Genomic DNA, 55,809 nt, shown 5'->3' with positions numbered 1-55,809 from the left:
TCAAGGCACGTTGCGTCATCAATGTCGCTCCACCCAGTACAGCGCGGCGATCGCCAGCGCGAGGAATATCAGGCTCGGCATCACGGCCGTCACGAACGCGGGCAGCGTCGACAGCACGCCGATGTGCGAGAACAGCGTGTTCACGAGCAGGAAGCTCACGCCGATCATAATCCCGATGAAGATCTTCAGGCTCACGCCACCGGCGCGCACGTGCAGGTAACCGAACGGCAGCGCCAGCGCCATCAGCACGAAGATCGCCAGCGGGTCGATCAGCTTCTTCCAGAACGCGATCTTGAAGCGCTCCGTCTGCTGCCGGTTTTCCTGCAGGTGGCGGGTGTACACGGCCAGTTCGTTGGCCGACATCTGCTCGGGATCGGACGCGGCGACCGACAGGATTTTCGGCGTGATTTCCGACACCAGGTCCTTCGTCGCGTAGCGCTGCGTGGCGATCGCGCTGGTCTCCTGCGCGAAGTTGTTCTTCACCGTCGCCTCTTCCTTCAACAGGGCCGGATTGGTGAAGTGGTTTTCCGTCACGTCTTCCAGCCGCCACACGTTGTTGCCCTGGTAGCTGCCGGCCTTCGCCGCCGTCAGCGTGCGCAGGCGGAAGCTGTTGTCGAATTCGTAGAGCTTGACGCCGACCAGGCGGCCATCGGGCATCACTTCGCGCACGTTGAAGAAACGCGAGCCTTGCACGGTGCCCTTCAGGCCGTCGCTCTTGACGATGTCCTTCGTCCACAGGCCGGAGCGGAACTCGGACGACACGGTCGTGCCCCGCCCCGTCAGGTGCAGCCGTTCGGCCAGCGGCGCCGTGCGCGGCGCGATCAGTTCGCCGAAGATGAACGTGACGATCACGAGGCCGATGCCGATCTTGAACAGCATCCATGCGGCCATCCGCGTCGACATGCCGGACGCGCGCATGATCGTGAACTCGGACGACGACGCGAACTGCGCCATGATGTAGATCGTGCCGATCAGGGCGGCCACCGGCATCACCTCGTACACGTGCTGCGGCACCATCACCACCACGTACAGCAGTGCGTGCTGCATGGCGTAGCCGTTCTTGCCGACCAGCGGCAGCTCGCCCGTCAGGTCCATGAAGCCCAGGAGGCCCAGGAAGGCAAGCAGCACGACGGCGACCGCCTGTGCGATCGAAACGGCGAAATAACGCTGCAGGATCTTCATTGTGCGCGCCCCCGCTTGAGCGACGCCAGCAGCGCGCGCGGATGCCAGCGGTTGTTGACGTTCAGGCGCCAGGCGAACATCGCGATCACCGTCAGCGCGGCGGCCACGTGCAGCGGCCACCAGCCCATCCCGAAGCTGAAGTGGCCCTGCTTGACGCTGGCCTCGAACAATTTCACCGTGTTGTTATAGGCGAAGAAGATCAGGATCGCGATGATCAGGTTCGTCGAACTGCCTGCGCGGGGATTCACAAAGCCCATCGGGATCGCCAGCAGCATCAACAGCAGGCACGTGATCGGCAGCGAGATGCGCCACAGCAGTTCGGCGCGCGCCGCATTGGTCGGGATCTTCAGCAGCTCGGCCGTCGGAATCGCATTGGCTGACAAGGTCGGATCGAGGTCCTGCGCCCGCTGCGCGACGCGCATGCTGTAGCGCTCGAACTCCATCGTCTGGAAGTCCGCCTGGCCCGGATTGCCCTGGTAGCGGCGGCCGTTCTTCAGCACCAGGTAGCGCTGGCCGTTCTCGCCCGTCTCGATGACGCCTTCCTTGGCGACGATGACGGACGTGCCGCGCTGGTCCACCTGGTTGACGAACACGTTCTGCACCGATGCCGTCTCACCCGCATTGCCTTCGACGAAGAAGATGCGGTTCGACGACGACGATTCCTTGAACTGGCCCGGCGAGACCTTCTGCAGGTCCTCGCGCTTGGCGAAGCGCTCCACGTATTCCGCGCTTCTGGCCTTGGCCCACGGCGTCGCGTAGAACGCCAGCACACCGGTCAGCACGATGATCGGAAAGCCGAACGTCAGCACGGGCCGGATCCAGGCGGTCAGGCTCTGGCCGGAGGCGAACCACACCACCATCTCGGAATCGCGATAGGTCCTGGTGACCACCATCAGCACGGAAATAAAGCTGGTGAGGATCAGCACTGTTGGCAGATAATTCAGGGCTGCAAACGCGATGAGCGCGAGCACGTCCGACGAATCGACCTTGCCGCCTGCGGCCTTGCCCAGGATCGTGATCAGGGTCCACGTCAGGATGATGGTGAACAGCACCGTAAAGGTAGCCCCTGCGGAGCCGGCCAGCTCACGCCTAAGGGCGCGTTGAAAAATCATTCGAAGCTTATAATTCGACTAGTTAAGTTACTGCGTTTTTGTTTTGACGCACACCTACGGAGAACCAAATGGACTTTAGCATAAAAGCATTCGACACAAAAAACACGATGGCGTCGGCCAAGACCGGCTGTGTCGCAGTTGCTGTATTCGAAAACAAGAAACTCTCGCAGGCGGCCCAGGCGCTCGATGGCGCAGGTGACATCACCGCCGCACTGAAGTCCGGCGACATCTCCGGCAAGGCCGGTTCCACCCTGCTGCTGCGCGGCCTCGCCGGCGTTGCCGCCGAACGCGTGCTGCTGGTCGGCCTGGGCAACGGCGAGTCCATCGGCGAAAAGGCCTTCACGACCGGCGTCCAGGCGGCGATGAAGGCATTCTCCACGCTGGGCGCGGCGGACGCCATTATCGCACTGCCGCTGGCCGAAGTGAAAGAGCGCGACGTGAACTGGTCGATCCGCACCGTGGTGCTGGCGGGCCGCGACAGCATCTACCGCAGCGACGCGCAGAAGTCGAAGAAGGATCCGGCGCCCAACGGCGTGCGCAAGATCGCGCTGGCAGTCCCGAACAACGCCGGCACCAAGCTGGCACTGGCCCAGGCGATCGCCGTGGCCAACGGCGTGCAGCTGACGAAGGACCTGGGCAACCTGTCCGCCAACGTCTGCACCCCGACCTACCTCGCCGAGACGGCGAAGAAGCTGGGCAAGGACTACATGTTCAACGTCGAAGTCCTGGAGCGCAAGCAGCTCGAGGCGCTGAAGATGGGCAGCTTCCTGTCCGTCACGAACGGCAGCGAGCAGCCGCCGAAGTTCATCGTGTTGAAGCACATGGGCGGCAAGCCGAAGGACGCACCGGTGGTCCTGGTCGGCAAGGGCATCACGTTCGACACGGGCGGCATCTCGATCAAGCCGGGCGCCGGCATGGACGAGATGAAGTTCGACATGTGCGGCGCCGCCTCCGTGCTGGGCACGTTCCGCGCGATCGGCGAAATGGGCCTGAAGCTGAACGTGATCGGCATCGTGGCAGCGTGCGAGAACATGCCTTCCGGCCGCGCGACGAAGCCGGGCGACATCGTCACGTCGATGAACGGCCTGACGATCGAAGTGCTGAACACGGACGCCGAAGGCCGCCTGATCCTGTGCGACGCGCTGACCTATGCGGAGCGCTTCAACCCGGCCGCCGTCATCGACGTGGCGACCTTGACGGGCGCCTGCATCGTCGCGCTGGGCCACCACCACAGCGGCCTGTTCACCCGCAATGACGACGCGCACAACGCGCTGGCCGAGGAAATCTCCGCGGCCGGCCGCGCCACCGGCGACACGCTGTGGCGCCTGCCGATCGGCGAAGAGTACAACGAGCAGCTGAAGTCGAACTTCGCCGACCTGGCCAACATCGGCTCGCCGGGCGGCGCGTCGTGCACGGCCGCGGCGTTCCTGGAAAACTTCACGCGCAAGTACCCATGGGCGCACGTGGATATCGCCGGCACGGCATGGAAGTCGGGCGCGGCCAAGGGCGCCACGGGCCGTCCGGTGCCGATGCTGACGAACTTCCTGATCAACCGCACGTAAGTTCGGCGCTGCGAAACGGCGGCCCTGCGGGGCCGCTTTTTTTTGGTTCTACGCTGCTGCTGCGAAAAGCGCGGGGCCCTCAGGGATTCAATGCGCGATGGACGCACGCGTGCCTGCCATCCCGACGGGACGGCAGGCACACGCGGTCAGTAGATCGCCGATCCACCAGGCGGTGGCGGCGGTGTTTGTGCAGGAGGCTGCCCGGGCGCGGGCGCGCCAGGCTGGACGCCGGGCTGGACGCGCTTGAGCAGCACGGTCAGCGTAGCAGGGTAATCGAACCCCGCCCCCGTCTGCCGGTCGACGAGCTGGCCGGCGCCCGCCGTGAGCAGGATATTGCCCCAGCGCGAGCCGTTCTGTTTCGCGTCGATCTGGTCGACCGCCCACACGTCGTTCAGCCGGCAATCGACCGCGAGCGGCTTGGTGCTCTTGTGGATCTTGACGCGGCCGGGCGACGTGACGAACCAGCGCCCCACGTCGTTGGACAGGACGCAGCCGACGCCGCCCACCGGCTGGTGGTCAAGCACCGTCTGCACCATCACGTACTGTTCGCTGGTTTCCGTCAGCGTGGCACAACCGGCCAGCAGCACGGCGGCCACGACTGGAAGACCAGCGCCCAGGCCACCCGCGCACGCAACCGCGATCCGGACGGCAGCACTCTGCCCGGCCCGGTGCACAGGCACCGTGCCGGCCGGAGGCGTCCGCCGGGTTGGCATCAAGCGATCAGTCGCCGGCCTTGGCGGACTGCTGCTTCTGCTTCAACCCCTGGATGACATGCATGATGTCGTCCATGGCCGTGTTGTCCCTGCTCTTCAGTGCCGTGAACGCATCCAGCACTTCGTTGAGCACCTGGGTGCGCACTGCCGCCTCGTCCGCCGCGATGACGGCGGGACGCTGCGCGGTGCGGGCGCTCTTCTCACTGGCCTCTTTCACAACCGACTTGCGGCCGGTCGGCGATTTGCCGTGTTCCAGCGCCGCCTGCCAGATCAGCCAGCGGCGCTGCGTTTCGTAGACCAGATACTCTTCTGGTTTGTCTTCGCGGCGACGGACGATATGTCCGTCCTTCTGAGCCCATGCTTCGAATGCAGATCGCATTTTCTTCCTTTACAAATGCTTTGCACGTTAAACCGATATTTCTCAATAGTACCACTTATTGACGCAAGACAACATCACCGGTAAATCTTTTTTGCAATGTTGTTGCGCCGATGACGCCTGGTCGAACCAAGCTGGGCGGGAGCCGTCCGATGACGAACACGCTAAGTATATTGCCCTTTGACGCGAACGTTAATCGAATTCTGGTACTATTATGATAACAATGAGGCTAAAACGGCAATGGTTTTTAACGATGGTCGCACTTTGCAACAGAAATTGCGTCTGAGAGTAGTCTTGTTATATGCAATGCTGAAGAATTGCAATTGATTGTTCGTACATTGTATTCGGTTTTGGCAACTTGTGGTGCACTCGTTGCGGCTTTGTTGGGGTAATATTCGCCGCGTCATACCACAAGGACCACTATGAAGCTTGCCACTTGGAACGTCAATTCCCTGAATGTCCGCCTGCCCCACCTGTTGAAGTGGCTGGAGGAAAATCCCGTCGACGTAATATGCATTCAGGAAACGAAATTAACAGACGATAAATTCCCGAAGGCAGCGATCGAAGCGGCCGGCTACTATGTGGAGTTTTCCGGCCAAAAGACTTATAACGGCGTCGCCATCCTGTCGCGCCTGCCGATGACGGACGTCGTGCGTAACAATCCATTGTATCCCGACGACCAGCAGCGCATCCTGGCCGCGACGATCGACGGCATCCGCGTCGTCTGCGCCTACGTGCCGAACGGCCAGGCCGTCGACTCCGACAAGTACGTCTACAAGCTGGCCTGGATGCAGGCCTTCAAGGAATGGCTGGCGAGCGAACTCGCGGCCAATCCGAACCTCGCGGTGCTGGGCGACTACAACGTGGCACCGGAAGACCGCGACGTGCACGATCCCGCCGTGTGGGAAGGCGAGGTACACGTGTCGCCGCGCGAGCGGGCGGCCTTCCAGGCGCTGCTGGAGGTCGGCCTGACGGATTCATTCCGCCTGTTCGAGCAGCCCGAGAAGACGTACAGTTGGTGGGATTACCGGATGCTGCGGTTCCAGAAGAACCAGGGCCTGCGCATCGACCACATCCTGCTGGCGGCGCCGCTGGTGGCGCGTTGCACGGCCTGCGTGATCGACCGCGCACCGCGCAAGTGGCAGCAGCCGTCCGATCACACCCCCGTGATCGCGACGCTGGGCTGACCCCGCCGGATTGCCCGGTTATGGGTCGGAGCGCTCCAGCATGTTCTGGGCGTTCGCCCGCGGCACCGGCTGCGAGAACAGGTAGCCTTGCGCGAAGCGGCAGCCTTGCTGCTGCAGCAGTTCGTAGTGCCCTTCCGTCTCGACGCCCTCGGCCACGACGGACAGCTGCAGGCTGTCCGACAGCGCGATGATGGCCGCGACGATCGCCCTGTCCTCGGCGCTTTTCTCCAGGTCCTTGATGAACGCGCGGTCGATCTTGATCTTCTTGACGGGGAAGCGCTTCAGGTAGGCGAGGCTGGAATAGCCGGTGCCGAAATCGTCGATCGACAGGCGGATGCCCATCGCGTTGATCTGCCCGAGGATGTCGAGCGTCTGCTCGCCATGCTGCATCAGCGCCGTCTCCGTGATCTCGAACTCCAGCAGCGCCGGATCGATGCCCGTGTCGTCGAGGATGCGGCGGATCGCCGGCACCAGGCCGCGGTGCATGAACTGGCGCGGCGACAGGTTCACGGCCAGCGGCACCGGCTGCAGGCCCTGCCGCTTCCATTCCATGCTCTGCTCGCAGGCGCGGCGGATCACCCATTCGCCGATCGGCACGATCAGGCCGTTCTCTTCGATGATCGGGATGAACTTGTCCGGCCCGATCAGGCCGCAGTCCGGCTTGCGCCAGCGCAGCAGCACCTCCAGCGAATGCAGCTTGCGCGTGCTGGTGTCGATGATCGGCTGGTAGTGCAGCTCGAACTGGCTCTGCGCCAGCGCGCTGCGCAAGCCGCTTTCCAGCTCCAGGTACGAAGCCGCCGAATTCATCTTCTGCGTGAAGAACTGGTAGTTGTTGCGGCCGGCCGCCTTGGCGTGGTACATCGCCGCGTCGGCATGGCGCATCAGCGTGTCGACGTCCGCACCGTCGTCCGGGCAGACGCAGATGCCGATCGACGGCGTGATGTGCAGCGTGTGACCGTCCAGCGGGAACGGCAGCGCCAGCGCATCGATGATCTTCTGCGCCACGTGCGCCCCCTCGTCGTTGTCGTGGATGTGCGGCGCCAGCACGACGAACTCGTCGCCGCCCAGCCGCGCCACCGTATCGCTGGCGCGCACGGCGCGACACAGCCGACCCGCCACTTCCTTCAGCAGCGCGTCGCCCGTCATGTGACCCAGCGAGTCGTTGATCGTCTTGAAGCGGTCGAGGTCGAGGAACATCACGGCCAGGCGCCGCCCGGTGCGCTGGGCCGCCAGCACGGCGCGCTCCAGCCGGTCCGCCAGCAGTGCGCGGTTCGGCAAGCCTGTCAGGCTGTCGTGATAGGCCATGTGGTGCACCCGCGCCTCGGCCTGGCGCCGCTCGACGATCTCGCCCTGCAGCATCGCGTTCGCGCCGGCCAGCTCCGCGGTGCGCTCCAGCACGCGGACCTCGAGCTCGTCGCGGGCCCGGCGCACCGCTTCGGCGGCCTCGCGCCGCGCCGTCACGTCGTCGATCATCCATACGGTGCGTCCCTTCGGCTGGTTCCAGTCGAAGGGACGGCCGGACAGCCGCGCCCAGAATTTGCTGCCGTCCTTGCGCACCAGCTGGTGCTCGGCCGAACTGACGCGGCCCGCGCGGAAGTCCGCCGACGTCTCGCGCCGCGCCGCCTCCCACGCATCCCGGTCGGGATACAGCACGTGGATCGGAATGCCGCACAACTCGCCCGGCGCATAGCCGAACAACTCTTCCATCTTCGCGTTGCAGCGGCAATTCAGCCCCCGTTCGACGACGGAAATGCCCAGCACCGCGCTGTCCAGGATCGCCTGGTTTTCCAGCAGCGCGTTACGCAGCGATTCCTCGGCGGCCTTGTGCTCGGTGCGGTCCTCGACGATCCAGATCGTGCCCTGATCCGGCGCGTCCGGATTGACGACGTAGGCGATCAGCTGGCCCCAGAACGTCGTGTCGTCCTTGCGGCGCAGCTCGACCTCGGTGTGGAACGGCCTGGCGACGGACAGCAGCGGCGACGCCTGCGCGCCCAGCGCCTCGTAGGCCGCCAGCGACGGATACAGGGCCTGGCCCGGCATGCCCAGCGCCTCGTCGCCCGCGTAGCGGAACATCTCGGCGAAGCCGCGGTTGTAGCGGGTGATGACGCGGTTGCGCGTGAACAGGATACTGATCGACGCGTTGTTCATCAGCGCCTCGATCTCCATCTGGTTCTGGCGCGACAGCGTCACGTCTTCCAGGATCCAGATCGTGCCGCCGTCGTTGTGCTCCTGGTCGACGGCCTTGGCGCGCACCCGGCACCAGAACAGCGTGCCGTCCTTGCGCTGGAACTGGAACTCCTTTTTCTCGAACGGCTGGCCGCCCGCCAGCACCGGGCCCGCTTCGCGGCCGAACTCGCGGTACACGTCGGGCGTCGGGAACACGGCCCCCGCATGCATGCCGATCATCTCTTCCGGCGCATAACCGAACATGGTCCCGATGCGCGGGTTACAGGACAGCACGTACTGGTTTTTCGTGAACAGGATGCCGACCGACGCGTTGTCGAGGATCGCCTGCTGTTCCAGCAGCAGCTTGCGGGTCGCTTCGCTGGCGGCCCGCTGTTCGCTGGTGTCCTCGACGATCCACACCATGCCTTCCGCCTCGTCGGCCGGATCGACCGCGCGGCCGTGCGCGCGGCACCAGAACAGCGTGCCGTCGCCGCGCTTCATCGGCGTCTCGAGCGTCACCGAACGCCCCTGGCCCAAGACGGGCATCCATTGCGCACGCAGGTCGTCGAAGTGTTCGGCGTCCGGATACAGCATCACGCTGGGCCGGCCCTCCATCGCCGCGCGGTCGTAGCCGAACATCTCGGCCGCGCGCATATTGCATTCCTGGATGTGATCGTTCTTGCTGAAGATGATGCCGACCGCCGCGTTGTCGAGGATCGCCTGCTGCTCCAGCAGCGCCTTGCGCAGCGCGCGCTGGTCGCGCTCGACGGTGCTGATGTCGTGGAACAGCACGGTCGCGCCGCCCGCGCCATATGCCGGCGGCAGCGGCTTGACGGTGACCTGCACGGCCACGTAGCGTCCGCCCGCCGCGGCCACGCAGCTTTCCCACGCCGTTGCGGTGCCGCCTGCCGCCAGTGCGGCGGCCAGCGCCTGCGCACCTGCCGCGCGCAGGTGGCGCGCCAACAGCGCATGGAGCGCCATGCCGCGCGGGTCGCGCGCCAGCAGTGCCTCCAGTTCGGCATTGGCGGCGATGACGATGCCGTCGCCATCGCAGGCACAGCCGGGCATGCCGATCAGCGCCAGCGCTTCGGCGATCAGGTCGGTATTCGTGGAAGCTTGGTTCATGTCATTATTATCAGCAACGATAGCTGCTCTTTAGCAACTCTTGGCAGCCTCGGCCGATCATAAACCAGGCGCCTTGCAATAGCCACACGCAAAGCAAAGAAGCCCGGCAGGGCCGGGCTTCGATACAACAGTCGATCCGCGCGCGGACGCGGCGTCAGGTCAGAACGCGTCGCCCGGCACCCTGACCTGGCCTTCCATCAGCACGCGCGCGCTGCGGCTCATGATCGCCTTCGTGACGGTCCAGGTGCCGTCCACCTGGGCCGCTTCGGCACCGACGCGCAGCGTGCCGGACGGGTGGCCGAAACGCACCGCGGTGCGCACGCCGCCGCCGGCCGCCGCGTTGACGAGCGTGCCGGGAATCGCCGCCGCCGTGCCGATCGCCACGGCCGCCGTGCCCATCATCGCGTGGTGCAGCTTGCCCATCGACAGTGCGCGCACCAGCAGGTCGATATCTTCCTGTCGCACCACTTTGCCGCTGGACGCCGTGTAGCTGGCAGGCGGCGCGACGAACGCCACCTTCGGCGTGTGCTGCCGCCGGGCCGCCTCGTCGACGTGGCCGATCAGGCCCATGCGCACGGCGCCGTGCGCGCGGATCGCTTCGAACTTCGCCAGCGCCTGCGCATCGCCGTTGATCGCCTCCTGCAGCTCGGTGCCCGTGTAGCCGATGGCACTGGCTTCGACAAAGATCGTCGGGATGCCCGCGTTGATCATCGTCGCGCGCAACGTGCCCACGCCCGGCACGTCGAGTTCGTCGACCAGGCGCCCGGTCGGGAACATCGCCCCACCGCCGCCCTCACCCGGTTCCTCGGCGGCCGGGTCCATGAACTCCAGCTGCACCTCCGCGGCCGGGAACGTGACGCCATCGAGCTCGAAGTCGCCCGTCTCCTGCACCTCGCCGTTTGCCATCGGCACGTGCGCGATGATCGTCTTGCCGATATTGGCCTGCCAGATCCGCACCACCGCGAGGCCGTCGCGCGGCACGCGCTCCGGGTCCACTATGCCATTGGCGATCGCGAACGGGCCGACGGCGGCGGACAGGTTGCCGCAATTACCGCTCCAGTCGACGAACGGCTTGTCGATGCCGACCTGACCGAACAGGTAGTCGACATCGTGATGCGGCCGCGTGCTCGGTGCCACGATCACCGTCTTGCTGGTGCTCGACGTGGCGCCGCCCATGCCGTCGATCTGCTTGCCGTACGGGTCCGGGCTGCCGATCACGCGCAGCAGCAGCGCATCGCGCGCGGTGCCCGGCACGCGGGCCGCTTCCGGCAAATCCTGCAGCCGGAAGAACACGCCCTTGCTGGTGCCGCCGCGCATGTACGTGGCGGGGATCCTGATCTGCGGGGCCGTCATGCCGCCCTCGCGGTGGTGGCAGCGAGGAAGTCCTGCGCAAAGCGCTGCAGTACGCCACCCGCCTCGTAGATCGCCACTTCCTCGGCCGTGTCGAGCCGGCACAGTACCGGCACCGTCACGCTCGCGCCATTGGCGCGGTGGATCACCAGCGTCAGCATCGCGCGCGGCGTGCGCTCGCCGACCACGTCGTACGTCTCGGTGCCGTCAAGGCCCAAGGTCAGCCGGTTGATCCCGCCCGTGAATTCGAGCGGCAGCACGCCCATGCCGACGAGGTTGGTGCGGTGGATGCGCTCGAACCCTTCGGCCACGATCGCCTCCACGCCCGCCAGCCGCACGCCCTTCGCGGCCCAGTCGCGCGACGAGCCCTGGCCGTAATCGGCGCCGGCGATGACGAGCAGCGGCTGCTTGCGCTCCATGTACGTCTCGATCGCTTCCCACATGCGCGTGATCTTCCCATCGGGCTCGATGCGTGCCAGCGAACCTGCCTTCACCTTGCCGTCGACGACGACCATCTCGTTCTTCAGCGTGGGGTTGGCGAACGTGGCGCGTTGCGCCGTCAGGTGGTCGCCGCGGTGCGTCGCGTACGAGTTGAAATCCTCTTCCGGCAAGCCCATCTTCGCCAGGTATTCGCCGGCCGCGCTGTCGGGCAGGATCGCGTTCGACGGCGACAGGTGGTCCGTCGTGATGTTGTCGCCCAGGACAGCAAGTGGGCGCATGCCCGTCAGCGTCCGGGCGCCGGCCAGCGCGCCTTCCCAATACGGCGGGCGGCGGATGTACGTGCTTTGCGGGCGCCAGTCGTACAGCGGGCTGACGGTGCCGCCCGTGTCGGCCTCGCGCGCGAACATCGGGATGTACACCTTGCGGAAATGGTCCGGCTTCACGCTGGCGGCCACGATCGCGTCGATCTCCTCGTCGCTCGGCCACAGGTCCTGCAACGTGATCGGCTTGCCGTCCGGCGTGAACCCCAGCGCATCCTTTTCGATGTCGAAGCGGATCGTGCCCGCGATCGCATACGCGACGACGAGCGGCGGCGAGGCCAGGAACGCCTGCTGCGCATACGGGTGGATCCGCCCGTCGAAGTTGCGGTTGCCGGACAGGACGGCCGTCGCGTACAGGTCGCGTTCGACGATCTCCTGCTGGATCGCGGGGTCGAGCGCGCCGGACATGCCGTTGCAGGACGTGCACGCGTAGGCGACGACGCCAAAGCCCAGCCGCTCCAGTTCCGGCAGCAGCCCCGCTTCCTCCAGGTACAAGGTGACGGCTTTCGAGCCGGGTGCCAGCGAGCTTTTCACCCAAGGCTTACGCAGCAGCCCGTACCTGTTGGCGTTCCGCGCCAGCAGGCCCGCGGCGATCATGTTGCGCGGATTGTTCGTATTCGTGCAGCTCGTGATCGCCGCGATGATCACGGCCCCATCGGGCATCTTGCCCGGCTCGTTCTCGACGACGCCGGCGATGCCGCGCGCGGCCAGCTCCGAGGTCGGCACGCGCTTGTGCGGGTTGGACGGCCCGGCGATGTTGCGCACGACGGTGGACAGGTCGAAGCGCAGCACGCGCTCGTATTCCGCCTGCACGAGGCTGTCGGCCCACAGGCCGGCCTGTTTCGCATACAGCTCCACCAGCGCGACCTGCTCGTCCTCCCGGCCCGTCAGGCGCAGGTAGCGCAGCGTCTGCTCGTCGATGGAGAACATCGCCGCGGTGGCGCCGAATTCCGGTGCCATGTTCGAGATCGTCGCGCGGTCGCCCAGCGTCAGCGCGGCGGCGCCGCTGCCGTAAAACTCCAGCCACGCCGACACGACTTTTTCCTTGCGCAGGAATTCCGTCAGCGCCAGCACGATGTCGGTGGCCGTGATGCCGGGGCGCGGCTTGCCCGTCAGCTCAACGCCGACGATGTCGGGCAGCCGCATCCACGAGGCGCGGCCCAGCATCACCGTTTCCGCTTCCAGGCCGCCGACGCCGATCGCGATGACACCCAGCGCATCGACCATCGGCGTGTGCGAGTCGGTGCCGACCAGCGTGTCGGGGTACGCGACGCCGCCGTCGACCTGGATCACCGGCGACATCCGCTCCAGGTTAATCTGGTGCAGGATGCCGTTCCCCGGCGGGATCACGTCGACGTTGCGGAACGCCTTCTTCGTCCAGTCGATGAAGTGGAAGCGGTCTTCGTTGCGGCGCTCCTCGATGGCGCGGTTTTTCGCGAACGCATCGGGATCGAAGCCGCCGCATTCGACGGCCAGCGAGTGGTCGACGACCAGCTGCGTCGGCACCACGGGGTTGACCAGTGCCGGATCGCCGCCCTGCTCGGCGATCGCATCGCGCAGGCCCGCCAGGTCGACCAGCGCGGTCTGGCCGAGGATGTCGTGGCAGACGACGCGGGCGGGGAACCACGGGAAGTCCAGGTCACGCTTGCGCTGGATAAGCTGTTGCAGCGAGGCGGTCAGCTGAGTGCTGTCGCAGCGCCGGCACAGGTTCTCGGCCAGCACGCGCGACGTGTACGGCAGCCTGTCGTAGGTGCCCGGCTCGATCGCGTCGACGGCGGCCCGCGCATCGAAGTAATCGAGGCTCGTACCGGGCAGGTTCTTCCGGTACGCGGTGTTCATTGGTGTGGTCACGGTGTTTCCTTACTTCCGGTCCTGGATCGGTACGAATTGCAGGTCTTCCGGCCCGACGTAGTTGGCGCTGGGGCGGATGATCTTGTTGTCGATGCGCTGCTCGATGATGTGCGCGGCCCAGCCCGAGGTGCGCGAGATGACGAACAGCGGCGTGAACATCGCCGTCGGCACGCCCATCATGTGGTACGACACGGCGGAGAACCAGTCCAGGTTCGGGAACATCTTCTTCACTTCCCACATCACGGACTCGAGGCGCTCGGCGATGTCGAACATCTTCATCGAGCCGGCTTCCTGCGACAGCGTGCGCGCCACTTCCTTGATGACCTTGTTGCGCGGGTCGGAAACCGTGTAGACGGGATGGCCGAAGCCGATCACCACTTCCTTGTTGGCCACCCGCGCGCGGATGTCGCTTTCCGCCTCGTCGGCATTCTCGTAGCGCTTCTGGATGTCGAGCGCCACCTCGTTGGCGCCGCCGTGCTTCGGCCCGCGCAGCGCACCGATCGCGCCCGTGATGGCCGAGTAGATGTCCGAGCCGGTGCCGGCAATGACGCGCGACGTGAACGTGGATGCGTTGAACTCGTGTTCGGCATACAGGATCAGCGACGTATGCATCGCCTTCACCCACGACTCGGACGGCGGCGCGCCGTGCAGCAGGTGCAGGAAGTGGCCGCCGATTGAGTCGTCGTCCGTTTCCACGTCGATGCGGCGGCCCGCGTGGCTGTAGTGGTACCAATACAGCAGCATCGAGCCGAACGACGCCATCAGGCGGTCGGCGATGTCGCGCGCGCCGGCCAGGTTGTGGTCGTCCTTCTCCGGCAGCACGCACCCGAGCACGGAGGCGCCGGTGCGCATCACGTCCATCGGGTGGGCGCCGGCCGGGATGGCTTCCAGCGCCAGCTTGACGGCCTGCGGCAGCCCGCGCAGCGACTTCAGCTTGGCCTTGTAGCCTTTCAGTTCGCCGGCCGTCGGCAGCTTGCCGTGCACCAGCAGGTAGGCGATCTCCTCGAACTCGCAGGTATCGGCGATGTCCAGGATGTCGTAGCCGCGGTAGTGCAGGTCGTTGCCCGTCTTGCCGACGGAGCACAGCGCGGTGTTGCCGGCGGCGACACCGGACAGCGCGACGGATTTCTTGGGCTTGAACGTGGGTTCGGTCATTCTGGTCTCCTGTTATCGATTCTTCTGGGCGGCGAACAAGGCGTCGAGATGCTGTTCGAAGGCGTGGTAGCCGATCGACTGGTACAGCTCCTCGCGGGTCTGCATCGTGTCCAGCACGTTCTGCTGCGTGCCGTCGCGGCGGATCGCCGCGTACACGTTCTCGGCGGCGCGGTTCATCGCGCGGAACGCGGACAGCGGATACAGCACGATGTCGACGTCGACGCTTTTCAGTTCATCGACCGTGAACAGCGGCGTCGAGCCGTATTCGGTGATGTTGGCCAGCACGGGCACCTTGACGGCATCGACGAAGCGCTTGTACATCGGCAGTTCCGTCATCGCTTCGGCGAAGATCATGTCCGCGCCCGCCTCGACGCAGGCCACGGCCCGCTCCATCGCGGCGTCAAGCCCTTCGACGGCCAGCGCATCGGTGCGCGCCATGATGACGAAGTTCTCGTCGGTGCGGGCATCGACGGCAGCCTTCACGCGGTCCACCATCTCGGCCTTGCTGACGACTTCCTTGCCGGGGCGGTGGCCGCAGCGCTTGGCGCCGACCTGATCCTCGATGTGCACGGCCGCGGCGCCGAACTTGATCATCGACTTGACGGTGCGGGCGATGTTGAACGCGGAGGCGCCGAAGCCCGTATCGATGTCGACCAGCAGCGGCAGGTCGCACACGTCGGTGATGCGGCGCACGTCCGTAAGCACGTCGTCGAGCCCGGAGATGCCGAGGTCGGGCAAACCCAGCGAGCCGGCAGCGACGCCGCCGCCGGACAGGTAGATCGCGCGGAAGCCGGCCCGCTTGGCCAGCAGCGCGTGATTGGCATTGATCGCGCCGACGATCTGCAGCGGCGACTCTTCCTGGACGGCCTGGCGGAACGCGGCGCCGGCGGAATGTTGACTCATGGTGACCTTTCAGATGAACGGAAATATGCCCTCCCAAGTGCAAGGCGCGTGCCATGCCGTCCGCAACCCGGGTATGTGAGGGAAATCAATCACTTGCAACACAGCCGCCAGTCCGTATGACGTTTCATTAGAAACGATGAAACGCAAGTGAACTATAATTTGAAACATGGCCTACCCTACTTCTCCGCCGCCGGACGCCGACAAGCCGGTCATCTGGACCGTTTCCGTCTCCCGGCTGTCGGACCTGTTCCGCGACATCACGCCCGAATACGACGCGCTCGCGACGATCGAGCCGATCCAGCTCGGCTTCGACGACGCCGTGCGCCACATCCGCGAACGGCTGGCCACGGAGCGCTGCGACGCCGTCATCTCGGCCGGCTCGAACGCCGCCTACCTGAAAGGCCGGCTGCCCGTTCCCGTCATCGTCGCGAAAGCCAGCGGCACGGACATGATGCGCGCGCTGGCGCGGGCCCGGCGCGTGTCCGACCGGATCGCCGTCATCACCTACCAGCAGCCGATGCCGGAACTGGCCGACTTCGCGGCCACGTTCGGGATCGACGTCGAGGAGCGCACCTACGTGACGCGCGAGGATGCGCGGGCCCAGGTCACCGAGTTGAAGGCGGCCGGCATCCGCGCGATCGTCGGCGCGGGGCTGATCACGGACCTGGCCGAGGAGGCGGGATTGACGGGGGTGTTCGTCTATTCGTCCGCATCGATCCGCCAGGCGTTCGACGACGCGCTGGAGATCGCCCGCTTTGCCCAGCTGGAGGTGGGCCGGCGGCGCAGCCGCGGCGGCGGCGTGCAGGACACGCTGCGCGCCCGCCACGGCCTGGCCGACCTGCGCGGCGAATCGGCGGCGATGGAGCAGGTGCGCCAGGCTTGCGTGCTGTATGCGCGCTCGAATGCCACGGTACTGATCCAGGGCGAGACGGGCAGCGGCAAGGAGCTGGCCGCGCAGGCGATCCACCGCGCCGCGCCGCACGGTGCCAGCCGCCCATTCCTGGCCGTGAACTGCGGCGCGCTCGCTGAATCGCTGCTGGAGTCGGAACTGTTCGGCCACGAGGAAGGCGCGTTCACGGGGGCGCGCCGGGGCGGCCGGCCTGGCCTGTTCGAAGCGGCCAGCGGCGGCACGCTGTTCCTCGACGAGATCGGCGAAATGCCGCTGGCCCTGCAGACGCGCCTGTTGCGGGTGCTCGAGGAACGCGAGGTCGTGCGCGTCGGCGGCACGCGGCCGATTCCGGTGGACGTGCGCATCGTCAGCGCTACCCATTGCGACCTCGCCCAGCGCGTGCGCGACGGCCGTTTTCGCGCCGACCTGTTCTACCGCCTTGCCGTGCTGCGCCTTGCGCTGCCGCCGCTGCGCGAGCGTGCTGCGGATATCGTGCCGCTCGCCGAATGGCTGCTGCGCAATGCGCTCGCGGCGCTGGGCGCGCGTGCGTCACCGAACCTGAAGGCGGAATTGCAGGCCTGCGCGCCGCTGCTGATGCGCCATGCGTGGCCCGGCAACGTGCGCGAGCTGCGCAATCTGTGCGAGCGCCTGGCGCTGTTCCTGGCCGCAGAACCGCTGCAGGCGTTGACCCCGCCGTTCATGCTCGGCATCGCGCCGGAGCTGGCCGACGCCGGCGCTGCGCCGCCCGCATCGGAAAGCGTGACCGAGGTGCTGCGCCGCTTTGGCGGCCGGCGCGATGCGGCGGCCGACTACCTGGGCATCAGCCGCACGACGCTGTGGCGCCGGCTGCGCGAAGAGACTGGCGCCTGACGGAACGCGCGCCGCCGCGCTGTACGGATCGTTACAATGCCGCCATGGCTGACGACTCCAAAGAAGACCAGAAGATCACGCTGAAAGACCAGATGGGCCACATCCTCGAAGAGGCCCGCATGGTGCTGCCCGGGATCCAGGCACTGTTCGGTTTCCAGACGGTGGCGGTGTTCAACGAACGCTTCGCGGACCTGCCTGTCTACGTGCAGGGCTGCCACGTGGCCGCGCTCGCGCTCGACGTCATCGCGATCGCGCTGGTGATGCTGCCGGCCGCCTACCACCGCCTGGCACAGCCGGACGTCGTTACGCTGCATACCGTGAAACTCAGTTCGCGGTCGATCTGCTGGGCGCTGGCGCCCCTGGCGGCCGCGATCGCGCTGGACCTGTTCGTCGTGCTCTTCGTGGTGGCGGACGAGATCCTGCCGGGCATCGTGGCGGCCGCCGCGTCGTTCGTGCTGCTGATCGGCCTGTGGTTCGTCTTCCCCCTGCACCGCCGGCGCCGGCACGGCTACGGCAGCACCGACAAGGGCGCCTGAACCGCGCCCGGCGGCCCCGATGCCCGGCGCGGTAATCAATAGCTGAGCGACGGAATCGCCTGCGGGCTGTACGGCTTCACCGGCACTTCCTTCACCTTCTTCTGCAGCATCTCGATCGCCACCTCGAGCTGGCGGTCGCGCCCCGCGAACGTCGCATGCGGCAGGTTGTCGACCTCGACGTCCGGCAGCACGCCGACGCCTTCGATCAGCCATTGGCCCTTGTCGCTGTCGAACTGGCCGTTCTCCGCCACCCGCACCATGCCGTTGTCCGCCAGGCGGTTGCGGTCGCTGAGCCAGACGCCGGCACCGGCCGTGCGCTTGCCGACCAGCGGCCCCAGGCCCAGCGCCTTCACGCCGGCGGCGAACGTTTCGCCGTCCGAGTATGTCAGCTCGTCGACCAGCACCACCAGGTGGCCGCGGAACGTGTTCTGCATGTTCGGCGACATCTGGCCGGATGGATTGCTCCAGAACGCCCATGCCTTGCGCAGCAGCTTCTCGATGATCCAGCTGTCGATGTTGCCGCCGCGGTTGCGGCGCACGTCGATGATCAGGCCGTCCTTGTTCACGTTCGCGTAGAACTCGCGCGCGAACGCGGCGATGTCGTCGGCGCCCATCGCCCGCAGGTGCAGGTAGCCGATGCGGCCCTGCGAGCTGTCGGTCACCTGGCGCGCCCTGCTCTGCTCCCAGTCGCTGTACTGCAGCGCGGCCTGGCGCGCCATCGACACGGGGATCGCGATCACGGCGCGCGCCTTGCCTTCCTTCGGCTGCACCTGCAGCAGCACCTGCCGGCCGGCCTGGTTCAGCAGCAGGTCGGAGACGTCGCGCACCTCCAGCACGCTGCGGCCGTTGACGGCCGTGATCACGTCGCCCTCCTTGACGTCGACGTCGGCCTGCGCCAGCGGCGCACGCTCGCCCGGCAGCTCGTCCTCGGTGCGGTACACGCGCTCGACGCGGTAGCCGTTCTTCACGCGCGCCAGCACGGCGCCCAGGCCCGCCGGGGTGCCTTCCGGCGCGGCCTTGCGGATATCGCCGGGCTGCACCTGCGAGTGCAGCGCGCCCACCTCGGCGACCATCATGCCGAGGATGTCGTTCAACTCGGCGCGGTCCGTCACGCGCTCGACGAGCGGCGCATATTTGTCGCGCACGGCGGTCCAGTTCACGCCGCGCATCTTCACGTCGTACAGGAAGTCGCGGTGCATGCGCCACGCGTCGTTGAACATCTGCTTCCATTCCTGCACCGGGTTCGAGACGATGCTCCAGTCCTCGACGCGCACGCGGGCCTTCGAGATGTCTGCCGGCTGCTTGGCACCCGCCTCGACGATGTACATCTCGCCCGCTCCCGCCGTCATCGTGCGGTAGTAGACGTGCTTGCGGTCCGCCGCCAGGTCGAACGAGCGCACGTTGGCCGCGAACGTCTCGGGCTTGGGCTCCGTGCGCGCGATCGCCAGCGTCTTCAACGCCGGCTTGTTGTCGGCACCATCCATGTCGATGAAGTACAGCCGCTTGTCGTCCACCGCCAGGCCACGGTAATTGCCGGGCGCGAGCGGCACCTCGAACAGGCGCTTGGCGATGCCTGCATAGTCGATCGCCGGCGTCACCGGCTTGACGGGCTTGATCGGCTCCTTCAACTGCTTGCCGTCCTTGGCCTGCGCCAGCTTGTCGACGGCCTTCTCGACAGCCTTCTCGGCGGCGCGCTCCTCGGTGCTTTCGGCGGGCTTCACGTCCGTCTTCGACAGTTCGTCGTCCGGCTTGAACGGGAAGCGGTTCCCCGGCTGCAGCGCCAGCGCGTACAGCCCCACGCGCTTGTCGAACACCGGGCCCATATTGCGGTCGCCCCACGGCGAGCCGTTCGACAGCTTGAAGTTGCGGGCCGACAGGAAGTACAGCCAGCGGCCATCCGGCGCAAAGGCCGGGCTGGACGACGTGTAGCGGTCGCTGGTGACGAACACCAGGTCCTTCGAGGCCAGGTTGTACAAACCGATCTGGTCGCGCAGTTCGGTGCTGGCGCTGCGCACGAATGCGATGTTCCTGCTGTCCGGCGACCAGACGACGTCGTCGTGCTGGTCGATGCCGGCCTTGCCCGCGTCGTCCACCAGCAGGTTGGCTTTCGTCGTCAGGTCGAGCAGCCAGCAGCGGCCCTTCTTGTCGGTGTGCGCCAGCCACTTGCCGTCCGGCGAAGGATACAGCGCCCAGCGGTGGTTGTTGCCATCCTTCGTCAGCTGCTCGCCGTGCCCGGAGCCGTCCGCGGCAAAGCGCCAGATCTCGTTTTCGCCGGTGGTGTCGACGATCGCATACACCCACTTCTCGTCGGCCGAGAAGATCGCGTCGCGCGCCCGCGCGCCCTCGGGGATCGCGAGCTCGACGCGGCGCTGGCTGCCGGTGCCGGCGATCGTCACGCGGCCGCGCGCGGTCAGCACCACGCGCTCTTCCTTCGCGGAGATCTGCACATTGGTCAACGCGTCCAGCGGCGAACGGATCAGCCGCGTGCGCTGCTGGTCGAAGTCCGACACGAGGCTGATCGGCAGCTTGCGCGCCTGACCGCTCGCCAGGTCCAGCAGGTGCAGGTCGGCGCCCAGCTGGAACACGATGCGGCCGTCGCCCAGCGCGGCGTTGCGCACGTCCCAGTCCTTGTAGGTGGTCAGCTGGCGGCGCTCACTGCCGTCCGGATTGGCCGACCACAGATTGTCGGTGCCGCCGCGGTCACTGACGAAGTACAGCCGGCCCTGCCACCACATCGGCCGCTTGTCGTTGACGGCGTCGTCGGCGAACACGCGCTGTGCTTCGCCGGTGCCGTCGAGGTCATAGCGCCACAGCGTCGCATGGGCGCCGCCGCGGTAGTGGCGCACGTTATCGTTGGTCATCACGAGGCCGTAGCGCGTGAAATACAGCGTCTTGCCGGCATCGTCGAGCACCGCATCGTTCGCATCGGCGACGGGGAACACGCGCCGCTCCAGCGTGGCCGGACGGACGGCCGCGACGATGCGATGGGCGCCCGGCCCCACCGAGTTCTGCGTGCTGACCAGCACCTCGCCCTGCGCCGTCCAGCCCAGCACGGTGACGCTGCCGTTCTCGAACGTCAGCCGCTTCGGCAAGCCGCCCGCCAGCGGCATCACATACGCTTCCTGCGCGCCTTCGTAACTGCCGGTGAACGCGACCCAGCGGCCGTCCGGCGAAATGGCCGCATGCGTTTCGGCGGCGGCATGCGTAGTCAGGCGCTGTGCCGCGCCGCCCTGCGCGGGTGCTTTCCACAGATCGCCTTCGGCGGTGAATACGACCGCGTCGCCGCGCACGGACGGGTGACGCAGATACGGATCGGCGGCCAGCGCCGAGACCGCCGTACCGATGAGGCCGGCGGCGAGGAACAAACGGGTGAGGAGCATCTGGACAGGCAATAAAGGTGGAGTAGCGGAACGGAGATTCTGGCATAGATTCCGCGAAGGAAACAGCGTTGCGGAAACCTGCAAGCGCAGTGTCGGCATTTTTTACATTGCCGGGTGCATCGCTCGCCGCGCCACCGCGAAATCAATGACATGGCCGATCCGGCACAGGATATGCAGCATCTTTGATTCACCTCAACACGAAGGAGAACGACATGACCACCTCGATGCGTTACGTCACCGCGGCGGCGTTGCTGCTGTCCGGTGGCGCCCATGCGCAGATCTTCGACGGGGGAATCCCCGGCGGCTGGCAATGCGCGGGGAGCTGCGGCACGGCCGCGGAGGACGGCGTCGTGACGCTGGCACCGGGCGGCGGCAACCGCTATGGCTGGGTGTCCAATACCGGTGGCGTGCCAGGTGTACGGCTGCCGGGGATCGGCGCCCCGGCCGATTCCGCCGCCGGCAGCGCGCTGCGCTCTTACGTGTTCGCCGCCGATGCGGGCCAGGCGCTCACCTTCGCATTCAACTACGTGACGACGGACGGCGGCGATTTCAGCGACTACGGCTGGATCAGGCTGCTGCGCGAGGACGGCAGTCAGGCCGCGCTGCTCGCCACGGCCCGCACCTCGCCCGGCGGCGGCGCCGTGCCCGGCTTCGGCATGCCCGCGGGCGTGGCGGCGCTGTCGCCGCCGTCCGCCACCGTCGAGGGCATCGTCCCCCATTGGAGCCCGCTGGGTGCCGACGCGAGCTCGTGCTATGTCGAGCTGTGCGGCCAGACGGGATGGATCGAGGCGGCGTGGACGGTCGCGGCCTCAGGCCGCTACCGGCTCGAGTTCGGCGTCGTGAACTGGGTCGACAACTCGGCGGACACGGGCCTCGCGTTCGACGCGATCGCGCTGGACGGCACCGCGCCGCCGCCGATACCGGAACCGCGCGCGTGGGCGATGCTGCTCGCCGGCCTGGGCGTGACGGCCGCTGTCGCACGACGGCGCGGCTGAACCGTCAGCCGGCCATGCGCACGACCACCTTGCCGCGCGCGTGGCCGGCAGCCACCTTGCCAAGCGCGGCGCCGATCTGCGCCAAAGGGTACGCGGAGTCGATGACGATTTGCAGCTGTCCCTTGGCGAACAGCGCGACAGCCTGGCGCAGTGCCTCGGTCGCGTCCTTGAAGAAGACGGCCGCGCCGTGGCGTCCGTCACGCGGGGCGATGGAGAAATCGACCAGCGTGACGAGCGTGCCGCCGGCGTGCAGCACCTGCCACGAGCGCGCCGTCGTGTCGCCACCGACGGTATCGAGCACCAGGTCGTAGCCGGACAGCCGCGTGAAGTCGTCGGCCCGGTAATCGAGCACCGTGTCGGCACCGAGCTCCTTCAGCAGGCCGAGGTTGCCGGCCGATGCGGTTGCCGTCACGTGTGCGCCGGCCAGCTTCGCCAGTTGCACAGCGAAGCTGCCGACACCGCCCGCTCCCGCGTGGATCAGCACGCGCTGGTCCGGTTGCAAGGCGCCGAGCGCGAACAGGGCCTGCTGCGCGGTGCCGAAGGCGGTCGGCAACGCAGCCGCCTGCTCGAACGTCATGCCGTCTGGGATGACGACGAGCGTGCCGGCACCGGCGGCCGTGCTGCGGGCAAAGGCGCCGCCGGCAACGGGATCCTTGCGGCCCGCCACGCGATCGCCCACCTTCGGCGCATCCACTTGCGGGCCGACCGCGACGACGACGCCGGCGAAGTCCGTGCCCGGCACATACGGCAACGCGACCGGAAACACCTGCTCCATGTACCCCGCGATCATCTTGACGTCCAGCGGATTGACGCTCGCCGCTTCGATGCGGACGAGCACCTGGCCCGGCCCCGGCTGTGCCTCCGTGACGGGCTCGACGGGAACGTCGGCGATCGCCCCAAGGCGGCGTATTACTGCTGCTTGCATGCTGTCCTCCACGTCAGAAGGCAGGGAACTGGCCGAGCTGGAGGAACAGGCCGTACCAATCTTCCATATGCCACGTCGTCGTCACGCGCTCGCCATCGAGTTCGTGGAATTCATGGATGCGGAAGCTGACGGCCTTGCCCGTCGGCGCGAGGCCGAACAGCTCGCCGTTGTGCGTGCCGGTGATCTCGCCGCGCACGGCGATCTTGCCGGGTAGCTGGACCATGTCGTGGACGGTGATCTTCACGTCCGGGAACGCGGCCGCGAACGCGCGGATGATCGGCTTGATCCCTTCCGGGCCCGGTTCCTGGCCGGGCGCGAGCGGGATGTCGTTCCAATCGGGTGTGACGGCGGCGTCGATCAGATCGGGATCTTGCCGGTTGAATGCGTCATACAGCCGGTACACGGCTTGCCGTTCGGCGGCCAGCCGGGCTTCCTGGATCGATGGGGTGCTGGTGTTCATGGTGTCCTGTCGTTGAGTGCGCCGAACAGTTCGGCGCTTGCTGTGATTATCGACAGAACCTAAAATCCAACCAACAAATAAGACATATACAGCGATATATCGATTATGGATTTTAATTGGGAGTTGGAGTGTGGACTTTAACGGCATCGACCTGAACCTGCTGGCCGCGTTCGACGCGCTCATGCAGGAACGCAACGTCACGCGCGCCTCGGTGAAAGTCGGCGTGAGCCAGCCGGCTATGAGTGCAGCCCTCGCCCGCTTGCGCAAGTTGTTCGACGACCGCCTGTTCCAGCGCAGTGCCGCCGGGCTGCTGCCAACGCCGAAGGCATTCGACATTGCCGAACCGATCTCGCGGGCGCTGCGCCAGATCGAAGCCGTGCTGGCACCGGCGGCCCCGTTCGACCCGGCCCAGGCGGCGCTGACGGTGACGCTGGGACTGTCGGACTACGCGGCGTTCGTGGTGCTGCCGCGCCTGCTTGGCGTACTGGCGGAGCAGGCGCCGCAAATCGGCGTCAATGTCCTGGCCTTCACCGGCCGCGACGAGGCCGTGGCCCTACTCGACGCCGGCAAGATCGACGTGGCCATCGGCGTGCTGCCGTCGAACCAGGAAAGCCGGATCATGAGCCGGGAACTGCTGCGCGACGGCTTCGTAACGGCACTCCGCAAGGACCATCCGCTTGCTCAAGGCGAGCTGACGCTCGACGCCTACCTGGCGTTGCGGCACATCCTCGTATCGCCGGAAGGGAACCGGCATGGGCTCGCCGACCAGGCGCTGGCGGACCTGGGCCTGCGGCGCCACGTGCACGTCACGCTGCCGCAGATGTTTGCCGTGCCGGCCATCCTGGCGCACAGCGATTGCGCGGCCACGCTGCTGCGCCGGGCCGCCATGCACGGGGCGGCCGCGCACGGACTGGCGCTCTTCACGCCGCCGCTGCCGCTGCCGGAAGTGGCGTTCCACCTGATCTGGCATCGCCGGAACGATGCCAACGGCGCCCAGCAATGGCTGCGGGAGACGATCCTGCGCGTGGGGAGAGAGCTGCCGGCGGCAGCGTGAGACATCTGCTGAGCCTGTGTCACTGGTGCCAGGCACTGGTGCCAGGCACCGGTGACACGAACTCGGCAGATGTCTCGGACGCGCGGCAGTCGCGCCATGGCCTGACGGACGCGAACTCAAGCATTGGCTGCTTGATGCCGCGGTGTGACCGCAAAAAAAAACCGCTCTCGCGAGCGGTTTTTGGTGCGGCGTGGATTACTCCACCTCCACCGTTTCCGGCGGCGGCAGGGGTGCCGAATCCGGTTCCGGGAACTCCAGCTTGATCTGGTCCTTCTCGTCCAGGTCCACGGTCACCTTGCCGCCGGCCACGAGGCGGCCGAACAGCAGTTCGTCGGCCAGCGCCTTGCGGATCATGTCCTGGATCAGGCGGGACATCGGCCGCGCGCCCATCAGCGGATCGAAGCCCTTCTTCGCCAGGAACTTGCGCAGGTTTTCCGTGAAGATCGCTTCCACCTTCTTCTCGTGCAGCTGCTCTTCCAGTTGCATCAGGAACTTGTCCACGACGCGCAGGATGATTTCCTCGTCCAGCGCGCGGAAGCTGATGATCGCGTCCAGGCGGTTGCGGAACTCCGGCGTGAACATCCGCTTCAGGTCGGCCATCTCGTCGCCGGTTTCCTTGGTGTTCGTGAAACCGATCGGCGCCCGCTGCAGCGCTTCCGCGCCCGCGTTGGTCGTCATGATGATGATCACGTTGCGGAAGTCCGCCTTGCGGCCATTGTTGTCCGTCAGCGTGCCATGGTCCATCACCTGCAGCAGGATGTTGAAGATGTCCGGATGCGCCTTCTCGATCTCGTCCAGCAGCAGCACGGCGTGCGGCTTCTTCGTGATCGCTTCCGTCAGCAGGCCGCCCTGGTCGAAGCCGACATAGCCCGGCGGCGCGCCGATCAGGCGCGACACGGCATGACGCTCCATGTACTCGGACATGTCGAAGCGAATCAGCTCGATGCCCAGGATGAACGCCAGCTGCTTCGCCACCTCGGTCTTGCCGACGCCCGTCGGACCGGAGAACAGGAACGAGCCGATCGGCTTGTCCTGCTTGCCCAGGCCGGCACGCGACATCTTGATCGCCGAGGCCAGCGCTTCGATCGCCGGATCCTGGCCGAACACGGTATTGCGCAGGTCGCGGTCGATCGTCTGCAGCTTGCTGCGGTCGTCCTGGTTGACGGTCTGCGGAGGAATCCGCGCGATCTTCGAGATGATCTCTTCGATCTCCGTCTTGCCGATCGTCTTCTTCTGCTTCGACTTCGGCAGGATGCGCTGCGCCGCACCGGCTTCGTCGATCACGTCGATCGCCTTGTCCGGCAGGTGACGGTCGTTGATGAAGCGGGCCGCCAGCTCGGCCGCCGTCGACAGCGCCGACGACGAGTACTTCACGCCATGGTGCTCCTCGAAGCGGGACTTCAGGCCGCGCAGGATCTGCACCGTCTGCTCGACGGTCGGCTCGTTGACGTCAACCTTCTGGAACCGGCGCGACAGCGCGTGGTCCTTTTCGAACACGCCGCGGAATTCCGTGAACGTGGTCGCGCCGATGCACTTCAGCTGGCCGTTCGCGAGGGCCGGCTTCAACAGGTTCGACGCGTCCAGCGTGCCGCCCGACGCGGAACCGGCACCGATGATCGTGTGGATCTCGTCGATGAACAGGATGCCGTTCGGGTTGTCCTTCAATTGCTTCAGCACCGCCTTCAGGCGCTGCTCGAAGTCGCCGCGGTACTTGGTGCCGGCCAGCAGCGCGCCCATGTCCAGCGAATACACGACGGCATTGCCCAGGATCTCAGGCACGTCGCCCTGCGTGATGCGGTAGGCCAGGCCTTCGGCGATCGCGGTCTTGCCCACGCCGGCCTCGCCGACCAGCAGCGGATTGTTCTTGCGGCGGCGGCACAGCACCTGGATCACGCGATCGACTTCGTCTTCGCGGCCGATCAGCGGATCGATCTTGCCTTCCGCGGCGGACTTGTTCAGGTTCTGCGTGAACTGGTCGAGCGGGCTTTCCTTCGTCTGGCCTTCGGCCTGCGTGCCCTCCTCGACGCCTTCGGATGCCTTGGCCGCTTCGCCCGACTGGTCCTTGCGCACGCCGTGCGAGATGAAGTTGACGACGTCCAGGCGCGTCACGCCCTGCTGGTGCAGATAGTAAACGGCGTGCGAGTCCTTCTCGCCGAAGATGGCAACCAGCACATTGGCGCCGGTGACTTCCTTCTTGCCGTTCGATGCCGACTGCACGTGCATAATCGCGCGCTGGATCACACGCTGGAAGCCGAGGGTCGGCTGCGTGTCCACCTCGCCGGTACCTGGAACGGTGGGAGTATTGTCGCCAATGAAGTTGGTGAGAGTCTTGCGCAGGTCCTCGATGTTGACCGCGCAGGCACGCAACACTTCGGCTGCCGAAGGATTGTCCAGCAGCGCCAGCAACAGATGCTCAACCGTGATGAATTCATGCCGTGCCTGCCGAGCTTCGACAAACGCCATGTGCAAACTTACTTCCAATTCCTGCGCAATCATACTTCCTCCATCACGCACTGCAGGGGGTGCCCCGCCTTGCGCGCATGCGTTATAACGAACTCCACCTTGGTCGATGCAATATCTTTCGAGAACACCCCGCACACGCCTTTGCCATAGCGGTGCACACTCAGCATAATCTGCGTGGCGGTTTCGCGATCCTTGTTGAAATACTCCTGAATGATCGCGACGACGAATTCCATCGGGGTGTAGTCGTCGTTCAACAAAGCCACCTGGTACATCGGCGGCGGCTTCAGCGTCTGCCGCTCCAGGACGGTCTCGGTGTCATGCTTGGTTGCCATACGCTTATATTCTAATGCTTTCGTGATCGATGCAACGCCCGTTTAGCTGGGCGTTTCCATTTGTCCTCAATCTTACGCGCTTTCCCGACTGCGCGCAGATGGCGCCCGGTTCCGCAAAATCAAGAGCCGGGCCGTTTTCGCGTGTTGCAAAAAACTTACTATTGCGGCGACAAAGCGCTTGACATACAAAATTGTTCCGCCAACAATGCCATATCGACTCGTGCAGAAATGTACATGTTGGTAAGAAGTGAGTTGTCGAGGAGGGGGCAGGAAGCTTCTTGCTTTTATGGCTCGTGTGATTCGTTAATATTTGAAAGTTCTTTTTATGGCAACAGGTACCGTTAAGTGGTTCAATGACTCCAAAGGTTTTGGCTTCATCACTCCTGATGACGGCGGTGAGGATTTGTTCGCACACTTCTCCGCAATCAACATGAGCGGCTTCAAGACCCTGAAAGAAGGTCAAAAGGTCCAGTTCGAAGTCACGCAGGGCCCGAAAGGCAAGCAAGCTTCCAACATCCAGGCAAACTGATCTGCCTCGGACGTGCTAAAAAACCCCGCGCTGCGGGGTTTTTTTTTGCCCTTGCACCGCCCGTCCGCCTCCCCTACTGCCGGTTGCGCGCGAACGCCGCCAGATGCGCATCCAGCGCGCGGCCGAACGCCGGCCGCGCCTCGCACCGCTTCACATACGCGTCGAGCACCGGCATGCGCGTCACCAGGTCGGTATGGCGCAGGATGCGCAGCACCGTCGTCATCATCAGGTCGCCCGCCGTGAAGCGCTCCTCCAGGAACTCCTTCCCGTCCAGCCACGTCGCCAGCTCGTCGAGGCGCTTCCGCACCGCCTGTTCGGCGCCAGGGCGGCGCAGGCGCGCCCACTCCTCCGTACTATTGGCCAGGTCGATCTGCGCCAATTGGCCGATCGGGTTTTCAACGGTGTTCAGCGCGGCGAACACCCAGGTGATCGCGCGTGCCCGGGCCGCGGGCTCGGCCGGCAGCAGCGCCTCGCTGTGCGCGCCGATGTGCAGCACGATCGCGCCGGACTCGAACAGCGTGACGTCCGGCGTCTCGAATATCGGCGTCTGGCCGAACGGCTGGCGGCGCCGGTATGCCGGCGTGCGCGTGTCCTCGAGGCTCACCTGCTCCAGCTCGTAAGGCAGCCCCGCTTCTTCCAGCGCCCAGCGCAGGCGCAGGTCGCGCGCGATCCCTTCGGCGAACGGCGGCACCTGCCGGAAGGCGACGACGGTATTCATGATGCCTCCCGCGCCAGCCGTTCCACATAGTCGCCGGTACGTTCGACAACGCTCGTCCATCCCTTCATATGGCTGTCGCGGCGGTCCACGGTGTCGAACGGCGCCTGGTGGAAGCGCTGCTCGGTGCGCTCGCCGATGCTGGCGAACGTGATCGTGATGCGGTTTTCACGGGCGACCGCCGGGTCGGCCGACTCCCATGCGAATGCCATGACGATGCGCTCGTCCGGCACGATCTCGACAAAGCGGCCACCCATCCAGTGTTCGTTCTCCGCCGAACGGATGCAGGCACGCCACGTGCCGCCCTGCCGGAAGTCCCAGTCCAGGCTTGCGCAGTGGTATTCGCCCGGCGCCAGCCAGTGACGCACATGCTCCGGCTGCCGCCACACGTGAAAGACGAGCGCGCGGGGCGCGTCGAAGATACGCGTGATGCGCAATTCGTCGTCGCGCAACTGGTCCAGGTCATTTGTCGCGATCGGTATCGCGTCGTTGCAATGCGTTTCCGCGTTGGTCGGTGCTTCCATGACTGCCTCCTTGCTGGATTAGTTTCAGGTATGCATCCATCTTGTCGAAGCTGCCTTCCCACAGGCGCCGATAGCTGTCGAGCCAGCCGTCGAGCTGCCGCAGCGGAGCCGCTTCCAGTTTGCAGGGCCGCCACTGCGCGGCGCGGCCCCGTGTGATCAGCCCGGCCGATTCCAGCACCTTCAAGTGCCGCGAGATGGCCGGCAGGCTGATGTCGAAAGGCGCAGCCAGTTCATTGACGGTGGCCTCGCCCTGCGCCAGGCGGGCGAGGATCGCGCGCCGGGTCGGATCCGCCAGTGCCGCGAACGTCTGGCTCAGCGGGTCTTCCATATTTAACTCCTTTGTTAATTAAGGTTTACGTTAAATACAATGCCGCCTGCTGTCAAGCGGTAAACGAAAAAAAGCCCCGCTCCACAGGAGACGGGGCCTTCGATGTCAGGCGTGCGCTTACATGCTTTCGATTATCACCTCGCCGAAGCCGGAGCAGGACACCTGCGTCGCGCCTTCCATCAGCCGGGCAAAGTCGTACGTGACGCGCTTCGACATGATCGCTTTTTCCATCGATGCGATGATCAGGTCCGCCGCTTCCGTCCACCCCATGTGGCGCAGCATCATCTCGGCGGACAGGATCAGCGAGCCGGGGTTCACGTAGTCCTTGCCGGCGTACTTCGGTGCGGTGCCGTGCGTCGCTTCAAACATCGCGACGGAGTCCGACATGTTGGCGCCCGGCGCGATGCCGATGCCGCCGACCTGCGCGGCCAGCGCATCGGAGATGTAGTCGCCGTTCAGGTTCAGCGTGGCGATCACACTGTACTCCGCAGGGCGCAGCAGGATCTGCTGCAGGAAGGCGTCGGCGATCGAATCCTTGATCGTGATGTCGCGGCCCGTCTTCGGATTCTTGATCTTGCACCACGGACCGCCGTCGATCAGTTCGGCGCCGAATTCCTGCTGGGCGAGCTCATAGGCCCAGTCGCGGAAGCCACCTTCCGTGAACTTCATGATGTTGCCCTTGTGGACGATCGTGACGGACGGCTTGTCGTTGTCGATCGCGTACTGGATCGCCTTCCGCATCAGGCGCTGCGTGCCCTCGCGCGACACGGGCTTGATGCCGAGGCCGGACGTTTCCGGGAAGCGGATCTTCTTCACGCCCAGCTCCTCGGTGAGGAACTTCATCAGCTTCTTTGCATTTTCCGAGCCGGCGGCGTATTCGATGCCCGCGTAGATGTCTTCCGAGTTCTCGCGGAAGATCACCATGTCGGTCTTTTCCGGCTCACGCACCGGCGACGGCACGCCGGTGAACCAGCGCACCGGGCGCAGGCACACATACAGGTCCAGCTCCTGGCGCAGCGCGACGTTCAGCGAACGGATGCCGCCGCCGACCGGCGTCGTCAGCGGGCCCTTGATCGACACGACGTACTCGCGCACGGCCTGCAGCGTTTCCTCGGGCAGCCACACATCCGGGCCGTACACGTTCGTCGACTTCTCGCCCGCGTAAATCTCCATCCAGCTGATCTTGCGCTGCCCGCCGTATGCCTTGGCGACGGCCGCGTCGACCACCTTCAGCATCACGGGGGTGATGTCCACGCCGGTGCCGTCGCCTTCGATGAAGGGAATGATCGGCTGGTCCGGCACGGTCAGCGAGTAATCGGGGTTGACCGTGATCTTCCGGCCTTCCGCTGGTACTTTGATATGTTGGTACATCGTGTTCTCCGAAGTGAAGCGGCGCTGGTCACGCCCGGGTCGGCCCTTGTCGTCTTTCCGGTGAGGCCTGGAGTCTTCTATAAGACATAAGACGCCATACCCATTATGCACCCGTATTTTATCCGGTGCCATGGTTTTACGGCAGCGCCGTCGGTACAATCCGCGGATGCTGATCTTATTGAACAAGCCATTCGCGGTATTGTGCCAGTTTTCCCCTCAGCCCGAGCGTGAAACCCTGGCCGACTATGTCCCCGTCCCGAACGTCTATCCAGCCGGCCGGCTCGATGCCGACAGCGAGGGCCTGCTGCTGTTGACGGACGACGGCAAGCTGCAGCACGCGATCGCGCACCCGGACCGCAAGGAAGCGAAGACCTACCTGGTGCAGGTGGACGGCGTGGCCGATGCGGATGCGCTGGCGCGGCTGCAGGCCCCGCTGGACCTGGGCGACTTCGTCACGAAGCCGTGCCGCGCCGTGCGGATCGCGGAACCGGAGTGGCTGTGGCCGCGCACCCCGCCGATCCGGACGCGCGCCGACAAGCCCACGTCATGGCTCGCGATCACGCTGCAGGAAGGGAAAAATCGCCAGGTGCGGCGCATGACGGCCGCCGTTGGGCTGCCGACGCTGCGGCTCGTGCGCAGCGCGATCGGCGCCGTGTCGCTGGCCACTCACCCGCTGATGCCGGGCGAATGGATCGAGATCGATGCGGACGAGCTGAAAAGCTGACCGTTGCAAAGCCGACTTAGAGCGGACTTAAGAACCACTCAGGATTGATTCTGGTCACGGACGCTTTTCTTGCGGTCCGGCTATCATTGCGCCACGGGATTGTCCCGCTCAGCAAAAAGGATAATGAATATGTCGAAAATCATCGCCGCACTGGTCGCCACGCTGTTCACCGCTTCCGCCTTCGCCGCCGCGCCGGCCACCACCCATCACACGAAGCACAAGGCAGCGAAGCACGCCAAGCATCACGCGAAGACGCACAAGAAAGTCAACGCAGGCTGATCCAGCCAGCCGGGGCAACCCGGCTGTACGGACCACGCATCAACAAAGCATCAAGCAATGCGAAAAACCCGCAATGGCGAGCGCCATGCGGGTTTGTCGTATTGCACCGCGTTTGCAGCTGTCGGCGGCCTGGGCCGCCACACGCGAACTTAGGCGGACAGTGCCTTCAGGGCAGCTGCCAGACGGCTCTTGTGACGAGCGGCCTTGTTTTTGTGGATGATCTTCTTGTCGGCGATCGAGTCGATGGTCGACACGGAGGACTGGAAGATCTGCGTTGCAGCAGCCTTGTCGCCGGCCTGGATTGCCTTGCGAACGGCCTTGATCGCGGTGCGCAGGGTCGAACGCTGTGCCGAGTTGTGCGCGTTTTGCTTGACTGCTTGACGAGCGCGTTTGCGCGCTTGTGCGGTATTTGCCATGGAATTTCCTAAATCGTTGTCAAAGTTCGTTTGCAAACAACAGCGTTTGCCAAACCGGTGCGTTCAGTCTGACCAAGCAGGCCAACGCAGAGCTGGTCACATCGATGTCTGCGTCACTGAATTCTGTACAGCCTTAAATTATAACGGCCTTTTGATGCCGGAGCAATTCAAAAAAACAGAACATTGCTGAAATCACACGGCGTGGCGTGCGATATTTCATGCCGTTGTAAGACTTGCACTGGGGCAGCGCCGCTATAATCACGCCCCATGAACCTGCTCAGAACCCTTGCCGCCGTCTCCAGCATGACCATGCTGTCGCGCGTCACCGGGCTGCTGCGTGAAAGCCTGTTTGCCCGGGCTTTCGGCGCCGGCGCCTATACGGACGCCTTCAACGTGGCCTTCCGCATCCCCAACCTGCTGCGCCGGCTGTTTGCCGAAGGCGCGTTCTCGCAAGCGTTCGTGCCGATCCTGGCCGAATACAAGAACAAGGAGGGCCAGGAAGCCAGCCGGACGCTGGCCGACCACGTCGCCAACTGCCTCGTCTGGGCGACGCTGCTCGTCAGCGCACTCGGCATCATCGGCGCGCCACTGGTCGTCTGGCTGATCGCGGGCGGCCTCGCCCAGGAAGGCGGCGCATTCGACGCGGCGGTGTGGATGACGCGCCTGATGTTCCCGTACATCGCCTGCATGTCGTTTGTCGCGATGGCCGGCGGCATCCTGAATACGTGGCGCGAGTTCAAGATCCCCGCGTTCACCCCGGTCCTGCTGAACCTGTCGCTGATCGCCGGTGCGCTGTTCCTCGCGCCGCTGCTGGAACAGCCGATCTATGCGCAGGCGATCGCCGTGTTCGTCGGCGGCATCCTGCAGGTGGCGATCCAGATCCCGGCGCTGGTGAAGATCGGCATGCTGCCGCGGCTGTCGATCAATCCCGCGGCCGGCCTGCACGATCCGGGCGTGCGCCGCGTGCTGAAGAAGATGGGGCCGGCCGTGTTCGCCGTGTCGGCGGCGCAGATCAGCCTGATGATCAACACCAGCATCGCGTCGCACCTGCGGGAAGGCAGCATTTCGTGGCTGACCTATGCGGACCGCTTGATGGAGTTCCCGACCGCCCTGCTCGGTGTGGCGCTGGGCACGATCCTGCTGCCGAGCCTGTCGAAGGCCAATGTCGACGGCGACCCGGAGGAATACTCGGCGCTGCTGGACTGGGGCCTGCGGCTGACGTTCCTGCTGGCGATCCCGGCCGCCGTCGGCCTCGCGGTGCTGGCGCTGCCGCTGATCGCCACGCTGTTCCACTATGGCCACTTCACGGACGAAGCGGCGATGATGTCGGCCCGGCCGCTGATCGCATACGCCGCAGGCCTCGTCGGCATCATCCTCGTCAAGACGCTGGCGCCCGCGTTCTATGCAAAGCAGGACATCCGCACGCCGGTCAAGATCGCCCTCCTCGTGCTGGTGGCCACCCAGCTGATGAACCTGGTGTTCGTGCCCCTGATCGAGGTGGCCGGCCTGGCGCTGTCGATCGGCTTGGCCGCCTGCGTCAACGCGACCTTCCTGTTCATCGGTTTGCGCAAGCGCGATGTCTACCGGCCGCTGCCGGGCTGGACCCGCTTCTTCGTCAAGCTGCTGATCGCGGTGGCCGTGATGGCCGTCGTCGCCTGGCTGGGCGCCCAGCAGTTCGACTGGCTCGCGCTGCGCCCCCATCCGTTCCTGCGCGCGGGCGCGCTGCTGCTTGTCGTGTCGGTCTGTGGCGCCGTGTACTTCGGCGCGCTGTTCGCGCTGGGCTTCCGGGTGCGCGACTTCCGCCGGACAGGCAAGTAAGCGCGTACCGTTGGAACGTACGGACGAAAAAAAACCGCTGCCGAGGCAGCGGTTTTTTTTGCCTGAAAGCTGAAATTACGCCTTCTTTGCTTTGCGGCGAGCCAGGAAGCCCATCACGCCCAGGCCGCCCAGCAGCATGCCGTAGGTGGTCGGTTCCGGAACTGCCGAAACCGTCACTTCGCCGCTGTACTTGGCGCCAGCGAAAGCGGTGCCTGCCAGGTCCAGAACGAACGGGGACATGTCGGTCGACTCGATGCCCAGGAACTTGAAGCGGCCAGCGGAGGCGTCGTATGCGCCGTAACGGCCGTTCAGCGTGGTTGCAGCAGCATCCCATGCCAGGTTCTGGCCGCTGATCGTGATGACGATGTCGTACAGGCCGGGTGCCAGGCCATCGAACGTGATCACGTCGTTGCCACCGGACAGCACGCCATCGCCAGGCAGCGAAACGCTGTTGAAGAAGTTGTCGCCACCCACGGTCAGCCCGACGGTCTGGTCTGCTGCAAATGCGGACATCGAAGCGGCGGCCAGCAGGGAGGCAACGGCAATTTTCAGTTTCATAGCATTATCCTTGTGAGAGTAGTTGTGGTCGCTGGTCAGTAAGTGCTGAACTGCTGAGACAAATCATAACATAAATGCATCGAAAGTTAACTCCTCTGCATTATAAAATTTTTATGTGCACTGTTGTATTATCAACACTTGTTGCGACTCCACTTACACTACACTGACTGATTGTCCTACGCCTGATTCCGGAAACGTCCGACGTCACGTGTCGGCCGGCGGCTCCGGTGGCTCGGGGGTTGCAGGCGGTGGCGCGGTGTCCACCGGCTCGGCCGGGGGGCCCGGCTCCGGCGGCGTTTCAGGAGGATTTTCGGCCGGTTCGCCTGCCGGCGCAGGCGGCGTACCCGTCATCGGCGATGGCGGATTCGCGGCAGGCGGCGTGGCAGGCGCGCCCGGGGCGGTGGTTCCCGGTGCCTGCGCAGGCGTGCCGGGCTGACCCGGCTTCGGTGGCAATTGCCCCGGCGGCGGTGGCGGCTGCCCGTTGTACGTGAACACCCAGTCGGAAATCTTTTGCTTGCCGTCGAATCCCTGGAACCGGACGGGGAAGTTGCTGACCTTGATTGGCGCGGCCTTCGACAGGCTGTAGATGCCCAGCACGCCCTTGTTGTCCGCCATGTAGATGACGCCCCACTCCGCCTTGCCCGTTAGCGGGTCGACGAAGATCTTGCGCAGGTGGCGCTTGATGCCTGGGTAGCGCGGATCCTTCAGCAGTTCCTTCAGTGTGGGCGGCTGCTGCGGCTGGCCGGCCGGCGTCGCGGCCGCGTAGCTTTGCAGCGCGTCGCTGAACTGTTCGCCGATGTGCAGCAGGTCACGCTCGGCCTGGGCACGCTGCATCGTGATGCCGACCCGCAGCGTCGTCGCAGCTACCAGCCCAATGATCGCGACAAGGATGATGAGCCCGACGTAGGTAAAGCCGCCGGCACGGCCCGGCCGCTTACCGCCCGGCTCACCACTCCGCTTACCACTCCGCTCACCACTCCGAATATGGTCTGCCGCTCTTGTCATTGCCCGGTGCTCCGCTCTTGATGTCGGCGATGCCGCCCTGCGCCGGGTCTTCCGGCGGCAGCAGCTGCCAGCTGTCCGTGCGCTCCGTGATCGGATCGACGGGCAACGCGCGCAGGTATTTCTTCTCGACGAGCTGCTCGAGCGACTCCGGATAGCGCCCGGTGTCGCCATAGAACTGGTCGATCACGGCACGCGTGTTGCGCAGGTTGTCGGCGAGGATGGTTTCCTTCGTCTTGTCCACGCTGGGGAAGTAGCGCGGCACGGCCAGGGTCAGCAGCAGCGCGATGATGCCGAGCACGACGAGGAGCTCGATCAGCGTGAATCCCTTCTTTTGCGCGTTCACCATTTGCGATAGGGGATGCCGTTCAGGCCCACCTTGTCGGAGTTGGAAAATACATCGTACACGTCTTCCCCTTCGCGCGGATCCTCCGCTTCGCTGGCATAGCTGCGCTTGCCCCACGTCTGCGCGGGCGACAGCTCGCTGTCGGTGGCGAACGGATCGCGCGGAATGCGGCGCAGGAAGAAGATCTTGCTGCGCTTCGGATTCTTCAGGTCCGGCACGCCTTCGACCAGCGTCTCCAGCGTCTTCGGGTAGCCGTTGCTGCCGATCGTCTTCGCGATGCGGCCGTCGTCGTAGGCCTGCTTGTAATCGTCGATCGCCTTGCGGATCTGGTACAGCGCCGTGCGCAGTTCCTGCTCGTTACGGCGCTGCACCGTCACCTGCACCGTCGGCACCGCCAGCGCCGCCAGCAGGCCGAGGATGGCCACGGTAACGAGCAGTTCGATCAGCGTGAAGCCACGCCGGCGGCGATACCCTGCGTTCATCAATCGTTCTGCGGCGGCGGAGGCGGCGTGGTGGCGGATGGCGGCACCGCCGTCGGAGGCGGCGGCGTCACCGGCAGCACCTGCACCGGTTGCTGGGTCACGCTGGACGCGGGTCCTGGCTGCGACGTCGACAACGGCACATTGCTCGGGATGCCCTGCTCCTGCGGCGTCGGCTGCGGCGCCTGCGGCCCCGCCGGTGCCGGTGCGCCACGCTGCGGCAACGGGACCGGCATGCGCACGGACAGCTCAGGCTTGCGGCGGAAGTTCGCTTCGGTGCCGGCCGAGAACTCGGTGGCCTGCGCTTCCGGGCGCTGCAGGTTGCGCACCAGGTGCGGCGTGATCGACAGCACGATCTCCGTCTTCTGGCTGTCGTCGTTGGTGGTGCCGAACAGGCGGCCGAGCAGCGGGATGTCGCCCAGGCCCGGCACCTTGACGCCGCCGGTGCGTTCCTCGTTGTTGATCAGGCCCGCCAGCACCTGGTTCTCGCCATCCTTCAGCTGCAGCATCGTCGATGCCTGGCGCGTGCCGATCTGGTACGCGGTCGAACCGGACTTCGTCTCGATCTTGCTGACGAGGTTCGAGACCTCCAGCGAGATGCGGATCGCCACCTCGTTGTTCAGGTAGATCGTCGGTTCCGCATTCAGGGTCAGGCCCACGTCGACGTAGCTGACGCTCTCCTGCGCAAAGCCGGCGGTGCCCGGCGACACCGTGCTCGTAATGACGGGCACCTTGTCGCCGATCAGGATCTTCGCCTTCTCCTTGTTGCGCACGCGGATGCGCGGGTTCGCCAACAGGTTCGAATCGGTGTCCGTCTTCTTCGCCGTGGCCGTCGCGCTGATGCCGGTGATGCTGAGCGTGCGGCGGTTCAGGTTGTCCAGCGTGGACAGCGTAACCTTGCCGCCGTCGCTCGTCACCAGCGGTGCCAGCGTGGCGCTGGTGGGCCAGGCGATACCCAGGTCCATCAGGCGGCTGCGCTTGATCTCGAGGATCTCCACTTCCAGCATCACCTCCGGCTCGGCCATGTCCTGCACGGCGACGATCTTCTCGGCCAGCCGCACGGCGTCGGCGTTGTCGCGCATGATCACGAGGTTCAGCTTCTCGTCGGCGACGACGTCGCGCGACTTCAGGATCGTCTTCAGCGTGTTGGCGACAAGCTTCGCTTCCGCGTTCGCCAGGAAAAACGTCTTCACGACGGTCTCCTGGTACTCCTTCAGCTTGGCCGCGATGTTCGGGAAGATCAGGATCGTGTTCGCATCCATCACCTGCTGTTCCAGCTGGTTCGTCATCAACAGGTAGTACACGGCCGATTCGACGGTGCTGTTCTTCAGCATGATGGTCGTACGCGTATCGGTCTTCACGTCCTTGTCGAACACGAAGTTCAGGCCTGACCGGCGCGAGATCACGTCGAACACCTGCTTCAACGGCGCGTCGCGGAACTCGATCGTGATCGGCTGCTTGTAGGCCTTCGCCAGCGCCGTCTCGCCGCCGCTCGGCGGATTCTTCTCGGCGATCTCGCGCAGCAGCAGCCTGGCGCGCGGCTGGTCGGGCTTCTCCGCCAGCACCATGTCGATCTTCGCCCGCGCCTGCTCGTATTCCTTCTTGCCGACGAGGTCCGTCGCATCGGCCAGCAGCTTGTCGTGGCGGTCGGTCATGTCGAGCGTGCGCAGCGCCATCCGCGCCCGTTCGTTCTGCGGGTTCAGGGCCAGCACGCGCTGCACGTTCTGCAGCGCCAGCTCACGCTGGTTTTCCGCCGTCTGGCGCTCCGCCTGGTCCAGGTAGCGCAGGATCGCCCGGTCGCGCGCCTGCAGGTAGGCGGCGCGGTACTGCGCATTGCCGGGGTCCTTGGCGATCGCTTCCTGCAGCTTCAACAAGCCCGCCTCGATCTGGTCCTTCTCGATCAGGTCGCGACCGTCTCGATAGGCCATCTGGGCCGCGCAGCCCGCCAGCGCAAGCGCCAGTACGGACAGCGTCAGCACGCGGCGCACCCGGCCGCGGACAAAGTGCGTGTTCAATCGATGACTCCAATGTTTAGCTGTTGCACCTGGTTGAGGGGCAAATAAGTGATCGTCAGCGTCGGCGGCGCGATGGCGTCGATGCGGTACATGCCGTCGATGACGGTCCCCACCTTCACCACGTAGGTGCGGTCGGGGCGCGCCAGATACACTTCCCAGGCGCCGTCCGCGAGCCCTTTGCCCAGTACCGTGAACGGCAGCGGCGGTGCGGTCGGCGCCGGTGGTGGTGGCGGCGGGCCGCTCGGCGCGGGCGGCGGCGCTGGTGGCGGCGGATTCCAGTTCTGGCCCTGGAACACGCCCCCCGCTCCCTTGAACGCGCCCTCCCCGGTCGCGCCGATCAACTCGGCCCGCGGTACCAGGCGTAGGATGGCGGCCGATTCGCCCGCGGCAGCGGCGCGATCCGTGCGCTCGCTGCGTGCGACCGGCGTGGGCGCGGGCTTCGCCGCGGCCGGCGCATTGGCGCGTTCGACCGGCTCGGCGACGTCGGCCGTGGGCCGGTTGTCGCCAAAGATCACCAGCGCGGCCGCAACCGCCAGCCCGGCCCCCATCAGGACGTGACGCCGCTTCATCGCGCGATCCTCGCTTCCATGCGGGCCGTCATGGCGCATCCTTCAGGTACAGCGTGAAGCGCAGCCGCGCCTCCACATTGGCCTCGGCGATCGTGTCGCGGCGAAAGCTTACTTCGTCGAGGGCGGCGAACGGCACGTCGGCCAGCACCTGCAGCGCGAACTGCCAGATATTGTTGTACGTGCCCTTCACGGGCAATGCGATCTGATAGGTCGTGACGCGGCTGGCCTTGTCGTAGCCGAACTTGTATTCGCCATGGGCGAGCGTCAGGCCCGCTTTCGCCGCCAGGTCGAACAGCGTCTTGACCTGCTGTTCCGCATGGCGCTTCTCGCCCAGCGTGGCGTAGAACAGCGACAGGTTTTCGTTCGCGGTGGGCGGCGGCGGCGCCTGCACGAGCGTGGACGGCGCCGGCAGCGGCCGCGCCAGTTCCTGCTGCAGCGCGGCCCGCTGCGGCAACAGCCAGGCCCACGTGGCCACGCCCGCGAGCAGCAGCGCCACGGCAACGCAGGCGGCTGCACCGGCGCGCAGCGCGAACAGCCGCACGGCCAGCACCAGCGGAGCGAGCTGGATGTCCTTCATCGCGCCCCCCACTGCACTTCGACCTGGAAGCGGATCGGGTGATTCGGGTCCTGCTCGCCGATCTCGTGGCGCACCAGCGCCGCGGCCGCGAAGAACTCCTGCTGCTTCAACACCTGCACATAGCCCACCATGTCGTCGCTGTTCCTGGCCTCGGCCGTGATTTTCAGGATCCGTTTGCGCGGGTCCGGGTCCAGCGCCAGCAGCGCGATATTGGCCGGCGTCGCGGAGCCCAGCGCGTCTTCCAGCTCGCGCCACGGCACGTTCAGCTGCAGCACGGCGGCATTCACCGCGTTGGCCTGCGCCTCCGGAATCACCACCGCGGTAACGGGCCGCGGGGCTTTCGACAGCGCGGCCTGGCGCGCTTGCAACCGTTCCAGCTGCTGCTCACGCACGGCGCGCTGCTCGGCCATCTGTGTGGCCAGCCAGATGCCGCCGGCGCACAGTGCGATGCCGGCAATGCCGGCGACAAGCAGGCCCGGATGCAGGCGGTACAGCGCGCGCCGCCACGTGGGGGCCGCAAAATCGATGCGCATCGGCTTCATGGCGTACTCCCCGCAAAAGCCAGCCGGCTCGCGGCGGACAGCGCGTCGCCCTGCCCCGCATCCAGGCGCAGCACCGGCACCTGCCCCTCGCCGGCGCCCTTCTGCAGCGCCGCCGGCACGGCGCCGCACAGCTGCAGGCGCTCCGGCAATGCGAGGCCCAGCAACAGCGCCTCGCGCTGCAGCATCTGCGTCAGCCAGTAATGGTCGGCGCCATGCGGCACCTGCAAGGCGCGCACGGCGCACAGCCGGCCGCCGTCGATCGCCGCCACCGTCAGCAGGTTGTCGTGCAGCTGGCCGAACCAGGCGCCCGGGCGGATCGCGCGGCACCAGCGGTTCCACGCGGTGACAAAGTGCGGCACCACCTGCACGACGTGCAGGCGGGCGTCGTTCGCCACCTGGCCGATCGCGGCCAGCAGCACGCGCGGCACGGCGGCCGCGAAGAACGGCTCCTTGGCGTGCCAGTCGGCGGTGAGCTGCCAGGCGCCCGGCGCCTCGCCGTACAACGCATGGAAGCGCAACGCGGCGGCTGCCTCGATGTCGGCCAGCCGGGCGGCCTGCGGCGGCGGCACGACCTGCCACAGCCTGCACAGTTCATCGGCCAGCACGACGGACACCGCGCGGTTCGCGACGTCCTGCCCTTCCAGCAGCGCATGCAGCGCCGCGCCAACGGCGGCAATGCCGGGCGTGGCCAGCGGCTGCTCGGCCAGCACCTTGACGTCGTCGGGACGCCAGCGCGAAGCGGCCAGCAGGCTGACGGCGGCAGCGGACACGCCGAGCCGCAACGTGGGGCCGAGCAGGTTACGCATGCAGGGTCACCCGCTTGATCTCGGCCAGAGTCGTACCGCCCCGCTTGACGACTTCCAGCGCCGCCTGGCGCAGGCTGCGCGTGCCGTTCGCATACGCGGCCTGCTTGATCTGCCGGATCGGCCGCTTCTCGACGATCAGCTCGCGGATCTCGTCGTTCAAGGTCAGGATCTCGGCGATCGAGCGGCGCCCCTTGTAGCCGGTGCCGCGGCAATCCCCGCAGCCCTTGCCCGCCTTGAACTGGTAATCGAACACGTCGGCGCGGGACAGGCCGGCACTGGCCAGCTCCTCGTCGTCCGGCGTGTAGTCCGCCGCGCAATGCGGGCAGTTGATGCGCACCAGGCGCTGCGCCCAAATGCCGTTCAGCGCTGAGACAAAGGCGTACGGGTCGATGCCCATGTGCGTGAAGCGGCCGAACACGTCGAACACGTTGTTGGCGTGGACGGTCGTCAACACCAGGTGGCCCGTCAGCGCGGACTGCACGGCGATTTCCGCCGTCTCGCGGTCGCGGATCTCGCCGACCATGATCTTGTCCGGATCGTGGCGCAGGATCGAGCGCAGGCCTTTCGCGAACGTCAGGCCCTTCTTCTCGTTGACGGGAATCTGCAGGATGCCCGGCAGCTGGTACTCGACCGGGTCTTCGATCGTGATGATCTTCTCGCGGCCGTTGTGGATCTCGGTCAGCGCCGCGTACAACGTCGTCGTCTTGCCGGAACCCGTCGGCCCCGTCACCAGCAGCATGCCGTACGCTTCCTGCGCCAGCGTGCGGAGTGTCGCCAGCGACGGCGCGTCAAAGCCCAGCGCTTCCAGCGACAGCGAGCCGTACGATTCGATCATCGCGCGCTTGTCGAGAATACGGATGACGGCATCCTCGCCGTGAATGCTGGGCATGATCGAGACGCGCAGGTCGATCTCGCGGCCGCCCGACTCGACCCGGAAACTGCCATCCTGCGGCACGCGCCGCTCGGCGATGTCCAGCTCGGCCAGCACCTTCAGGCGCGAGATGATCTGCTCGGCGATCTCGACGCCGCCGACGGCGGTGGCGTGATCGAGCACGCCGTCGACCCGGTACTTGACGGCCAGGCCGCCTGCCGTGCTCTCGATGTGGATGTCCGAGGCGCCGGCCTTCAGCGCATCGTACAAGGTCGAGTTCACGAGGCGCACGGCGGGGCTGGCCGCTTCCGAGACGGACGCGAACGACAGCACCGCGGCCGTCTTGCCGTCCTTGCGGCTGTTGTCGCCACCGGGCAGCACGCTGTCCGTCGCGCGCGCCGACTCTTCCTGCTTCGACAGGTAGGCGGCGATATCGGCCTGCAGCGCCAGGCGCATCTGCAGCGGCGCGTGCGGCGTGGCCTTGGCCTGGGCCGACAGCCACGTTTGCAGGTCCAGGTCGAACGGATCGGCGATCACGCCGACCGGCACGCCTTCGCCGGTGCGCAGCAGCACGCATTTGCGCGCCATCGCCTGCGACAGCGGCAGCAGGTCGAACGCCGGCGTGAACGCCAGCATCTCGACGGTCTCCAGCACGGCCAGGCCAAACGGCTGCGCCAGTGCGCGCACGACGAGCCGCGGCTCCATGCCGGACAGGGCTTCCAGTTCCTCGACCAGGGTACGCTTGGACTGTACCTGGGCGGCCCGCGCCCGTGCCAGCAACGCAGCATCGATGACGGGGCGGATGGCCGGATCGTTCACGACATTTCTCCGGCAAGGTCAAAAATCGGCATATACAGCAATACCACGATGGCGCCCACGATGAGGCCGATGCCGGCCATCAGCAACGGCTCGAAGGTGCGCGTGAAACGGTCGATCCAGCGGCTGATTTCGCCGTCGTAAAAGGCGGCCGATTGCGTCAGCATCGGCCCCATGTCGCCGGTCCGCTCGCCCACGCGCAGCATGCGCAGCGAGATCGGCGTCGTCAGGCCGTTGGCCTCGAACGCGGTGGACAGCGGCAAGCCCGCCTCCACCGCCTGCTTGGCCAGCCGCAGGCCGCTCTTGACGTTGGCCGACACCATGCCCTGCACCGTCTCGATCGCCTGGACGATCGTGATGCCCCCTTCGGTCAGCATGCCCAGCGTCAGGTACAGCCGCGACAGCTCGTAGATGCGAACCCGCTCGCCGATTCCGGGCAGCCGTCCCAGCAGCCGCACCAGGCCGCCGTTCGCCATCATGCGGCGCACCGCCGTGATCGCGGCGGCCAGCGCCAGCGCGAAGCCGATCGCCAGGCTGCCGGCATGCTGGCCGGCGAACTGGCCCCACGACAGCATCACTTGCGACAGCCACGGCAGGTTGCGCCCGGCGCCCTGGTACACCTCGGCAAAGCGCGGCACGACGTAGCCGATCAGGAACATCGACACGCCGCCCCCCACCAGCAACAGGATGCAGGGATAGATCGCGGCGGAGACGATCTTCGCACGCACGATGTCGATCCGCTGCTGGTAGTCGATATAGCGGGACAGCGAACGCGGCAGGTCGCTGGTGCCTTCGGCCGCGCGCACGATCCCCACGTACAGCGGCGGGAACAATTGCGGCTGTTCGGCCAGCACCGTCGAGAAGCGCTGCCCTTCGCGCAAGCCCCCGAGCAGCCGTTCCAGCACGCTGCGGGTGCCCGGGCCGGATTCCTTTTCCAGCAGCGCTTCGAGCGCTTCGACGATGCCGAGACCTGCGTTCAACAGCGCCAGCAGTTCCTGGCTGAACAGCACCAGCGACAACGCTTTGCCTTTACCGCGCCGCAGTGCGCCGCGCACCGGGTGGATGGCGCTGACGAACAGGCCGCGCGCCTCGACCTGCCGGCGCGCGTCGGCCTCGTCGCGGCCATCGACCACGATGTGGCCGATCACCATTTCCGGCGACAGAGTGCGGACGTCGAACTGCATGGGAATGCGGCTGCGGTTACTGCGAAGTAATGTCGGCGTTGTCGCCGGAACCGCCCGGCTGGCCGTCCTTGCCCAGGGAAGTGATCTCGTAGTCGCCGCGCGTGCCTGGCGCCTTGTACTGGTACGGGCGGCCCCATGGATCCGGCGGCACGCCTTTCTTCAGGTAGGGGCCGTTCCATTTCGCGCCCGCCGTGGCCGGCGCCGTCAACAGCGCGCCCAGGCCTTCTTCCGTGGTCGGATAACGGCCCACGTCGAGCCGGTACGTGTCGAGCGACTTCTCGAAGGCTTCGATCTGCGCCTTCGCCACCGTCACTTCCGACTTGCCCAGCTGGGAGAAATATTTGGGACCGACATAGGCCGCCAGCAGCCCGATGATGACGATCACCACAAGCAGCTCGAGCAGCGTGAAGCCACGCTCGCGCCGACATCCTCTGAACCACTTCACTGACCACTTAACCGCGTGCATCCGAACCAACCTCCGATTGCCGAATTGACGGTGAAGGCTACCATGCCATTTAAGGTTTAGACAATTTTTTCTTGAGACGTTGCATCGCTGGCGGCCTGCCCTTGCACTGTTCAGTTTTCGATTGACAGCGGGCATGCTACTTGAGCAATTTGCAACGCTCGTTTCACCCTGCAAGGGGCCAGCGCAGCGCCGCGCTGCGGGCCACCGCATGGGCGCGATTGCCGACGCCGAGCGCACGGTACAGCCGCCGCAAATGGTTTTTCACCGTCAGCGGACTGATGCCAAGGATACGGCCGATTTCTTCGTTGTTCTTGCCTTCGCGCAACCATCGCAGTACCTGCGCCTCGCGCGGCGACAGCGCCCGCAGCACCGGCACCCCGGCCGCCAGTCGCAGCAGCGCCACATGCAGGTGCGGCAGCAGCAGGCGCAGGAAATGGGCATGCCGGCTGTCCGGCCCCGCGGGGATGTCGCAGGCGATGAAGAACGTGGCGCCGCCGGGCAGCGGGCCGCTGCCGTGCGCCAGCAGGTTGCCGATGCCCAGCGCTGCCAGGCGGCCTTCCTCCGCACCGGCACCGGCGGACAGCGCCAGCGGCAGCGCGCCTTCGCGCTGCCAGCGCCGCAGCACCGCGTGTGCCAGCCCTTCGCTCCGTGCGCACAACGCATCGGCCAGGGCCGGCGCCGGCGCGCCGGCGTGCAGCAGCTCGGCACGCACCACGTCCCCATCCGGCCCCAACTGCATGCAGACGAGCATCCGGTGCGGCAGCACGGCTTGCAACTGCCCCTGCGCCCACAGGAACAGCTCGCGCAACTCGGCGAGCTCGAGGCTCGACTCGATCGCATGCAGCAGGTACTCCTGCTCCTGCCGGGTCAGGATGACGAGCCCGTCCATCTCAAGCGGGAACGAAGCGGTAGCCGCTGCCACGCACCGTCTCGATGTGATCGTCGTAGCCGCATGGCTGCAGCGCGCTGCGCAGCCGCCCCACGTGGGCGTCGACGGTGCGTTCGTCGAGGTAGGCATCGATGCCCCACACGTGATCGAGCAGCTGCGAGCGCGTATGCACACGCTGCGGATGCTGCATCAGGAAGTTCAGCAGGCGGAATTCGACGCGGCCCAGCGCGATGTGCCGGGTGCCCGCCATCACGCGCTGCGTGCCGGGATCGATGCGCAGGCCGGCGGCCGGTGCGGGCCGGCGCCGCCGCAGCACGGCATGCACCCGCGCCAGCGCCTCGCGCACGCCGAAAGGCTTGGTCAGGTAATCGTCCGCCCCCGCCTCCAGCGCCAGCACCTTGTCCTGCTCGGCGGCGCGGGCGGCGATCATGATCAGCGGCAGTTCGGCCGTCGCGCCGACGGCACGCAGGCGCCGGATCAATGCCAGGCCCGACTCGTCCGGCAGGTCCCATTCCAGCAGCACGATGTCCGGCGGCGCCGCGTCGATCAATGCCAGCGCACCGGCCGCATCAAGCGTCCCGCACACGGCATGGCCCGCCTGGCGCAGGTTATGTCCCAGCACCTGGTGGACGGACGGATCGCTGTCGATGAGGAGGACCTGGGAAGCCATGGTCGCGTGACAAATTGAAAAGCAAATTTAACTATGCACGAAGCGTGGCTGTCCAGGCCAATACGATTTTTCTTATCGATTGATAGTTTGTCCGACTATATCTGGCGACACACCAACGAAAACGCCCGCCGGTCCAGCGGACGCGGCGGGCGCGGTGTGGCGTGCGCGCATCGGCGCGCTGGGCCGTGTCAGCCCAGGCGCGAAACGGCCTTGCGGCGGGCGGCGCCGGCGACGAGCATCGCGCCGATACCCAGCATCATCCACGAGGACGGTTCCGGCACGGCCGTCACGCTGGCCGCGATCGAGTAGACCTCCGGCGTCACGGTGCCGGCGCCGCCGGCCACGTCGGCCGGCGTCCACGTGATCGACGCCAGTGCGGCGCTCGGGTCCATCGACGCGCCGAGCGGCGTCGTCTGGTCCGCCGCGTAGGCCGACACCGAGAACACGGACGTGGCCAAGCTGGCGTCCGGCGCGCCGGCGCCGGAGAACGTGACGTTGAAGCTGAGCACGCGGCCGCCGTACTGCACGGCGTGGAACAGGTCGTTCCACGAATCGCCGTTGCCGAGCACGTAGCCGGCGGCCAGCGAGCCGCTGACCTGGCCGGCGGTGACGACATCGGCCGCCGCGTCGAAGCCGACGAAGTTCGTCAGCGTGACGGTGGCCGGCAGCGCGGCGCCGTTGCTGGCCGGGTTGAACTGGAAGTCCAGCCAGCCGTCGGTGCCGAAGGCGCTCGTGTCGATCGACACGGCCAGCGTCGTGTCGGCCGCGGCATGGCCGGCCGCGAGGGCCAGGGCAAGCGCGGCGATGGCGCTGCGCAGGGAGAACTTGGGTGCGAACATGGTACCGATCCTAACTTAGAAAGTGCCGCTGTAAACCTTGGTCGTGTAGCTCATGTTGACCTTGGCCGGATTGTTGAACGTGACGGGAACGACCGCCGCGGCGCCGGGCGCCAGGTCCTGTGCGAGCGTGACATAAGGAGAGCCGTCCTTGCTGCCGCCGCTGTTTGCAAGCGTGACGCCGGACGTCAGTCCTTGCAGTACCACCTGCAGCGGACCGGTCAGCGCCGCACCCGACGTGTTCACCAGCTTGATCGTGCCGGTGAACTGCTGCGTGGCACGGTTGTAGGTCGTGCCCGAGACGGTGATCTGCACGCTGCCCGTCACGTCCGTGTAGGAAGGTGCCAGCGCCAGGCTGACGACGACCGGGTCGTGGTCCGACGCGCGGTAAGGCAGCGGCGTGTACAGGTCCTGCGGCTTGCCGTCCGTGTTGTAGTCGATCACTTCCGGCTCGTCCGCATTGACGTGCCATTCGGCGGCCCCGGCCACCTGGCGGCTCAGCGACGCGCTGGCCAGCGCGTGGTCGAGGTAGCCGGCCGCATGGCCGAACACGTAAGAGTACGGCAGCGTCACCGGGCGTACGAAGCGTTCGAGCTGGTTGACGAAGCCCTGCGCCGTGATCGCGGCGATCGGATCTTCCATGCCGTACGAGTTCATGTCGCCGACCAGCAGCACGTCGCTGTCGCCAGCGGCCGCCTGCACCTGCGGCACGAACGTGTTGACGAGGCGCTGGGCCTGCCGCACCCGGGTCGCGTTCCAGCAGCCCTGGCCATCGCCATTGTCCGCGTCACTGCCCGTGCCGGATGGGCAGCTGCCCTTAGACTTCAGGTGGTTGACGATCAGCGAGAACTTCTCGCCGTTGGCAGCGCGGAAGGTCTGCGCCATCGGCGGACGGTTGTTGATCGAATCGGCATCGGCCAGCGCACCGCCGACCAGGGTCAGCGTACCCGGCTTGTAAATCATCGCGACCCGCACCGCATCGGTGCCTGTTGCGACGGGCTTCGGCACGACGGCGTAGACGGCCGAGCCGTACGCCGCGTTCAGGCTGTCGACCAGGTGGCTGACAGCGATGTCGCCGTTGTTCTGGATCTCCATCAGGCCGACCACGTCCGCATCGATTCCCTTCAGCTCGGCGACGATCTTGGCGCGCTGGCGGGTGAACTCGTTCAGGTTGTCGGCACCGCGGCAATTGCCCCGGCTCGTGGAACTGCCGACAGTGCAGCCCTGGTTCGATTCGCCGAACGCGGTGGTGCCGTCGGTGAACGTCGTGAAGAAGTTCAGCACGTTCGCGCTGGCGACCTTGACGTTCCCGGCCGGCAGGCTCGGGGCGTCTTCGCGCGGGTTGTCGCGCGTGATCGCCGGGGTAGCCGTCGGCTGCAGCTTGAAGCCGGCACCGCCGGCACCGAGCGAGCCGAAATCGATGACGCCCGTCAGGTCATGCACGAGGTCGCCCGCGCGCACCGTCTGGCCTTCGCCGATGTACGGAATCACTGGCGGCGCACTGAACAGGCCGTCGTCCAGCACGATCAGGTTGGCCGCGTTCGCGGCGGCCAGCGCGTTGGCCTCCGCGGTGCGCGGCGCATAGCGATTCGTCGGGGTTTCCAGGCGGCCGGACGACAGCGACAGTTCGCCGCGCGTGCCCAGGTAATCCGTCATCGTCACCGTCAGCGGGCTCGTGAAGCGCACCAGCATCGCTTCGACCTGGTCCAGGCGCGTATTGGGCAGCGTGATGTTGGTCGGCGCGACGCTGTGGCCGGACGACAGCGCCGGCGCGAACGTGACGTCCTGCATTTCGGTGTACGAGCGGTTCGCGCCGCCCGGCGTGTATTCGGTGATCTTGCCGGTCGCACGCACGCGCTGGCCGACCGCGACGCCGTCGGCCGCCGCCGCGTCATAGACGAACAGGCCGTCCGACGTGGCGGGATCGCCGTCGCCGTTCGCGTCCTGCAGGAAGAAGCCGCCGGCGACCTTGGCCGTGACGATGCCTTCCGTGGTCTGCACCGTGTTCACGTCCGGGCTCGTGGCGCCGCTGCCCTGGATCTGCGGGATCGTGTGGGTCACGGGTGCCAGCGTCTGCACGACGATGTTCACGTTGCAGCTGGTTTCCTGCGCCTCGTCGTTGGCGAATCGCACGGTAACCGGGTAGGTGCCGAGCGGGACGCCGGCGCCCACCTCCAGCCGTACCGACGCACTGGCGCCCTCGCCGCCCGCCGGCGCGAAGCCGGCCAGCGCGATGCCGGGCACGCCGCCGGCCGTGATGCTGGCCGCGTTGACGACGCTGTCCGCGTCGCTCGCGGTCAACGTGCGCCCGCCCGCATACCCTTGCGCGATGCCGATGCTGGCCGGGCATTTCGCGACGATCGGTTTCTCGACCGGCCCGTTGCAGGCGCGCAGCGGCGCGCTGGTGTTGCGCGGCGTGGGGGCCTTGATTTCAAAATCGAGCTTGTTGTTGTCCGAGTCCGTGCAGCCATCTTCAAGACGCAGCGCGGCGGTCGTGTTGCCCGTGCCGCCAGCCGCGCCGGCGCCCTCGAAGTAGCCGGCATCCCCCCAACCCACCAGGTCGACCAGCGTGCCGCTGTTTGGCGCGGTACCGGAGAGTGCCGTCGTCGTGTTGACCAGCGCGACCTTGCCGCCGCTGCCCGACATCGGAATCGTGCCCGTCCGGTCCGGCGTCAGGGCGACCGTGCCGCCGCTGCCAGTGGCTTCCTGGATCAGGTAGTACTGGCCCGGTTGCAGCGTGACGTTCGGGATGGTCGTGACCTGCCACGTGCCGCCGCCCACGCTCGTGTATTGCACGCTCCAGTTGTTCAGGGTAACAGGGACGTTCCCCCGGTTGAACAACTCGATGAAGTCGGAGCGCAGCGTCGCGCCGCTGTTGCCGCCGCCGCCATAGACCTGGCTGATGACGACGTCGGACGCGGCCAGCGCGGGCGCGGACAGGCCCGCCAGCAGTGCCGCCAAGGTGGCGGCGATCAGCGTGGGGCGGCCCGGGGTTGGGTGTTTGATCATGGTATCCCTGTTATTCAAAATGAACCAATGTTGCTAACCACATATTATCGAATCGATATGACCCGGTGATGACAGCCCGTTGAGCCGTTCGGCTCAATCGGCGATGCAAACACACAACTGCGCTGCCAAAATTGTAATTCCCCGTCAGAAATTGTCGTGTTCGTGGTACATTTACACTCTGTACACATACATGTCTGATTAGAAATCCATGTCCACTCTCCGCCCGCTTTCGTTCATCGCCGCTTTCGCGTTCGCTACCAGTGGTTACGCAGCACCATCGCAGGAAGGGTCGCAACAGGAGGCACAGCAGGCTTCCCCATGCGACAAGGCGATCCAGGAAGATGGCGTTCAAGCACGGCAGCAGCGCAAGGATGCGGACCTGGATGGCCGCGGCGCCTGCCGCCTGGCCGATGGTGTTGTCCTCACCGCGTCGCGCGGCAATGCGGGCGTGACGCCGTCCAGTGGCTTCACTCGGGATGAGGCGGAGCCGGGCCGTCACCGCTTCGGCGACGACCGCGACGAACACGCGCTGCGCAACGGCAAGCGCGTCTACACGGTGGACATGACGACCAGCGAGGGCCGTGCAGCGGTCGGCTTCGGCCAGTCGCGCGGTGCGACGGACCTGTTCGGCGAAACGGTCGACTACGTCGCATGGGACGGCCCGGTGTATGGCATCCCCGACGCGCCAGGTGGCCGCGTGACGACGCTGTCCAAAGAGGCATACGGTTTCATCGCCGCGCCGCAAGGCGCCGACGCAACGGTGCCGGTGTCGACGGGCGGCGCACTGACGTCGCGCTCCGGCGGGCGCATGGCAGATGACAGCGCCTCCACCGGTCCGACGCTGACGCCGGCGCCGGTTCCCGAGCCGTCGACATGGGCGATGCTGGTGGGCGGGCTGGGCGCGCTGGCCCTGCTGCGCCGCCGTCGCTGAAGGGTCCGTTCAGCCGAATCGCGCCCAGCCGAAGATCAGCGTTTGTAGGGGGCTGCCAGCGGCTCGCCGATGAACACGCCCTGCGCCGGCCACGCGACGCTGCGCCAGTAAGCCTCGATCGCGCTGGCACCACCCAGATAGTGGCGTAACAGCACCGCGGGACTGGGGAACTTCTGCCAGAAATTGCACGGCTCGCTGACGGTGCCGTAACTTGCCGTCGCGCCCGCTTCCAGCCAGCGCAGGCTGCTCATCTGCCCATTGCCCAGCAAGTCGCCGCCGAGCGAAGTCAGGTGGTCGGCCAGCGCGCCCGGCAGGAACTGCAGCGTCTCGAGCTTGTCCACTTTCGCCTTGCCGGTCTGGTAGATCATCACGTCGCGTTTTCCTTCCAGCACGTCCTCACGCAGCGTATGGATCGTCAGCTTGCGCTGCGGGATGGCGCCCGACTTCGGGAAGAACTCCGCCCGGCTGTTGCGAGCCTGCTCGCTGGTCACGAGATAGTACGCGCCGGCAGCCGGCACCCGGAATCCCGCCGCCTTGCCGCGGTCGATCAGCGCCTTGCCCTCCTCGACGGACTCGGTGGGCAGCAGCATCGACAAGCGCATGCGCCGCTCCGTCCACGGCAACCCCGTATCGCTGTTGAAGTAAGCGGTTTGCTTGCCGGGTGCGCACGTGTTGGCGCATTGCGTCGGATCGAAGCCCAGCGTATAGGCGGCCGTGATGCCATTGCATTCGACGGCGTACGGCGCCGTCCACACCATCAACACGGCCTGCACCTGCGGGCCCAGCTTCTCGTCGATCTCCGCCTTCAGCCGCGCGAACTGCTCGGCGCCGAGCTTGCGCGGCTTGTTCGGGATCCGCACGTGCACGATATTGGCTTCGGGAATGCCGCGCGCAGCGCGGTAGTACTCGCCAAGCTCGACGCTGTTCGGCTCGTCGTCGTTGATCACGAGCCCCAACTGGGACGGTTGCAGTGGAGTTGCCGCGTGCGCGGCACTGGCGGCGGCCAGCAAGGCCGACAGGATGATGGCGGGTCGCAAAAGCTTGACCTCCCGTAGCAATGACAAAAACGATGGACGAAAAAAAACGGAAGCCGGCGGCTTCCGTTTTTGATTATAGCAAGCCGCTGTTACTTGCGGCGGCGTGCCACGACGCCCAGCACGCCCAGGCCTGCCAGCATCAGCGCCAGCGAACCCGGTTCCGGCACGGCGGCCACCGCCAGCGTGCCGCTGTAGCTCGCGTTTGCGGCCGTCGCGTAGCCGTTCACTTCCAGGAAGTAACGGCCCGACGTCAGCGCGTCTTCGCCGCCGAACATCCAGGTCTGGTCGGCCGAATCGACCAGGTCGCCTTCGAACACCGAGGTGCCGTCCGCATGACGCAGGTTGAAGCCGGTGATTTCCAGGCCCGTGCCGTTCGTGTAACGGATCGACGTCATCATGCCGCCGGCCAGCACCGGCACGTCCAGCGTGAACTCGTAGCGGTCGGAGAAGAAGTTCTTGTCGGCGCCCAGCGCTTGGGCATCCGTCAGCAATGTACGGTTGAATGCGAACGAGCCGCTGGCATTCAGCGTGGCCGACATATCGGCGGTCTGGCTGTGATCGATCAGCGCGGCGTGGGCAGCGTGGGTGCCGAGAGCCATTGCGGCGACGAAGCACAGTTGCAGCAGTTTTTTCATGTTCAAGTCCTGTTCGATTATTTTGCTTTACGACGTGCCGCGACGCCGAGGATAGCCAGGCCACCCAGCAGCATGGCAGGCATGGTCGGCTCAGGCACCGGCAGTGCGGAGACGGTGATCGTGCCATTGCCGGCGAACGAAGCACCCGAGGACAGCATCTTGCCGTCGACGCGGAAGTAGTAGTTGCCCGCGGCGAGGTCGTCGGCGCTCACGGTCCACTTGTCGGCCACGCCGAACTTGTTCACGTACACCTTCGTGCCACCGATGACGAGGTCGTTGGTCAGTGCGCTGTAGATGCCGTAGCCGGTCAGGTCCAGGCCGGTGCCGCTCTTGGCTGCGTTCGACGTGGCGTTCGACGTGATGTCGGCGGTGCTCGTCAGCGAGAAGTAGAAGCGGTCGGAGAACGTGTCGCCCGCGGCTGCACCGGCGAAGTTGTCGCCGAAGCTCAGCGAGTTGTCGCCCGTCTTCAAGGTGATGGTCTGAACCGGCGAGCTGATGTCTTTTGCTGCGGCGTCCAGCACGGGCGCGGCCAGCAGAAGCACGGCGGTGACGATGGAAGTGAATTTCATGTTCTGGTATTCCTGCAGAGGACTGAGGTTGGCTGTCAGTAAAATTTTGATGCTGATCGGCAGTATATCAGAACGGCAAGTCCTTTTGCAAAATTACAATAAAAAATTGCCACGCAGCACTAATGTGTTGCGTGGCAATCATATGTCGCTTAGTTGAGTTGAAGGCTACACGCTGGTGGGGGCGCGGCAGGGTTCCATTTCCCGTTGCTTCACTGTGGCGGGCACCCCTACCGCCATGGCACCCGCCGGTACGTCATGCAGCACGACGGCGCACGCCCCGACGACGGCATTCCGGCCGATAACCACTGGACCGAGAACGCATGCGCCCGCGCCAATATCGGCACCCTCCTCGATCACGGGAACGGCGTGCAGCCCGGCCCGCCCGCCAATCGTCACGTTCGGGCCAATCTTGACGTGATTACCGATCCGCGCGCGCGCGTGGACGACGGTTCCCAACCCGCTATAGGCAAAACGGACGCCGGTGCCGACGACGACACCCGGCGGAAGGACGACAGCGAACAGAATCCTGTTCAGGCCGTACAGGAGGCGGGGCAAGACCGGTACGCGATGACGGTACAGCCACGAGTAGAGACGGAAGAGTAAGATCATGACGCCTCCACATATGGCTTCCCACCAATGTCAATCAGGCACGCTGGTACACATCTTCGAAGCGGACGATGTCATCCTCGCCCAGGTAACTGCCCGACTGTACCTCGATCAGATGCAAGGGCAGCTTGCCCGGGTTCTCCAACCGGTGGCTCATGCCGATCGGGATATAGGTCGATTCGTTTTCGGTCAGCAGGCTCACCTTGTCGCCGCACGTCACTTTGGCGGTGCCCGAGACAACGATCCAGTGCTCCGCGCGGTGATGATGCATCTGCAGCGACAGCTTGCCGCCCGGATTCACCGTGATGCGCTTGACCTGGAAACGGTCGCCGATGTCGATGCCTTCGTAGCAGCCCCACGGCCGGTAGACCCGGGTATGGTGCAGGTGCTCGGTGCGGTCCTGGCACTTCAGGTGATCGACCACCTGCTTGACGCGCTGGACCTGGTCCTTGTGCGCGACCAGCACGGCGTCGTTGGTTTCGACGACGACGACGTCCTCGACGCCGATCACTGCCACGCAGCGATTTTCCGCGCGCACCAGCGAATTCTTCACGCCATCCAGGTAGACGTCGCCGCGGCACACATTGCCGTTGTCATCGCCCTGCTGCACTTCCCACAGCGCCGACCAGGAGCCGACGTCGTTCCAGCCGATCGATGCCGGCACGACGACCGCGTGGCGCGTGTGCTCCATCACCGCATAGTCGATCGAGTCGGACGGGCTGGCCGCAAACGCGGTCTCGTCCAGGCGGCAGAAATCGAGATCGCGATAGCCCTTCGTCACGGCGTCGCCGGCCGCTTGCGCGATCGCCGGCTGGAACTGCTCGAGCTCTTTCAGGTAGCCATCGGCGCGGAACAGGAACATGCCGCTGTTCCAGAAATAATTGCCGGAGGCGACAAAGCCTTCCGCGGTGGCACGGTCCGGCTTTTCGACGAAACGGTCGACCTTGAAGCAGTTGTCGCCGACCGGCAGCGGCTCGCCGCTCTTGATGTAGCCATAGCCCGTTTCCGGTCCCGTCGGTACGATGCCGAACGTGGCAAGCGCCCCATGCTCGACCAGCGCAGTCGCGCGCACGATCGCCTGGTAGAACGCATCCGTGTCCTCGATCACGTGATCGGCCGGCAGCACGAGCATCACGGCCTCGGGATCGACCGCCTTCAGGAAATGCGCGGCGGCAGCCACGGCCGGGGCCGTGTTGCGGCCTTCCGGTTCGAGCAGGATGCCGAGTGGCTTCACGTTGATCTCACGCAGCTGCTCGGCCACGAGGAAGCGGTGCTCGTTGCCGCAGACGATCAGCGGCTGCATCAGGTCTGCACGGCCGGCCAGGCGCAGCGCCGTGTCCTGCAGCATCGTCTTGTCGGACACCAGCGGCAGCAGCTGCTTCGGCAACGCGGCGCGGGACAGCGGCCACAGGCGGGTACCGGCGCCGCCGGACAGGATGACGGGGTATATCTTCATGCTTTTTTCTGTTCTAAATGGGTATGTTCGTGGTCGTTTTCGCGGCGGCGGGCGGCGCGGCGGTCACGCGCATTGGCCCACTCGTCCGACTCGTACTGCGAGACGTGTTTCATCTCACCGGCGCGGTCGACACTATAGTCTTTAAATACGATCAATTCGTCCAGGGTAACATCCGGTAACACACGTGTATATTCAAACAGAACGCTACGGATGACCTTTGAGCCGGAACAAATATGGCTGCCGTGGCCGATCCAGGTCGGGCCCACGATGTGCGCGCCGGCGTCGACCTTGACACCCGAACCGATGTAGACGGGGCCTTCGATCCTGGTGCCGCCGTTCCAGTCGATGCTGGTGTTCAGGCCGACCCACAGGCCTTCGTCGACCTGGATGCCCGGCACCGCCATGTTGGCGACTTCGCCCAGCAGCACGCCTTGCAGCACCTGCCAGTAGTCCTTCACGCTGCCGATGTCGATCCAGTTGAACTTGCGCGTCTGGTTGTAGAACGGCAAGCCCTTTTCCGCCAGCAGCGGGAACAGCTCGGAACCGATGTCGAACGGGCGGTCGGACGGAATCAGGTCGATCACCTCCGGTTCGAAGATGTAGATGCCGGTACTGGCGCAATTCGATTTGGCGACCGACGGATCGGGTTTTTCCTGGAACTCGCGAATCCGGCCGTCCTCGTCGCTGACGACGACGCCATAGCTCGAGACCTTGTCCCATGGGACTTCGCGCGTGATCACGGTCGCCAGCGCGCCCTTGCGGCGGTGCTCGAACAGCGCGGACTTGAGATCGAGGTCGATCAGCGCGTCGCCGCACAGCACGATCGTCGTTTCATCGAAGAAGCCGCCGAATTCCTGGATCTTCTTGATGCCGCCAGCGGATCCAAGCG

53 protein-coding genes (2 of these 53 only partly in view) are annotated in these 55,809 nt (G+C 66.0%); 11 read left to right on the top strand and 42 right to left on the bottom strand.

The features are described from left to right. The 3 genes in view from IP92_RS04220 to lptF are tightly spaced (each overlapping or abutting the next) and all read right to left on the bottom strand, a layout consistent with a single transcriptional unit that may run on beyond the window. A protein-coding gene (locus IP92_RS04220; RefSeq protein ID WP_145873225.1) for a sirohydrochlorin chelatase crosses the window boundary here: on the bottom strand, positions 1 to 19 show its 5' portion. Its footprint begins 362 nt before the window's first position; 19 of the gene's 381 nt are visible here — the first part of the coding sequence; it begins with the start codon at positions 17 to 19; the stop codon falls past the left edge of the window. Beyond that, complete coding sequence (lptG, locus tag IP92_RS04215; protein ID WP_145873224.1) at positions 19 to 1,182, bottom strand: LPS export ABC transporter permease LptG; 1,164 nt, start codon at positions 1,180 to 1,182, stop codon at positions 19 to 21. The genes IP92_RS04220 and lptG overlap by 1 nt, the downstream gene beginning before the upstream one ends. After that, positions 1,179 to 2,294 (bottom strand): LPS export ABC transporter permease LptF, encoded by a 1,116-nt coding sequence (lptF, locus tag IP92_RS04210; RefSeq protein WP_145873223.1) that lies wholly within the window; start codon positions 2,292 to 2,294, stop codon positions 1,179 to 1,181. The genes lptG and lptF overlap by 4 nt, the downstream gene beginning before the upstream one ends. Positions 2,295 to 2,362: 68 nt before the next feature. Between lptF and IP92_RS04205 the strand changes: the two genes are divergently transcribed. Then, positions 2,363 to 3,856: a leucyl aminopeptidase gene (locus IP92_RS04205; RefSeq protein ID WP_145873222.1), complete on the top strand. Its 1,494-nt coding sequence runs from the start codon at positions 2,363 to 2,365 to the stop codon at positions 3,854 to 3,856. 146 nt (positions 3,857 to 4,002) lie between these two features. On the opposite strand, the gene IP92_RS30110 is transcribed toward IP92_RS04205, so the two are convergent. Together IP92_RS30110 and IP92_RS04195 are read right to left on the bottom strand one after the other, a co-directional pair. Continuing rightward, positions 4,003 to 4,569, bottom strand: a complete 567-nt coding sequence (locus IP92_RS30110) for a hypothetical protein (protein WP_199271823.1) — start codon at positions 4,567 to 4,569, stop codon at positions 4,003 to 4,005. Between the two features lie 7 nt (positions 4,570 to 4,576). Then, on the bottom strand, positions 4,577 to 4,948 hold the full coding sequence (locus IP92_RS04195; protein WP_145873221.1) for a phiTE_015 family protein: 372 nt from the start codon (positions 4,946 to 4,948) through the stop codon (positions 4,577 to 4,579). A 419-nt stretch (positions 4,949 to 5,367) separates the two neighbouring features. Here IP92_RS04195 and xth point away from each other — a divergent pair, with 419 nt between their 5' ends. Beyond that, positions 5,368 to 6,132 (top strand): exodeoxyribonuclease III, encoded by a 765-nt coding sequence (xth, locus tag IP92_RS04190; RefSeq protein WP_145873220.1) that lies wholly within the window; start codon positions 5,368 to 5,370, stop codon positions 6,130 to 6,132. Positions 6,133 to 6,150: 18 nt separating this feature from the next. Here the strand turns inward: xth and IP92_RS04185 are convergent, their stop codons facing one another. The 5 genes from IP92_RS04185 to prpB all read right to left on the bottom strand — a co-directional run bounded on the left by IP92_RS04185 (position 6,151) and on the right by prpB (position 15,443). Continuing rightward, positions 6,151 to 9,423 (bottom strand): bifunctional diguanylate cyclase/phosphodiesterase, encoded by a 3,273-nt coding sequence (locus IP92_RS04185; RefSeq protein ID WP_145873219.1) that lies wholly within the window; start codon positions 9,421 to 9,423, stop codon positions 6,151 to 6,153. A 159-nt stretch (positions 9,424 to 9,582) separates the two neighbouring features. After that, entirely contained in the window at positions 9,583 to 10,776 is a 1,194-nt protein-coding gene (prpF, locus tag IP92_RS04180) for a 2-methylaconitate cis-trans isomerase PrpF (RefSeq protein WP_145873218.1), read from the bottom strand. Next, a complete protein-coding gene (gene acnD, locus IP92_RS04175) occupies positions 10,773 to 13,373 on the bottom strand; it encodes a Fe/S-dependent 2-methylisocitrate dehydratase AcnD (protein WP_145873325.1) in 2,601 nt (866 codons plus the stop codon). Before acnD ends, prpF begins: the two co-directional genes overlap by 4 nt. Before the next feature lie 21 nt (positions 13,374 to 13,394). Next, positions 13,395 to 14,540 (bottom strand): bifunctional 2-methylcitrate synthase/citrate synthase, encoded by a 1,146-nt coding sequence (gene prpC / locus IP92_RS04170; RefSeq protein ID WP_145873217.1) that lies wholly within the window; start codon positions 14,538 to 14,540, stop codon positions 13,395 to 13,397. Positions 14,541 to 14,552: 12 nt separating this feature from the next. Then, positions 14,553 to 15,443, bottom strand: coding sequence for a methylisocitrate lyase (gene prpB, locus IP92_RS04165; protein WP_145873216.1), 891 nt, complete (start codon positions 15,441 to 15,443; stop codon positions 14,553 to 14,555). 166 nt (positions 15,444 to 15,609) lie between these two features. Here prpB and prpR point away from each other — a divergent pair, with 166 nt between their 5' ends. After that, complete coding sequence (gene prpR, locus IP92_RS04160) at positions 15,610 to 17,202, top strand: propionate catabolism operon regulatory protein PrpR (RefSeq protein WP_145873215.1); 1,593 nt, start codon at positions 15,610 to 15,612, stop codon at positions 17,200 to 17,202. Positions 17,203 to 17,246: 44 nt separating this feature from the next. After that, entirely contained in the window at positions 17,247 to 17,738 is a 492-nt protein-coding gene (locus IP92_RS04155; RefSeq protein WP_145873214.1) for a DUF6328 family protein, read from the top strand. A gap of 35 nt (positions 17,739 to 17,773) precedes the next feature. Here IP92_RS04155 and IP92_RS04150 read toward each other — a convergent pair whose 3' ends face one another. Next, on the bottom strand, positions 17,774 to 21,118 hold the full coding sequence (locus tag IP92_RS04150) for a S41 family peptidase (RefSeq protein WP_145873213.1): 3,345 nt from the start codon (positions 21,116 to 21,118) through the stop codon (positions 17,774 to 17,776). Positions 21,119 to 21,330: 212 nt separating this feature from the next. Here IP92_RS04150 and IP92_RS04145 point away from each other — a divergent pair, with 212 nt between their 5' ends. Then, positions 21,331 to 22,113 (top strand): NF038132 family protein, encoded by a 783-nt coding sequence (locus IP92_RS04145; protein WP_145873212.1) that lies wholly within the window; start codon positions 21,331 to 21,333, stop codon positions 22,111 to 22,113. A gap of 4 nt (positions 22,114 to 22,117) precedes the next feature. On the opposite strand, the gene IP92_RS04140 is transcribed toward IP92_RS04145, so the two are convergent. Further along, positions 22,118 to 23,038 (bottom strand): NADP-dependent oxidoreductase, encoded by a 921-nt coding sequence (locus IP92_RS04140; protein WP_145873211.1) that lies wholly within the window; start codon positions 23,036 to 23,038, stop codon positions 22,118 to 22,120. A gap of 13 nt (positions 23,039 to 23,051) precedes the next feature. Further along, complete coding sequence (locus IP92_RS04135) at positions 23,052 to 23,498, bottom strand: ester cyclase (protein ID WP_145873210.1); 447 nt, start codon at positions 23,496 to 23,498, stop codon at positions 23,052 to 23,054. A gap of 130 nt (positions 23,499 to 23,628) precedes the next feature. Between IP92_RS04135 and IP92_RS04130 the strand changes: the two genes are divergently transcribed. Beyond that, entirely contained in the window at positions 23,629 to 24,552 is a 924-nt protein-coding gene (locus IP92_RS04130; protein ID WP_145873209.1) for a LysR family transcriptional regulator, read from the top strand. Positions 24,553 to 24,747: 195 nt separating this feature from the next. Here the strand turns inward: IP92_RS04130 and clpA are convergent, their stop codons facing one another. Beyond that, positions 24,748 to 27,048: an ATP-dependent Clp protease ATP-binding subunit ClpA gene (gene clpA / locus IP92_RS04125; protein WP_145873208.1), complete on the bottom strand. Its 2,301-nt coding sequence runs from the start codon at positions 27,046 to 27,048 to the stop codon at positions 24,748 to 24,750. After that, positions 27,045 to 27,347, bottom strand: coding sequence for an ATP-dependent Clp protease adapter ClpS (clpS, locus tag IP92_RS04120; RefSeq protein ID WP_145873207.1), 303 nt, complete (start codon positions 27,345 to 27,347; stop codon positions 27,045 to 27,047). The genes clpA and clpS overlap by 4 nt, the downstream gene beginning before the upstream one ends. Before the next feature lie 325 nt (positions 27,348 to 27,672). Here clpS and cspE point away from each other — a divergent pair, with 325 nt between their 5' ends. Beyond that, positions 27,673 to 27,876: a transcription antiterminator/RNA stability regulator CspE gene (gene cspE / locus IP92_RS04115; protein ID WP_050408859.1), complete on the top strand. Its 204-nt coding sequence runs from the start codon at positions 27,673 to 27,675 to the stop codon at positions 27,874 to 27,876. A gap of 73 nt (positions 27,877 to 27,949) precedes the next feature. Here cspE and IP92_RS04110 read toward each other — a convergent pair whose 3' ends face one another. The 4 genes from IP92_RS04110 to icd all read right to left on the bottom strand — a co-directional run bounded on the left by IP92_RS04110 (position 27,950) and on the right by icd (position 30,814). After that, positions 27,950 to 28,594, bottom strand: coding sequence for a glutathione S-transferase family protein (locus IP92_RS04110; RefSeq protein ID WP_145873206.1), 645 nt, complete (start codon positions 28,592 to 28,594; stop codon positions 27,950 to 27,952). After that, complete coding sequence (locus tag IP92_RS04105) at positions 28,591 to 29,115, bottom strand: SRPBCC family protein (RefSeq protein ID WP_145873205.1); 525 nt, start codon at positions 29,113 to 29,115, stop codon at positions 28,591 to 28,593. The genes IP92_RS04110 and IP92_RS04105 overlap by 4 nt, the downstream gene beginning before the upstream one ends. Continuing rightward, entirely contained in the window at positions 29,054 to 29,443 is a 390-nt protein-coding gene (locus IP92_RS04100; protein ID WP_145873204.1) for an ArsR/SmtB family transcription factor, read from the bottom strand. Before IP92_RS04100 ends, IP92_RS04105 begins: the two co-directional genes overlap by 62 nt. A 117-nt stretch (positions 29,444 to 29,560) precedes the next feature. Further along, positions 29,561 to 30,814 carry an NADP-dependent isocitrate dehydrogenase gene (gene icd / locus IP92_RS04095; protein WP_145873203.1) on the bottom strand — a complete coding sequence of 418 codons (1,254 nt, stop codon included), beginning with the start codon at positions 30,812 to 30,814 and terminating at the stop codon, positions 29,561 to 29,563. Between the two features lie 166 nt (positions 30,815 to 30,980). On the opposite strand from icd, the gene IP92_RS04090 reads away from it, so the two are divergent. Then, positions 30,981 to 31,538, top strand: a complete 558-nt coding sequence (locus tag IP92_RS04090) for a pseudouridine synthase (RefSeq protein ID WP_145873202.1) — start codon at positions 30,981 to 30,983, stop codon at positions 31,536 to 31,538. 129 nt (positions 31,539 to 31,667) lie between these two features. Beyond that, a complete protein-coding gene (locus tag IP92_RS30105; RefSeq protein WP_199271822.1) occupies positions 31,668 to 31,817 on the top strand; it encodes a hypothetical protein in 150 nt (49 codons plus the stop codon). Between the two features lie 149 nt (positions 31,818 to 31,966). On the opposite strand, the gene rpsT is transcribed toward IP92_RS30105, so the two are convergent. Continuing rightward, the gene (rpsT, locus tag IP92_RS04085; RefSeq protein ID WP_131147094.1) at positions 31,967 to 32,233 is read right to left on the bottom strand and encodes a 30S ribosomal protein S20; all 267 of its coding nucleotides are present in this window, start codon (positions 32,231 to 32,233) and stop codon (positions 31,967 to 31,969) included. Positions 32,234 to 32,500: 267 nt separating this feature from the next. Between rpsT and murJ the strand changes: the two genes are divergently transcribed. Beyond that, a complete protein-coding gene (gene murJ / locus IP92_RS04080) occupies positions 32,501 to 34,051 on the top strand; it encodes a murein biosynthesis integral membrane protein MurJ (RefSeq protein ID WP_145873201.1) in 1,551 nt (516 codons plus the stop codon). 75 nt (positions 34,052 to 34,126) lie between these two features. On the opposite strand, the gene IP92_RS04075 is transcribed toward murJ, so the two are convergent. The 16 genes from IP92_RS04075 to IP92_RS04000 all read right to left on the bottom strand — a co-directional run bounded on the left by IP92_RS04075 (position 34,127) and on the right by IP92_RS04000 (position 49,686). Further along, positions 34,127 to 34,609 carry an FxDxF family PEP-CTERM protein gene (locus tag IP92_RS04075; RefSeq protein ID WP_145873200.1) on the bottom strand — a complete coding sequence of 161 codons (483 nt, stop codon included), beginning with the start codon at positions 34,607 to 34,609 and terminating at the stop codon, positions 34,127 to 34,129. 204 nt (positions 34,610 to 34,813) lie between these two features. Further along, on the bottom strand, positions 34,814 to 35,443 hold the full coding sequence (locus tag IP92_RS04070; RefSeq protein WP_229418610.1) for a type II secretion system protein: 630 nt from the start codon (positions 35,441 to 35,443) through the stop codon (positions 34,814 to 34,816). A 136-nt stretch (positions 35,444 to 35,579) separates the two neighbouring features. Then, positions 35,580 to 35,960: a type II secretion system protein gene (locus IP92_RS04065; protein ID WP_145873199.1), complete on the bottom strand. Its 381-nt coding sequence runs from the start codon at positions 35,958 to 35,960 to the stop codon at positions 35,580 to 35,582. Continuing rightward, positions 35,954 to 36,439 carry a type II secretion system protein gene (locus IP92_RS04060; protein ID WP_145873198.1) on the bottom strand — a complete coding sequence of 162 codons (486 nt, stop codon included), beginning with the start codon at positions 36,437 to 36,439 and terminating at the stop codon, positions 35,954 to 35,956. The genes IP92_RS04065 and IP92_RS04060 overlap by 7 nt, the downstream gene beginning before the upstream one ends. After that, positions 36,439 to 38,451, bottom strand: coding sequence for a secretin GspD/PilQ domain-containing protein (locus tag IP92_RS04055; protein WP_229418609.1), 2,013 nt, complete (start codon positions 38,449 to 38,451; stop codon positions 36,439 to 36,441). Before IP92_RS04055 ends, IP92_RS04060 begins: the two co-directional genes overlap by 1 nt. Then, positions 38,448 to 39,020, bottom strand: a complete 573-nt coding sequence (locus IP92_RS30100) for a hypothetical protein (protein WP_199271821.1) — start codon at positions 39,018 to 39,020, stop codon at positions 38,448 to 38,450. Before IP92_RS30100 ends, IP92_RS04055 begins: the two co-directional genes overlap by 4 nt. Before the next feature lie 28 nt (positions 39,021 to 39,048). Continuing rightward, positions 39,049 to 39,597: a hypothetical protein gene (locus tag IP92_RS04045; RefSeq protein ID WP_145873196.1), complete on the bottom strand. Its 549-nt coding sequence runs from the start codon at positions 39,595 to 39,597 to the stop codon at positions 39,049 to 39,051. Continuing rightward, positions 39,594 to 40,139 carry a PilN family protein gene (locus IP92_RS04040; protein WP_145873195.1) on the bottom strand — a complete coding sequence of 182 codons (546 nt, stop codon included), beginning with the start codon at positions 40,137 to 40,139 and terminating at the stop codon, positions 39,594 to 39,596. Before IP92_RS04040 ends, IP92_RS04045 begins: the two co-directional genes overlap by 4 nt. Beyond that, positions 40,136 to 40,945: a hypothetical protein gene (locus tag IP92_RS04035; RefSeq protein WP_145873194.1), complete on the bottom strand. Its 810-nt coding sequence runs from the start codon at positions 40,943 to 40,945 to the stop codon at positions 40,136 to 40,138. The genes IP92_RS04040 and IP92_RS04035 overlap by 4 nt, the downstream gene beginning before the upstream one ends. Beyond that, positions 40,938 to 42,635 carry a GspE/PulE family protein gene (locus IP92_RS04030; RefSeq protein ID WP_145873193.1) on the bottom strand — a complete coding sequence of 566 codons (1,698 nt, stop codon included), beginning with the start codon at positions 42,633 to 42,635 and terminating at the stop codon, positions 40,938 to 40,940. The genes IP92_RS04035 and IP92_RS04030 overlap by 8 nt, the downstream gene beginning before the upstream one ends. Further along, the gene (locus IP92_RS04025) at positions 42,632 to 43,816 is read right to left on the bottom strand and encodes a type II secretion system F family protein (RefSeq protein ID WP_145873192.1); all 1,185 of its coding nucleotides are present in this window, start codon (positions 43,814 to 43,816) and stop codon (positions 42,632 to 42,634) included. The genes IP92_RS04030 and IP92_RS04025 overlap by 4 nt, the downstream gene beginning before the upstream one ends. A 16-nt stretch (positions 43,817 to 43,832) precedes the next feature. Further along, positions 43,833 to 44,261 carry a type II secretion system major pseudopilin GspG gene (gspG, locus tag IP92_RS04020; protein WP_229418608.1) on the bottom strand — a complete coding sequence of 143 codons (429 nt, stop codon included), beginning with the start codon at positions 44,259 to 44,261 and terminating at the stop codon, positions 43,833 to 43,835. A 184-nt stretch (positions 44,262 to 44,445) separates the two neighbouring features. Beyond that, a complete protein-coding gene (locus tag IP92_RS04015) occupies positions 44,446 to 45,204 on the bottom strand; it encodes a LuxR C-terminal-related transcriptional regulator (protein ID WP_229418607.1) in 759 nt (252 codons plus the stop codon). Continuing rightward, on the bottom strand, positions 45,173 to 45,841 hold the full coding sequence (locus IP92_RS04010) for a winged helix-turn-helix domain-containing protein (RefSeq protein ID WP_145873190.1): 669 nt from the start codon (positions 45,839 to 45,841) through the stop codon (positions 45,173 to 45,175). Before IP92_RS04010 ends, IP92_RS04015 begins: the two co-directional genes overlap by 32 nt. Positions 45,842 to 46,029: 188 nt before the next feature. After that, positions 46,030 to 46,680, bottom strand: coding sequence for an NF038129 family PEP-CTERM protein (locus IP92_RS04005; RefSeq protein ID WP_145873189.1), 651 nt, complete (start codon positions 46,678 to 46,680; stop codon positions 46,030 to 46,032). Between the two features lie 15 nt (positions 46,681 to 46,695). Beyond that, positions 46,696 to 49,686 carry an ExeM/NucH family extracellular endonuclease gene (locus IP92_RS04000; protein WP_145873188.1) on the bottom strand — a complete coding sequence of 997 codons (2,991 nt, stop codon included), beginning with the start codon at positions 49,684 to 49,686 and terminating at the stop codon, positions 46,696 to 46,698. 208 nt (positions 49,687 to 49,894) lie between these two features. Between IP92_RS04000 and IP92_RS30095 the strand changes: the two genes are divergently transcribed. Beyond that, entirely contained in the window at positions 49,895 to 50,617 is a 723-nt protein-coding gene (locus IP92_RS30095) for a PEP-CTERM sorting domain-containing protein (RefSeq protein ID WP_199271820.1), read from the top strand. Positions 50,618 to 50,652: 35 nt separating this feature from the next. On the opposite strand, the gene IP92_RS03990 is transcribed toward IP92_RS30095, so the two are convergent. The 6 genes from IP92_RS03990 to IP92_RS03965 form a co-directional block, all read right to left on the bottom strand. Further along, on the bottom strand, positions 50,653 to 51,654 hold the full coding sequence (locus IP92_RS03990) for a TIGR03790 family protein (RefSeq protein ID WP_145873187.1): 1,002 nt from the start codon (positions 51,652 to 51,654) through the stop codon (positions 50,653 to 50,655). Positions 51,655 to 51,743: 89 nt separating this feature from the next. Next, positions 51,744 to 52,289 carry an FxDxF family PEP-CTERM protein gene (locus IP92_RS03985; RefSeq protein ID WP_145873186.1) on the bottom strand — a complete coding sequence of 182 codons (546 nt, stop codon included), beginning with the start codon at positions 52,287 to 52,289 and terminating at the stop codon, positions 51,744 to 51,746. A 17-nt stretch (positions 52,290 to 52,306) separates the two neighbouring features. Further along, a complete protein-coding gene (locus IP92_RS03980) occupies positions 52,307 to 52,858 on the bottom strand; it encodes an FxDxF family PEP-CTERM protein (RefSeq protein ID WP_145873185.1) in 552 nt (183 codons plus the stop codon). Between the two features lie 165 nt (positions 52,859 to 53,023). Beyond that, positions 53,024 to 53,467, bottom strand: coding sequence for a serine O-acetyltransferase (locus tag IP92_RS03975; protein ID WP_145873184.1), 444 nt, complete (start codon positions 53,465 to 53,467; stop codon positions 53,024 to 53,026). A 34-nt stretch (positions 53,468 to 53,501) separates the two neighbouring features. Further along, on the bottom strand, positions 53,502 to 54,920 hold the full coding sequence (locus IP92_RS03970; protein WP_145873183.1) for a mannose-1-phosphate guanylyltransferase/mannose-6-phosphate isomerase: 1,419 nt from the start codon (positions 54,918 to 54,920) through the stop codon (positions 53,502 to 53,504). Further along, a protein-coding gene (locus IP92_RS03965; RefSeq protein WP_145873182.1) for a nucleotidyltransferase family protein crosses the window boundary here: on the bottom strand, positions 54,917 to 55,809 show its 3' portion. The gene runs 274 nt beyond the window's last position; 893 of the gene's 1,167 nt are visible here — the last part of the coding sequence; the start codon falls outside the window, past its right edge; it ends in the stop codon at positions 54,917 to 54,919. Before IP92_RS03965 ends, IP92_RS03970 begins: the two co-directional genes overlap by 4 nt.

Origin of the sequence: Pseudoduganella flava (genome assembly GCF_007830495.1) — a bacterium.
GTDB classification, from domain to species: domain Bacteria; phylum Pseudomonadota; class Gammaproteobacteria; order Burkholderiales; family Burkholderiaceae_D; genus Rugamonas; species Rugamonas flava.
The sequence above is the reverse complement of the archived record's forward strand: the minus strand, read 5'-3'. Positions and strand labels throughout refer to the sequence as shown.

Excerpts from the sequence above, each read along its gene's own strand:
- IP92_RS04025 (WP_145873192.1), bottom strand. The coding sequence starts at position 43,816 with ATGCAGTTCGACGTCCGCACTCTGTCGCCGGAAATGGTGATCGGCCAC.
- prpR (WP_145873215.1), top strand. The coding sequence starts at position 15,610 with ATGGCCTACCCTACTTCTCCGCCGCCGGACGCCGACAAGCCGGTCATC.
- IP92_RS04145 (WP_145873212.1), top strand. The coding sequence starts at position 21,331 with ATGACCACCTCGATGCGTTACGTCACCGCGGCGGCGTTGCTGCTGTCC.
- IP92_RS04110 (WP_145873206.1), bottom strand. The coding sequence starts at position 28,594 with ATGAATACCGTCGTCGCCTTCCGGCAGGTGCCGCCGTTCGCCGAAGGG.
- IP92_RS04040 (WP_145873195.1), bottom strand. The coding sequence starts at position 40,139 with ATGAAGCCGATGCGCATCGATTTTGCGGCCCCCACGTGGCGGCGCGCG.
- IP92_RS04140 (WP_145873211.1), bottom strand. The coding sequence starts at position 23,038 with ATGCAAGCAGCAGTAATACGCCGCCTTGGGGCGATCGCCGACGTTCCC.
- IP92_RS30110 (WP_199271823.1), bottom strand. The coding sequence starts at position 4,569 with ATGCCAACCCGGCGGACGCCTCCGGCCGGCACGGTGCCTGTGCACCGG.
- IP92_RS04000 (WP_145873188.1), bottom strand. The coding sequence starts at position 49,686 with ATGATCAAACACCCAACCCCGGGCCGCCCCACGCTGATCGCCGCCACC.
- prpC (WP_145873217.1), bottom strand. The coding sequence starts at position 14,540 with ATGACCGAACCCACGTTCAAGCCCAAGAAATCCGTCGCGCTGTCCGGT.
- IP92_RS04100 (WP_145873204.1), bottom strand. The coding sequence starts at position 29,443 with ATGGAAGACCCGCTGAGCCAGACGTTCGCGGCACTGGCGGATCCGACC.
- prpB (WP_145873216.1), bottom strand. The coding sequence starts at position 15,443 with ATGAGTCAACATTCCGCCGGCGCCGCGTTCCGCCAGGCCGTCCAGGAA.
- IP92_RS03975 (WP_145873184.1), bottom strand. The coding sequence starts at position 53,467 with ATGATCTTACTCTTCCGTCTCTACTCGTGGCTGTACCGTCATCGCGTA.
- IP92_RS04185 (WP_145873219.1), bottom strand. The coding sequence starts at position 9,423 with ATGAACCAAGCTTCCACGAATACCGACCTGATCGCCGAAGCGCTGGCG.
- acnD (WP_145873325.1), bottom strand. The coding sequence starts at position 13,373 with ATGAACACCGCGTACCGGAAGAACCTGCCCGGTACGAGCCTCGATTAC.
- IP92_RS04155 (WP_145873214.1), top strand. The coding sequence starts at position 17,247 with ATGGCTGACGACTCCAAAGAAGACCAGAAGATCACGCTGAAAGACCAG.
- IP92_RS03980 (WP_145873185.1), bottom strand. The coding sequence starts at position 52,858 with ATGAAATTCACTTCCATCGTCACCGCCGTGCTTCTGCTGGCCGCGCCC.
- icd (WP_145873203.1), bottom strand. The coding sequence starts at position 30,814 with ATGTACCAACATATCAAAGTACCAGCGGAAGGCCGGAAGATCACGGTC.
- IP92_RS04075 (WP_145873200.1), bottom strand. The coding sequence starts at position 34,609 with ATGAAACTGAAAATTGCCGTTGCCTCCCTGCTGGCCGCCGCTTCGATG.
- cspE (WP_050408859.1), top strand. The coding sequence starts at position 27,673 with ATGGCAACAGGTACCGTTAAGTGGTTCAATGACTCCAAAGGTTTTGGC.
- IP92_RS04060 (WP_145873198.1), bottom strand. The coding sequence starts at position 36,439 with ATGAACGCAGGGTATCGCCGCCGGCGTGGCTTCACGCTGATCGAACTG.
- rpsT (WP_131147094.1), bottom strand. The coding sequence starts at position 32,233 with ATGGCAAATACCGCACAAGCGCGCAAACGCGCTCGTCAAGCAGTCAAG.
- IP92_RS04090 (WP_145873202.1), top strand. The coding sequence starts at position 30,981 with ATGCTGATCTTATTGAACAAGCCATTCGCGGTATTGTGCCAGTTTTCC.
- IP92_RS04035 (WP_145873194.1), bottom strand. The coding sequence starts at position 40,945 with ATGCGTAACCTGCTCGGCCCCACGTTGCGGCTCGGCGTGTCCGCTGCC.
- IP92_RS04065 (WP_145873199.1), bottom strand. The coding sequence starts at position 35,960 with ATGGTGAACGCGCAAAAGAAGGGATTCACGCTGATCGAGCTCCTCGTC.
- IP92_RS04150 (WP_145873213.1), bottom strand. The coding sequence starts at position 21,118 with ATGCTCCTCACCCGTTTGTTCCTCGCCGCCGGCCTCATCGGTACGGCG.
- IP92_RS30100 (WP_199271821.1), bottom strand. The coding sequence starts at position 39,020 with ATGAAGCGGCGTCACGTCCTGATGGGGGCCGGGCTGGCGGTTGCGGCC.
- IP92_RS04205 (WP_145873222.1), top strand. The coding sequence starts at position 2,363 with ATGGACTTTAGCATAAAAGCATTCGACACAAAAAACACGATGGCGTCG.
- IP92_RS04070 (WP_229418610.1), bottom strand. The coding sequence starts at position 35,443 with ATGCAGCGTGCCCAGGCCGAGCGTGACCTGCTGCACATCGGCGAACAG.
- lptF (WP_145873223.1), bottom strand. The coding sequence starts at position 2,294 with ATGATTTTTCAACGCGCCCTTAGGCGTGAGCTGGCCGGCTCCGCAGGG.
- IP92_RS04010 (WP_145873190.1), bottom strand. The coding sequence starts at position 45,841 with ATGGCTTCCCAGGTCCTCCTCATCGACAGCGATCCGTCCGTCCACCAG.
- IP92_RS03970 (WP_145873183.1), bottom strand. The coding sequence starts at position 54,920 with ATGAAGATATACCCCGTCATCCTGTCCGGCGGCGCCGGTACCCGCCTG.
- IP92_RS30105 (WP_199271822.1), top strand. The coding sequence starts at position 31,668 with ATGTCGAAAATCATCGCCGCACTGGTCGCCACGCTGTTCACCGCTTCC.
- clpS (WP_145873207.1), bottom strand. The coding sequence starts at position 27,347 with ATGGCAACCAAGCATGACACCGAGACCGTCCTGGAGCGGCAGACGCTG.
- xth (WP_145873220.1), top strand. The coding sequence starts at position 5,368 with ATGAAGCTTGCCACTTGGAACGTCAATTCCCTGAATGTCCGCCTGCCC.
- murJ (WP_145873201.1), top strand. The coding sequence starts at position 32,501 with ATGAACCTGCTCAGAACCCTTGCCGCCGTCTCCAGCATGACCATGCTG.
- IP92_RS04005 (WP_145873189.1), bottom strand. The coding sequence starts at position 46,680 with ATGTTCGCACCCAAGTTCTCCCTGCGCAGCGCCATCGCCGCGCTTGCC.
- IP92_RS04045 (WP_145873196.1), bottom strand. The coding sequence starts at position 39,597 with ATGAAGGACATCCAGCTCGCTCCGCTGGTGCTGGCCGTGCGGCTGTTC.
- IP92_RS03985 (WP_145873186.1), bottom strand. The coding sequence starts at position 52,289 with ATGAAAAAACTGCTGCAACTGTGCTTCGTCGCCGCAATGGCTCTCGGC.
- IP92_RS04135 (WP_145873210.1), bottom strand. The coding sequence starts at position 23,498 with ATGAACACCAGCACCCCATCGATCCAGGAAGCCCGGCTGGCCGCCGAA.
- IP92_RS04195 (WP_145873221.1), bottom strand. The coding sequence starts at position 4,948 with ATGCGATCTGCATTCGAAGCATGGGCTCAGAAGGACGGACATATCGTC.
- prpF (WP_145873218.1), bottom strand. The coding sequence starts at position 10,776 with ATGACGGCCCCGCAGATCAGGATCCCCGCCACGTACATGCGCGGCGGC.
- IP92_RS04105 (WP_145873205.1), bottom strand. The coding sequence starts at position 29,115 with ATGGAAGCACCGACCAACGCGGAAACGCATTGCAACGACGCGATACCG.
- IP92_RS30095 (WP_199271820.1), top strand. The coding sequence starts at position 49,895 with ATGTCCACTCTCCGCCCGCTTTCGTTCATCGCCGCTTTCGCGTTCGCT.
- lptG (WP_145873224.1), bottom strand. The coding sequence starts at position 1,182 with ATGAAGATCCTGCAGCGTTATTTCGCCGTTTCGATCGCACAGGCGGTC.
- clpA (WP_145873208.1), bottom strand. The coding sequence starts at position 27,048 with ATGATTGCGCAGGAATTGGAAGTAAGTTTGCACATGGCGTTTGTCGAA.